At 39.8% G+C, this 57,671-nt stretch carries 50 protein-coding genes and 4 tRNA genes (2 of these 54 running past the window's edge); 25 read left to right on the top strand and 29 right to left on the bottom strand.

Annotated features, from left to right (window positions below; translation table 25 throughout):
• The 4 genes from WC753_04205 to WC753_04220 form a co-directional block, all read left to right on the top strand.
• Positions 1–522: the final stretch of an S-layer homology domain-containing protein gene (locus WC753_04205; GenBank protein MFA6080649.1), read on the top strand. The gene continues 795 nt to the left of window position 1, outside the view; 522 of the gene's 1,317 nt are visible here — the last part of the coding sequence; its start codon lies beyond the left edge, outside the window; it ends in the stop codon at positions 520–522.
• Between the two features lie 59 nt (positions 523–581).
• A complete protein-coding gene (locus tag WC753_04210; GenBank protein MFA6080650.1) occupies positions 582–1,367 on the top strand; it encodes a hypothetical protein in 786 nt (261 codons plus the stop codon).
• Between the two features lie 266 nt (positions 1,368–1,633).
• Positions 1,634–1,915 carry a hypothetical protein gene (locus WC753_04215; GenBank protein ID MFA6080651.1) on the top strand — a complete coding sequence of 94 codons (282 nt, stop codon included), beginning with the start codon at positions 1,634–1,636 and terminating at the stop codon, positions 1,913–1,915.
• Positions 1,916–1,998: 83 nt separating this feature from the next.
• On the top strand, positions 1,999–2,247 hold the full coding sequence (locus WC753_04220; protein MFA6080652.1) for a hypothetical protein: 249 nt from the start codon (positions 1,999–2,001) through the stop codon (positions 2,245–2,247).
• 53 nt (positions 2,248–2,300) lie between these two features.
• Here the strand turns inward: WC753_04220 and WC753_04225 are convergent, their stop codons facing one another.
• The 3 genes from WC753_04225 to WC753_04235 all read right to left on the bottom strand — a co-directional run bounded on the left by WC753_04225 (position 2,301) and on the right by WC753_04235 (position 4,405).
• Positions 2,301–3,101 (bottom strand): hypothetical protein, encoded by an 801-nt coding sequence (locus WC753_04225; protein MFA6080653.1) that lies wholly within the window; start codon positions 3,099–3,101, stop codon positions 2,301–2,303.
• Positions 3,088–3,687: a sigma-70 family RNA polymerase sigma factor gene (locus tag WC753_04230; protein MFA6080654.1), complete on the bottom strand. Its 600-nt coding sequence runs from the start codon at positions 3,685–3,687 to the stop codon at positions 3,088–3,090. The genes WC753_04225 and WC753_04230 overlap by 14 nt, the downstream gene beginning before the upstream one ends.
• A gap of 67 nt (positions 3,688–3,754) precedes the next feature.
• Complete coding sequence (locus WC753_04235; GenBank protein ID MFA6080655.1) at positions 3,755–4,405, bottom strand: hypothetical protein; 651 nt, start codon at positions 4,403–4,405, stop codon at positions 3,755–3,757.
• 200 nt (positions 4,406–4,605) lie between these two features.
• On the opposite strand from WC753_04235, the gene WC753_04240 reads away from it, so the two are divergent.
• The 3 genes from WC753_04240 to WC753_04250 are packed head-to-tail and all read left to right on the top strand — an operon-like array spanning position 4,606 to position 7,935.
• Positions 4,606–5,148, top strand: a complete 543-nt coding sequence (locus tag WC753_04240) for a tetratricopeptide repeat protein (GenBank protein ID MFA6080656.1) — start codon at positions 4,606–4,608, stop codon at positions 5,146–5,148.
• Positions 5,149–5,201: 53 nt separating this feature from the next.
• Complete coding sequence (locus WC753_04245) at positions 5,202–6,362, top strand: hypothetical protein (protein MFA6080657.1); 1,161 nt, start codon at positions 5,202–5,204, stop codon at positions 6,360–6,362.
• On the top strand, positions 6,349–7,935 hold the full coding sequence (locus WC753_04250; protein MFA6080658.1) for a hypothetical protein: 1,587 nt from the start codon (positions 6,349–6,351) through the stop codon (positions 7,933–7,935). Before WC753_04245 ends, WC753_04250 begins: the two co-directional genes overlap by 14 nt.
• Before the next feature lie 151 nt (positions 7,936–8,086).
• On the opposite strand, the gene WC753_04255 is transcribed toward WC753_04250, so the two are convergent.
• Positions 8,087–10,066: a DUF87 domain-containing protein gene (locus tag WC753_04255; protein MFA6080659.1), complete on the bottom strand. Its 1,980-nt coding sequence runs from the start codon at positions 10,064–10,066 to the stop codon at positions 8,087–8,089.
• A 204-nt stretch (positions 10,067–10,270) separates the two neighbouring features.
• Between WC753_04255 and WC753_04260 the strand changes: the two genes are divergently transcribed.
• The 3 genes from WC753_04260 (at position 10,271) to WC753_04270 (ending at position 12,221) form a co-directional block, all read left to right on the top strand.
• Positions 10,271–10,546, top strand: a complete 276-nt coding sequence (locus tag WC753_04260) for an HU family DNA-binding protein (protein MFA6080660.1) — start codon at positions 10,271–10,273, stop codon at positions 10,544–10,546.
• 121 nt (positions 10,547–10,667) lie between these two features.
• Positions 10,668–10,991, top strand: coding sequence for a hypothetical protein (locus WC753_04265; protein ID MFA6080661.1), 324 nt, complete (start codon positions 10,668–10,670; stop codon positions 10,989–10,991).
• Between the two features lie 99 nt (positions 10,992–11,090).
• A complete protein-coding gene (locus WC753_04270; protein MFA6080662.1) occupies positions 11,091–12,221 on the top strand; it encodes a hypothetical protein in 1,131 nt (376 codons plus the stop codon).
• Here WC753_04270 and WC753_04275 read toward each other — a convergent pair.
• The 11 genes from WC753_04275 to WC753_04325 form a co-directional block, all read right to left on the bottom strand.
• Positions 12,199–15,081, bottom strand: a complete 2,883-nt coding sequence (locus WC753_04275; GenBank protein ID MFA6080663.1) for a hypothetical protein — start codon at positions 15,079–15,081, stop codon at positions 12,199–12,201. The two genes, WC753_04270 and WC753_04275, sit on opposite strands and share 23 nt — an antisense overlap.
• 98 nt (positions 15,082–15,179) lie before the next feature.
• Positions 15,180–15,845 (bottom strand): hypothetical protein, encoded by a 666-nt coding sequence (locus WC753_04280; protein MFA6080664.1) that lies wholly within the window; start codon positions 15,843–15,845, stop codon positions 15,180–15,182.
• 43 nt (positions 15,846–15,888) lie between these two features.
• Positions 15,889–17,682 (bottom strand): hypothetical protein, encoded by a 1,794-nt coding sequence (locus WC753_04285; GenBank protein MFA6080665.1) that lies wholly within the window; start codon positions 17,680–17,682, stop codon positions 15,889–15,891.
• A gap of 43 nt (positions 17,683–17,725) precedes the next feature.
• Positions 17,726–20,176, bottom strand: a complete 2,451-nt coding sequence (locus WC753_04290; protein MFA6080666.1) for a sigma-70 family RNA polymerase sigma factor — start codon at positions 20,174–20,176, stop codon at positions 17,726–17,728.
• A gap of 5 nt (positions 20,177–20,181) precedes the next feature.
• Complete coding sequence (locus tag WC753_04295) at positions 20,182–21,414, bottom strand: hypothetical protein (GenBank protein ID MFA6080667.1); 1,233 nt, start codon at positions 21,412–21,414, stop codon at positions 20,182–20,184.
• A 139-nt stretch (positions 21,415–21,553) separates the two neighbouring features.
• The gene (locus tag WC753_04300) at positions 21,554–22,831 is read right to left on the bottom strand and encodes a CapA family protein (GenBank protein MFA6080668.1); all 1,278 of its coding nucleotides are present in this window, start codon (positions 22,829–22,831) and stop codon (positions 21,554–21,556) included.
• 687 nt (positions 22,832–23,518) lie between these two features.
• Positions 23,519–23,593 (bottom strand) — tRNA-Glu (locus WC753_04305).
• 140 nt (positions 23,594–23,733) lie between these two features.
• Positions 23,734–23,810 (bottom strand) — tRNA-Pro (locus WC753_04310).
• A 163-nt stretch (positions 23,811–23,973) separates the two neighbouring features.
• Positions 23,974–24,050 (bottom strand) — tRNA-Ile (locus WC753_04315).
• A gap of 459 nt (positions 24,051–24,509) precedes the next feature.
• The gene (locus tag WC753_04320; protein ID MFA6080669.1) at positions 24,510–25,049 is read right to left on the bottom strand and encodes an AMMECR1 domain-containing protein; all 540 of its coding nucleotides are present in this window, start codon (positions 25,047–25,049) and stop codon (positions 24,510–24,512) included.
• 9 nt (positions 25,050–25,058) lie between these two features.
• Positions 25,059–26,204, bottom strand: a complete 1,146-nt coding sequence (locus tag WC753_04325) for a hypothetical protein (GenBank protein MFA6080670.1) — start codon at positions 26,202–26,204, stop codon at positions 25,059–25,061.
• 138 nt (positions 26,205–26,342) lie between these two features.
• Between WC753_04325 and WC753_04330 the strand changes: the two genes are divergently transcribed.
• The 3 genes from WC753_04330 to WC753_04340 all read left to right on the top strand — a co-directional run bounded on the left by WC753_04330 (position 26,343) and on the right by WC753_04340 (position 29,893).
• Positions 26,343–27,806, top strand: a complete 1,464-nt coding sequence (locus WC753_04330) for an MBL fold metallo-hydrolase (protein ID MFA6080671.1) — start codon at positions 26,343–26,345, stop codon at positions 27,804–27,806.
• Positions 27,807–27,868: 62 nt separating this feature from the next.
• Positions 27,869–28,984 (top strand): hypothetical protein, encoded by a 1,116-nt coding sequence (locus WC753_04335; GenBank protein ID MFA6080672.1) that lies wholly within the window; start codon positions 27,869–27,871, stop codon positions 28,982–28,984.
• 147 nt (positions 28,985–29,131) lie between these two features.
• A complete protein-coding gene (locus tag WC753_04340) occupies positions 29,132–29,893 on the top strand; it encodes an HAD family hydrolase (protein ID MFA6080673.1) in 762 nt (253 codons plus the stop codon).
• Between the two features lie 2 nt (positions 29,894–29,895).
• Here WC753_04340 and obgE read toward each other — a convergent pair whose 3' ends face one another.
• Positions 29,896–31,236, bottom strand: coding sequence for a GTPase ObgE (gene obgE / locus WC753_04345; GenBank protein ID MFA6080674.1), 1,341 nt, complete (start codon positions 31,234–31,236; stop codon positions 29,896–29,898).
• Positions 31,237–31,291: 55 nt separating this feature from the next.
• Here obgE and WC753_04350 point away from each other — a divergent pair, with 55 nt between their 5' ends.
• The 3 genes from WC753_04350 (at position 31,292) to tgt (ending at position 33,682) form a co-directional block, all read left to right on the top strand.
• Positions 31,292–31,792, top strand: coding sequence for a hypothetical protein (locus WC753_04350; protein MFA6080675.1), 501 nt, complete (start codon positions 31,292–31,294; stop codon positions 31,790–31,792).
• Positions 31,793–31,882: 90 nt separating this feature from the next.
• Positions 31,883–32,458, top strand: coding sequence for a helix-turn-helix domain-containing protein (locus WC753_04355; GenBank protein MFA6080676.1), 576 nt, complete (start codon positions 31,883–31,885; stop codon positions 32,456–32,458).
• A gap of 54 nt (positions 32,459–32,512) precedes the next feature.
• A complete protein-coding gene (gene tgt / locus WC753_04360; protein MFA6080677.1) occupies positions 32,513–33,682 on the top strand; it encodes a tRNA guanosine(34) transglycosylase Tgt in 1,170 nt (389 codons plus the stop codon).
• Here the strand turns inward: tgt and WC753_04365 are convergent.
• Positions 33,642–34,214, bottom strand: a complete 573-nt coding sequence (locus tag WC753_04365; GenBank protein MFA6080678.1) for a sigma-70 family RNA polymerase sigma factor — start codon at positions 34,212–34,214, stop codon at positions 33,642–33,644. The two genes, tgt and WC753_04365, sit on opposite strands and share 41 nt — an antisense overlap.
• Positions 34,215–34,422: 208 nt before the next feature.
• Here WC753_04365 and fusA point away from each other — a divergent pair, with 208 nt between their 5' ends.
• From fusA to lysS, 3 genes are all read left to right on the top strand, one after another.
• Positions 34,423–36,567 (top strand): elongation factor G, encoded by a 2,145-nt coding sequence (gene fusA / locus WC753_04370; GenBank protein MFA6080679.1) that lies wholly within the window; start codon positions 34,423–34,425, stop codon positions 36,565–36,567.
• Between the two features lie 215 nt (positions 36,568–36,782).
• A tRNA-Asn gene (locus tag WC753_04375) sits at positions 36,783–36,857 on the top strand.
• An 89-nt stretch (positions 36,858–36,946) separates the two neighbouring features.
• Positions 36,947–38,554 (top strand): lysine--tRNA ligase, encoded by a 1,608-nt coding sequence (gene lysS, locus WC753_04380; protein MFA6080680.1) that lies wholly within the window; start codon positions 36,947–36,949, stop codon positions 38,552–38,554.
• A gap of 97 nt (positions 38,555–38,651) precedes the next feature.
• On the opposite strand, the gene WC753_04385 is transcribed toward lysS, so the two are convergent.
• Positions 38,652–39,098: a cytochrome b5-like heme/steroid binding domain-containing protein gene (locus WC753_04385; GenBank protein MFA6080681.1), complete on the bottom strand. Its 447-nt coding sequence runs from the start codon at positions 39,096–39,098 to the stop codon at positions 38,652–38,654.
• Between the two features lie 82 nt (positions 39,099–39,180).
• Positions 39,181–41,184 carry a peptidoglycan DD-metalloendopeptidase family protein gene (locus WC753_04390; protein ID MFA6080682.1) on the bottom strand — a complete coding sequence of 668 codons (2,004 nt, stop codon included), beginning with the start codon at positions 41,182–41,184 and terminating at the stop codon, positions 39,181–39,183.
• Positions 41,185–41,231: 47 nt separating this feature from the next.
• Between WC753_04390 and WC753_04395 the strand changes: the two genes are divergently transcribed.
• From WC753_04395 to WC753_04415, 5 genes are all read left to right on the top strand, one after another.
• On the top strand, positions 41,232–43,772 hold the full coding sequence (locus tag WC753_04395; protein ID MFA6080683.1) for an ATP-dependent Clp protease ATP-binding subunit: 2,541 nt from the start codon (positions 41,232–41,234) through the stop codon (positions 43,770–43,772).
• Between the two features lie 129 nt (positions 43,773–43,901).
• Positions 43,902–44,399 (top strand): hypothetical protein, encoded by a 498-nt coding sequence (locus WC753_04400; protein ID MFA6080684.1) that lies wholly within the window; start codon positions 43,902–43,904, stop codon positions 44,397–44,399.
• Positions 44,326–45,111, top strand: coding sequence for a tRNA (guanosine(46)-N7)-methyltransferase TrmB (trmB, locus tag WC753_04405; protein MFA6080685.1), 786 nt, complete (start codon positions 44,326–44,328; stop codon positions 45,109–45,111). Before WC753_04400 ends, trmB begins: the two co-directional genes overlap by 74 nt.
• Before the next feature lie 82 nt (positions 45,112–45,193).
• Complete coding sequence (locus WC753_04410) at positions 45,194–45,379, top strand: hypothetical protein (GenBank protein ID MFA6080686.1); 186 nt, start codon at positions 45,194–45,196, stop codon at positions 45,377–45,379.
• Between the two features lie 26 nt (positions 45,380–45,405).
• Positions 45,406–46,791: an O-antigen ligase family protein gene (locus tag WC753_04415; GenBank protein MFA6080687.1), complete on the top strand. Its 1,386-nt coding sequence runs from the start codon at positions 45,406–45,408 to the stop codon at positions 46,789–46,791.
• On the opposite strand, the gene rsmA is transcribed toward WC753_04415, so the two are convergent.
• Genes rsmA through prfA form a run of 5 tightly spaced genes read right to left on the bottom strand, consistent with a single transcriptional unit; the run spans position 46,786 to position 49,980 of the window.
• A complete protein-coding gene (gene rsmA / locus WC753_04420; protein MFA6080688.1) occupies positions 46,786–47,604 on the bottom strand; it encodes a 16S rRNA (adenine(1518)-N(6)/adenine(1519)-N(6))-dimethyltransferase RsmA in 819 nt (272 codons plus the stop codon). The genes WC753_04415 and rsmA overlap by 6 nt on opposite strands.
• Positions 47,605–47,616: 12 nt before the next feature.
• Positions 47,617–48,252, bottom strand: coding sequence for a hypothetical protein (locus WC753_04425; GenBank protein ID MFA6080689.1), 636 nt, complete (start codon positions 48,250–48,252; stop codon positions 47,617–47,619).
• Positions 48,243–48,407: a hypothetical protein gene (locus WC753_04430; protein MFA6080690.1), complete on the bottom strand. Its 165-nt coding sequence runs from the start codon at positions 48,405–48,407 to the stop codon at positions 48,243–48,245. The genes WC753_04425 and WC753_04430 overlap by 10 nt, the downstream gene beginning before the upstream one ends.
• Positions 48,408–48,416: 9 nt before the next feature.
• Positions 48,417–48,881 (bottom strand): Hsp20/alpha crystallin family protein, encoded by a 465-nt coding sequence (locus WC753_04435; GenBank protein MFA6080691.1) that lies wholly within the window; start codon positions 48,879–48,881, stop codon positions 48,417–48,419.
• 25 nt (positions 48,882–48,906) lie between these two features.
• On the bottom strand, positions 48,907–49,980 hold the full coding sequence (gene prfA, locus WC753_04440; protein MFA6080692.1) for a peptide chain release factor 1: 1,074 nt from the start codon (positions 49,978–49,980) through the stop codon (positions 48,907–48,909).
• 77 nt (positions 49,981–50,057) lie between these two features.
• On the opposite strand from prfA, the gene WC753_04445 reads away from it, so the two are divergent.
• A complete protein-coding gene (locus WC753_04445; protein ID MFA6080693.1) occupies positions 50,058–50,633 on the top strand; it encodes a hypothetical protein in 576 nt (191 codons plus the stop codon).
• Here the strand turns inward: WC753_04445 and WC753_04450 are convergent.
• The 5 genes from WC753_04450 to WC753_04470 form a co-directional block, all read right to left on the bottom strand.
• Complete coding sequence (locus WC753_04450) at positions 50,630–53,356, bottom strand: hypothetical protein (protein MFA6080694.1); 2,727 nt, start codon at positions 53,354–53,356, stop codon at positions 50,630–50,632. The genes WC753_04445 and WC753_04450 overlap by 4 nt on opposite strands.
• Positions 53,357–53,360: 4 nt before the next feature.
• A complete protein-coding gene (locus tag WC753_04455) occupies positions 53,361–55,577 on the bottom strand; it encodes a hypothetical protein (protein MFA6080695.1) in 2,217 nt (738 codons plus the stop codon).
• Positions 55,578–55,614: 37 nt separating this feature from the next.
• Positions 55,615–56,784 carry a Mur ligase family protein gene (locus tag WC753_04460; GenBank protein ID MFA6080696.1) on the bottom strand — a complete coding sequence of 390 codons (1,170 nt, stop codon included), beginning with the start codon at positions 56,782–56,784 and terminating at the stop codon, positions 55,615–55,617.
• 58 nt (positions 56,785–56,842) lie between these two features.
• Positions 56,843–57,415: a nucleotide exchange factor GrpE gene (locus WC753_04465; GenBank protein ID MFA6080697.1), complete on the bottom strand. Its 573-nt coding sequence runs from the start codon at positions 57,413–57,415 to the stop codon at positions 56,843–56,845.
• A 69-nt stretch (positions 57,416–57,484) separates the two neighbouring features.
• A protein-coding gene (locus WC753_04470) for a hypothetical protein (protein MFA6080698.1) crosses the window boundary here: on the bottom strand, positions 57,485–57,671 show its final stretch. It continues 275 nt past the right edge of the window; the window shows 187 of its 462 coding nt (coding positions 276–462); its start codon lies beyond the right edge, outside the window; it ends in the stop codon at positions 57,485–57,487.

Consider the following 57,671-nt stretch of genomic DNA (forward strand, 5'->3'; position numbering starts at 1 on the left):
ATCGTTGTCTACCCTGCAGCCCTCAGGAGTGGCTCCAGCTTCTCATGGAGTGAAAAGGACAATCTCACATTTTTTGATGCTATGATACTCGAAGTAGCAGATAACTATTGTGTCGATCGAGACGATATTTTTATCGTCGGACATTCACTCGGTGGGTGGTTTACTCAGAAACTGGCATGTCTCCGAGGAGACCTCGTAAAAGGTATGGTCGCAGTAGGTTCTGGCGGATACAATGGCGAATGTACTGGTCCTGTGACGAGCTTATTTTTTCAAAATGTGAATGATCAGCTTTCTTCGTATGCTTCAGGCAAAAGTGCTGAAAAGATTCGTCTTGCTGTCAATCAGTGTGAAGACATCTCTGAGACGGTGGTGATAGGATCTCATACTTGTACCAAATATGCGAGCTGTTCACCAGGGAATTCTGTCGTATGGTGCGAAGGGTATTCGACCTATGGCAATGATCCCCATAGCTGGCCACTCTCAGGAGGAACTGATATCGTGAATTTTTTGAAGAAAATCTAAGAGGTGATAATTTGACATTTTCTGTAAAACAATATAGTTCACATACATAACATATGTCTATGAATCTTTTTTCCCGAACAGTCCTTGCGCTGACTGCGAGTGCAGCATTCTCGTCTGCCGATCCTCAAGCAGAACCCGTAGCAGATGCTACAAATGCTACACAAGATAAAACAGAAGAAGTCCTCCGACATACTCAAACAGCAGAATTTTTACAACATAATAAAACAGAAGAAGCTCTGCATGCGAAAAAATATCATGTCTTCTGAAAAGTAACTCATAATCCGGAACAAGACGCTGTACTCAATGCACTTACGCCATATATCTGCACTGTAGTATATAGCAATAGACCACCAGAAAATACTCTCTTTATGACATTTTCACAGGATGGTACCTATACGATTGGCTGAATCACTCTCCAGGTGAAGGAGGGGGAGATGATGGGTATTGATGCTAATGGAAAATTGGTAATGATGGAAATGAAACTTGCTCCTATTGCTTATCCGCATCGGGCAGCAGATGATACACGAGGCCTTACTGTGCCAAAATGAATGGAAGCATCTATACATGCAGTGATTGCGGGTGGTATTATTTCAAAGATTTCTATCAAAGATGGGAAAATCACATCTGTTGAATGACATCATATGGTTCTTAATCCTCGTCATTCTCTCTCAAATCAGATAACATGACCTATGAATTCGATGACGTTTGATGAAAAATGACAGGTATCTTTTGTGTCATGAAGTGTACTCTGAGAATGAACTTTGAGACATGCGGGACATCCCTGTGACAATATTACGCTCAAGGATGGAGTGATCACCCAGAGAAATGGAAAACCCATAGAATAATAAAAATCTTTCTATTCCAATTTTTGGCTTCGCTTTGTACTTTTGCTCACAAAAGTACCAAAATGATTTAGGGGACAAAAACTCGCTATGTTCCAGGTTCATCACAATTCTGCAAGTCATTCCGCTCAAACAGTTTGTCCCCTAAAAACCCAATTCAGAATCGCGTCTTTTTTATAAAAAGATGTTTATATGTTCTTGCAATACTATTTTTTGGTCTATGCTTATAGCAAGAGTGTCACTCTTGTCCTCTTTCTTAATTTTTCTCTATGACAAAATACTGGTTTCGACCCAAATACTTTGGATATGGTTTAGTTCCTATCTCTTGGCAGGGGTGGGTGATGACATTGATTTTTGTGGGCATCCTCTACGTATCGGCCTATGTAAATGGTTTCACGGATACTCAGATTTCTACGATTCCGACGTCTCGGGATGAATGGAGATTTTTACTGGATGTGCTCGTATTCACGACGCTCTTTATGATTGTCGCAAAAGATAAAACCAATGGTCCAATACAATGGAATTGGAAAAAGACGGGAAAGTGGTTTTAAAAAATTGACAGAAAAAGGAAGAATATATTGACAAAGTATTTATATCAATACTATATATTTACTTTAATTAATAAATTAAAAATATGTCTTCCCAATTCGCATCTGCTGAACATAGTGCTATACATACTACAAAGGACTTATTAACTGAAGAAGCACGCCTGCGCCTCAATAATAAAACTCAATATGTGAGTGCTAATATGGCACAACTTGTAGCGACATCACAAAAGAATCATTCTCATGGAGATTTATTTACTCGTCTCCTTGCTGGTGCTCTTACACGTGGAGAAAAGAGAAGAATACGGGACCTGGCTACGAAGGATGGATTGCTCTAGTACTAGATAATATACAAAAACTTCGCATTTCCGAGTCGCAAATATAATACAATTTATTCTCTATTCTCGCCACTAGGAGGTGTTGGAGGCATAAAGGCGCGTCAACACGATGCGTCTTTTTTATTTTTCTTGCATCCTTTTTGAGGTGGAGAATTGATATCTGTTGCCTCAAATACCTTTTCTTTATCTTCTGTATCATTTTCTTTGATTTCTCCCATAAAGAGCATTGGTTGTCCCTTTTTGAGATTTTTTTGTGTTTCCTTGCATTCCTCATTTTTACAATTCAGAGAGACTTTCCATATTTTTTTATCAGGACTTTTTATCGTGTAGCCATCGTCGGTGATGGATTCTATTTTTCATGGTAGGAGACCAAGCTCTGGAAGAGGCATTCATTTTTGAAAATCTGCTCGCATTCGTCCATACGGAGGGACGAGGCGTTGCATTTGTTTCTCCCCGAGAGAATTGATCTTGGTCCTATGGAGAGCATATCCTCCAGTGAAGGATCCGAGAATGAGCATTCAGACTATCCAAACAGTTGAAACGCGATACCCCTTCTCTGTCTTATAAAAAACGAAATAGGCAATAATAACACACACAATAGATCCGAAACCCCATAAAAAAGGCAAATAGGGGAGTACTCTCATCGGTCATGGAAGTGGCATCCATTCCATATAGGGACGTTCGGGCATACCCATCTCGAGAAATATGAGCGATACTCCGATAATTCCAATAGTGAGCGTGATAAAAAAACATATCCAAAGGACTGCATGGAGACCGATAAAACGCCATTTAGATCGAGGAATAATCTTTTGCGAATGGATTTTCGCAAGTATTTTTTGGCTAAGTTGTGACATAGTGGAAAAGATGAGAAAATTGTGGCTCTGTGGTGAGGATAGAAAATTGTTTTTTGGCTCGATTGATGAGGGTTCAGACGGTGCCTATGGGTATCTGTAAGATATCGCCGATTTCTTCATAACTTTTTCCTTCTATAAATGCGAGGATGATGACGGTGCGGTATTTATCTGGAAGGGATTGAATAATAGTTTGTATGGCTTGGTTCGTTTCGTGAGCATGGAGGTTTCAGATGATACTATCATCACTTGCGATTTTTTGTATGAGTGCTTGGCTTTCCTCATCTTCTATATCGAGACTGAGGTGATTTTTTTTGTTTTTCTTCCGGAGATGATCGACAGAGAGATTATGAGCGATACGATAGATCCAGCTTGAGAATTTTAGTTTTGGATTATAGCCATTGAGACCTTGGTATGCTTTGATAAAAACTTCTTGTGTGATATCCTCACACATTTCATGTTCATCACCTACCATACGTCTGATATAACGCGCGATAGGCACTTCATATCTATCGACGATATCTGCATAGCTATCAGGATTTTTGAGTGTTTGCGCGACGAGTTCACTATCAGAAAGAGTTCACTGCATGGAGGAAGTATAGTGATAGAGTGCAAAAAGCAAAAATCCCCCACCACTGGTGGGGGATTGGAGGAGACTAATCTTTGTCTCTATTACCACGGTTTTTGTCCTTTCATATGTGGTTTCCATTTTCTCACATCATACCGCCCATACCACGACCCATGATACCTTCTTTCCCAGGTCATTTTGGGAGGGTACCATCAGCTTTGTATCGTGTTACCATTTGATCAAAACGCTTTTTCATCTGAGTTGCGTCAGGAGTTTTTCATTCAAAACCTGGATTATTACCTTTGAGTGTGGTCATCGCTGCTTGCAGGTCTGTATGTGCTTTTTGGAATGCAGCGAAATCATTATTTTTGATAGCTGTTTCGATAGCAGCTTGAGCGGTTGCTTGAGCTGCATGGATAGCTACCATATCTTTGAATTCCGCTTCATCGGGTATTTGAGCGATTTTAGCCGTACGAAATGCTGTGTAGTCTCCAGCTGTAATAGCATTGTCTTCAGCAGTTCGGGCGGTGTTTTTTGCTACCATCTTTGCGAACTGTGCTTCCGTGATTTTTGCTTTCGCTGTCGCAGAAAGTCCCGCATAATTATTTGTTTCAACAGCAGTTTTTACAGCCGTGAAATCTGCTTTGTTTGGGAGGGCATTTTTTACTCATGCAAATGTCAATGTGGTGAGTGCAATAGTAGCAAAAGCTACTCATGCGGTAAGAATTTTTTTGTTCATAGATAATAGGTAGGGAATAAAATAAAACGATAAAAGAAAAAAAGGATGTATGGATGTGCAGTGTGATCAAAAATGATGGCAAACAATCTGCGAACTCCAAAAGTTATATATACTTTTTCGTCTCTATCTGGTAATACGTAGGGAGTTCCTTTTTCTTTCAAAAAACTTGTACTCAGGCAAAAATTTCTATAATAAGGAGTATGACTCGACAACCTCTTCCCATCATCGATCGTATCGAAGAACTCAAGGAACAGAAGCGATATTCCGAAGCACGTGTCGTACTTGAGTGAGCTATTGCACGCTATCTCGACAGATATGAGCTCTATGAAGAATTGGCTGACGTCTATATCTATGAGGGGGAGTATGATAAAGCGACTCTCGCTCTCGATCATGCTGAAACTCTGCAAAAAAATTCTTCGACAGGTCTGTATCTACGAGGGTATATGGCGCTGATCAATAATGACTTTTCGACGGCAATATCATTTCTCGAACGTTCCAATATCACATCACCCAACAATCCAGAAGTGCTTCGCAATCTCGGTTGGGCATATACGATGATTGGCGATATCAAAAAGGGCGTTATTCTCCTCCAGCGAGCCCTCAATATTGCACCAGAAGATGAGCTCATTATGGAGGATTTGGGAGTCGCACTTTTGACACAAGGAAATATCCAGGAAGCTCGCAAATATCTCGTGCAAATCGGTAGGGAAGATCATATTACGAATATGGGATTTCCACTGTAGTACAGAGCCGAGAAGATGCAGGATATAAAAAGTGATTTTAAAATTGTTGTATAATGTTTCATACTAATTTTCTTCAAGACAATCAATCGTATCTCGTAGCTGATTACGATCCATTTTCATTGACGGTTGGCGTTCTGACGTTCGAAAAGAGAAAACCAAAACTCGTTCATAGCGTAAGGACATTTTTTGCGCCTCATGAGCGTGGATTTCATCCGCATACTTTTGAGAGAAACTTCTTACAGGCCTGTGAACAGCTGTCTGAAAAAGTCCCAGAGCTTCCCACAGAAGTCTGCGTGTTTCTCGACCACAGTAGTATGGTTGCCACGTCTGTGAATTATACATTCCCGCGATCCAATTCTGCCTATCCAGTGGATATAGAAGAGATCAATGGCTATGCACGAGAGCTTCTCAGACAGGCAGATCATCAAGCCAAAAAAATATGGGTAGAGGATTCCGGGTATCTCGATCAGGATCGTCGTCTGCTGTCCCTCTTTTTGACACATCTTGCGCTCGATAAAAAACATCATCTTTTTCCTATTGGCAAGATGGCATCGCACGTGACACTGGGGTGTTTGTTTTTTTACGGCAACAAATTTCTTATCGATGGTATCCGAAGAAGTATCGAGCTCGCTGGGTGTACACTTTTGACGTGTGTTCCACTCTCGGTCGTATTTCTCAATCACCTGTGTAATCAAAAGACATTTCATGAGAGTCATCTCCATATCCATCTCGGATATGATGCAACTTCTGTGATGCTCCATATCGGAAAACAGGTCCATGAAGTGCAGTCCATTCCTTTTGGATGGAAGGTGCTCGATGAATATCTCGCTCTCTATCTTTCGCCACTTGAGCGAGAATCACTCCTGATGAAGGATGACTATATAACGATCGAAACCTATGAGGAATATAGGATATACACTACTATGCTCCAAGCATCACTTCAGGTACTTTTTGAGCGGTTTTGATTGCAATGGAATTTTTCCCATATTTCTCTCTCTAGTCAGTGACCGGTGCATCTTCTTCAGGGCATTATCTCAAACGGATGACTCTCTCCATGGGTTCAAAAAAACGCAACATTTGAAAAACTCCATATTGATCCCACCAATCATTGGCTTCATTATTGTGATACCCTTGACCCGCTTTTTTCTATTCATCCGCACCCACTCCTAGCCCTCGTACGTTCTGTATTTATTACTCCTCATGAAAATACTTAATTGGACACATCCGAGTGATTTTTTGAAACTCATAGAGGGCCTTTCGCTACCATCTCTGGAGCATGAAGTAGTCATACAAATTGGTCGTCATTCACATGCTGGTTGGTATCATATCGCTCTTATTGCGAGATTATTTCCGCATAAACATATCATCTGTATCTGTCGGGACCAGCGTATTCGTCTTCTCTTGAAGCAGTATTGATTTTCATCATATATTTCTCTGCAGAGGATTCAGGATATTCTCCCAGAAGGTGCCGATATCCTCCATGAAAATCTATGACCATTGGATTATATTCGTTTTTGTAGTTCTCGTTGGTTGGGGCGGAGCATCTCCTGGATGAAAGACAAAACTCCTAAAAAAAAGCTTGATATCTTTACTGTGAGACATTCTTCTTGGTACGTGCTTTTTCTCGGCATCGTCGTGGTACTCCTCCTGATTATCGGTATCGTGAGTCTTACGAGTCCTCATGCGACCATTATGATTAGTCCACAAGTCACTCTCCAAAATGCCATCTGAAATATCGTTTTTATGTCCGAAGACTCCATCACGGCCGAGACACAAGTACCTCTCCGTAAACAGATTTCTCCTTTTGAAATACAAAAAAAATATACTGTGACAACCTATGATATATCGAGAGTTCGTCGTGCCTCAGGGAAGATAAAGATCACAAATACTCGGTCAGAATCTCTGAAACTCAAACCACAAACTCGTGTTGCTTTTGAAGATGTGATCTATCGCACACAAGGATGGCTGGAGATACCAGCAGCCCAGGATTCAATTCCTGGAGAGATAACCATTGGCGTCATGGCAGATGCTATGGGCACAGCCGGACTTATAGGTGTAAAAGGTAATATACCAGCTGGTACCGAGCTGAAATTCCCAGGACTTGAACCACAGGTTCACGAGGGTGTCACAGTCATCAGTACTGAGGATTTCCGAGGCGGAGAAGATGGATTCTTTCCTCTCCTCACAGAAGAAGAAAAAAAGCGCATAGAGAAACAGTTTCATGAATATTTTCTCACAGCAGCCCAGGCAAGTATTGAGAAAAATTTTAATACAAATGCTGATTTTATTCCTCTTCCTCTTTCAGAAGCGATTACTCCTTTTCAGATAGACATCCAATCTGATCAGGCGGTAGGATCGACAGCTCCGGAGATCACTTTTACGGGGAAAGGAGAATTTCTCATGTATCTCTATGACAAAAATAATCTCAGAAAAATTCTCGTCAAACTCGCACAATCACATCTGCTCCGCGGAGTGGAGTCCTATACGGATACTTTTCAGCCACCGGTAATCGTTTCAGTGCTCTCTCGGTCAAAAGATCCAGATCCATTTTCCATCAAAGCGACAGCGCAGATAGAGATCCAAGTACTCTATGATTTCGAGAGCACAGCTGGGAAAAAGACGGTACAAAATATCCTCTCCGACCTCCTCTCAGCAGAAAAGGACAGAGTGGAAAAAACCCTCCTCAACCATCCATACATAAAGGATGTCCATATACGACTCACACCTTTTTGGTCAAAGAAACTCCCGAGCTCGCTCGATGCTATCGATATTCAGGTCGTGAAATAGAATAGATAGAGCAGAAGTTAGAGCTAGAGAAAGGTATGTATTTTAATAATATAAAATACAAAACACAAAGTACAAAGTGAAGGAATTATTGATTTGGGTAACTTATTAAACCTATGAAACCTATTAAACTCAGTAAACCTATGAAACTTCCCTAATTCCCCGCGGTAATAATCTTTTCCTCAAAGTAACTTCCGAGTATCTGGATACCGACGTGTTCGGAGCCAGCGAAGAAGAGTCCTTGTCCGACTGGGGAATTGAGGAGAATATATTTTTCTTGTTCTGTGAGTTTAAACACATTTTGCATGGCATCTATTGAGGCGGGAGATTGTTTGAGGAGTATCTGAAGTGACGAGTTGGTGACGATGGCTTTCCCGTGTTCATTATTGACGAAGTCTTCGACATCTTGCGTGATGGTTGTAACCCCGAGATGATATTTTCGTGCTCGTTTGACGAGTCCGTGGAGAAATCGCCCACTATCCTCATATTGCATGATATTCCATGCTTCATCGACGACGAGGATACGTTTGCGGTTTGATGAACGTACGACATTCCATATATATGACAGTATGATATACATGGCAATAGGTCGGAGTTGCTCATCGAGATCTCGAACTGAATACACTTGTAATCCTTCACCAAGTGTCACATTTGTACGTTGAGTAAAAAGTCCACCGAAGACACCGCTCACGTATTTTTCGAGTCGTTGAGCGACTTCATTGCCTCCTTCCATAGTTTCTACCACTGAGAGTAGGTCAGACATCACAGGGATTTCTTTGCCGACGATATCATCATCTTCAAATGTGATACCCTTGAGACTATAGGTGATAACAATAGCTTTTTCGAGGATGGCTTCTTCTGTGGCGGTGACTTTTCCGAGCATCAGCTTGAAGAGTCATACCAAATTGATAATTCCTCAACGGAGGAGATCGCCGGGGTGACTCTCATAATCCTTGAACGGAAGAGGCAGGTCAAATGGATTGATACGTTGTGTCGCATTGATACTGACATTGAGATAGCTTCCTCCTACGGTATCGACGAGATTTTTGTATTCATTTTCAGGATCGATGACGATGACGTCGTGCCCGAGCATCAGCGAACGCAGGATTTCGAGTTTTACTGCAAACGATTTACCTCCTCATGACTTCGCGAGGACGACCATATTGGCATTTTCTGTACGGAAACGGTCATAGATAATGAGCGAATTATTGTGGGTGTTGATGCCATAGAGCACTCATTCGTCCTGAGAGAGTGTCGCAGACGTAAATGGAAAGGCAGTCGAGAGACCTCTTGTTGAAATATTTCGATATACAGATACTTCGTCTCGGCAAAATGGTCCTGTGGCTGTAAATCATTGTTCTGCCCTCAGAAGAGCCGGTTTTGTGAGGATATTACGTCCATGGAGCATATTTTCTATATCATTGGTCATCTTGAGGAGCTTATCTCGGTCATCAGCGTACAGCGTGACGTAGATAGAAAAATGGAAGTATTTTTCTGATCCACGCGTGAGGAGATTACGTAGTTCTTCCACATCTTGGAGTTGTGCATCGATATAGGGGTCTGAAGTAAGCCCTCTCTCTTGATTGAGATATTTCTCAGATTGGAGTTCTGTGAGACGTCTTTTGAGGTATTTTTGAATTTTTTGAGAATCTGTCGGATAGACAAATATCGAAACATCAAATTTTGCATCCCAGTTAATCAGTGGTGAGAGCCAGTTGCCATCGAGAAAGTCCGGATAGGCATACGTAAAGAGCGTCTTACAAAACGTATCATTGACCTGTATATCTTGCGGAGTGACTTTCATCATAGCAGGAGCGATAGCATCTTTGATATAAGCCAATGCTTCATGATACATTCTTTCTCATTCTATGAGATCTTCTTTGGATGCTTCTGGTGTGATATCTTTTGATGATGAGGGGGGTGTTATGGTATTCTTTTTTTCTTCAGGAGCCACTACAAGTATTGTATTATCAGGAGTGAGTACGGTTTTTTCTGAGGAGGTTTCTATCGGATGTTCCTTATCTCATACGTGTATTATTTCAGCATCTCCAGTGATCGATTGGGAGAGGAGCTGGGTGAGCGATGTGTAGTCTGTCTGGTTCATATAGTTTCATCATATCACGTATTGTTTCATATTTCAAATAAAATAGCTCTTTTTCTCTTTTTGAAACTTACTAAAACAACCCAAACAGCATAAAATATATTATAATACATAAAATATTTATCATTGTAAAGAAGAAAAGTCCCATTTTAAAACGAAAACAGCTAAAAAATGCTTGCATTTTCTTTTGAGTTCAATAGTCTTCCTACGTCCCGTTATTTACTAACCCTCTTTTTTATGAAGAAACAGGACCTTATCAAGACTATGGCAACTACTGCCGGTCTCTCACAGGATGCTGCTGCTAAGGCACTCAAGGCATTCATCGACGTCACAACTAAAGCCCTCAAAAAGGGTGATACTGTTGGGATCACTGGTTTCGGTACTTTCCGTGTTGCTCACAGAAAAGCTCGAATGGGTGTTAACCCACAAAAGCCTACTTTGAAGATCAAGATTGCTGCAAGCAAATCTCCTTCTTTCAAGGCAGGTAAGACTTTCAAAGATTCTATTAAGTAGTTTTCTTTTACAGTTAAGCTCCTCCGAAAGGGGGAGTTTTTTGTTGCTCAATCCCGTTAAATATATTTGACAATAAACTATGTTCAATTAGAATAACATTCTTATATTTTTAACTGTAAATATGATTTCTACTACTATATGAGGCAGTTTCGGGGAAAGAGTTCAAGTATTTGGAGAAGGGGCTGAAGCTCAAGGGTGGTCTTCTGCGGTTCAAGAACAAGAATTCTTGTGATTAATGGAAGGTGTAGAATTAGGTATTCTACAATTAATTGATGGTCAGACTGTATTTGCCGAAATTCGAGAAAGAGTTATCTGCGTATGAGAGGATAGAATAAATATTCCAGACAGCAGTATATTTGCCGATGCTTCTACGCTTATTGCACATATTAGGGATAGAACTGGTTTGCTTATCGAGAGATTAGAAGTATTAGAACCAATACAATAAGCTTTTTATACTGATCATTGGATGCAGAAATAAGACTTAAGATTTTTTTTATGACTCTTATTTAGTTTTTTCTTGTTTCTCAATACAATACAAACAATTATGTCTAAATACGTTTTCCTCCTGGGTCGTGAGCCAGAGCTTTCGCTCGCTGAACTCTCGAGTCTTTTTCTTTCTGTCAAAAAACAGGGTATTTTTGCTTTTGTGGAAACTGAGAAAGACATTTCATCGCTCATAACCTCTCTTGGTGGTACGATAAAAATAGGAAAAATACTGGCTGAAAGTGTCGCAAAAGCTGATCTCGAAAAAGTATGTGTGGAGACTATTCTTCCTGTGCTTCAACCAGAGAAAAAAACCAGAATTGCGATTGATTCCTTCGTTCCTGGACTGAATACGCTTGTATTTCGAGTGAAAGACGCACTAAAGAAACAGGGGCATTCCATCCGAGTCGTACAGCATGATACGACTGGACGTGTAAAAACAGCCACAACACTTCACGAGAAACTGATAGAGCGCTGATATGAGATCATGATTTTCATAGGTAATACTGGCTATATCATCGCTCAGACCATCGGAGTCCAGGATATTGACGCTTATACGCATCGCGATATCGGGCGAGAACGCTCTATGACCGTCGGGATGATGCCACCGAAACTTGCGCAGATAATGCTGAATCTGGCGACAAAAGGGGAGAGAGGGCTTCAAATATGGGATCCATTTTGTGGGCTTGGGACTACGCTTATTGAAGCATTTCATGCAGGATATATACGACTCTTAGGTTCTGATATTTCTGACGATATGATAGGAGCGACGACGAAGAATACCACAATCTTTGAGGAGATACATTCTGAAGTCTTTTATCAGGATGCACGGCATCTGGATACAAAGAAATTGACGAATCCTACAGTCATTGTCACAGAAGGAATGCTGGGGCACAATTTTACTCCATGAACCCTCACGCATGTCTCTGCAATCAAAGAGCGCACTCTCCTCGAAACGCTGTACAGAGAATTCTTTGCTGCTGCATTTCGTAATTCTGCCGTTCAGACTATTGTCTGTTGTTTACCAGTGTGGAATATCGGACGAGAAAGTATCTCTATGCCAACTCACAGCATATTAGCGCCAGACTGGAATATCGACCCACTTTGCCAGCAGTGACGACGCTACCTCCTCCATGCACGACCGGGACAGAGCGTGACGAGAGAGATTCTTATTTTGCGACGAGCCCGGTAAGATCCTCTACCCATCCAGCACAATAATCTCGATAGGACAGAAGGACTTGTCTTGATCTGAGTATCTGGATAAATTCATCCAGAAAGCTATCAGTAATATCTTCTCTAACAATTTTTCTATTATTCTTCTCTTCGAAAGCAGCGACTTCAAATCGGAGAGCATGGTATACAGCGGATCCATAGAGAAATGGGGCACGATCCTGAATGCCAGATTTTCCATTAAAAAGTGTTCTTAGTACGCGTTCTTTGATAATGTTTTTTCTTTCAGGAATATTGAGACTGACATAGTCTTCGTCTGAACGATTTTGAGAAGGTTTACAAATAGAGGTGTCTCATACAAAAGTGTAGGTGTTTCTTCTATAGAGAAGAGCGACCTTTTCTACTCAATATTCTCTTTGTGCAATTCATATAGCTTCTGCGAGTCATTCGGTTGAAATGCCCTCAATAATCGTAAAGGTAATCTCATCGTCATTTTCAACAAGCAATCGAGCTGTTTTCTTGTCTAGATCTCGACGATATGAATTTCGAAGTTTTTGCGTATTTTCTTGCACGGTTGTTCTCCTGATAATACCAGAAATTCACTTTCCGTTTTTTACATATTGATAGATAAAATTGAGAAGAGCATTTTCAATTCTTTGTGCTAACAGCGTAGCATTATCTGGAAGTGGTGTCTTTTTGACGGCCCTGAGTTCGATTATAATCTTAGGTTTTAGGGTAAGTGCTGCAAGCCAGTTTCCTTTTGAGAGCAAAGAAATACTCTCTGGTATTTGATCTTTTGATAATGCTCCACAATAGAGATTGAAAGGGATAGTATCTCTAGAATAACCTTGTGAGATTTCCCTAATTCATGCAAGAAGTTGATGGATATCAATATTTTTATCAATCTGAACTGCTGCTCTGAGTGCACTATTATCATCTGTATCTGAAGGAGAAAAACCTATTGCCGAGAGCTGATTATCTATCTCTTGCCTCTCTCTATGTTGAGAGAGTAAATGAAATATCACACTGAAATAGTCTTGTATTTTTTGTGATGTCTCTTGTGTTGTAATCCATTGATTCTGTTTCTTCTCCGCTGTCCATTGTAGCATAGGACCATATTCTTCTGCGGATAGTTTTTTGGGGGTATAGTCCATTTCTTCCAATTCTTCAACGGGTATTGTGAGTGTGAGTATTTGTGTTTCTTTATCCCAGAGGTGATGGTCCAAAAAGAAACTTTGTAATTCATTAGCATCTTTTTCTAAAAACATCTCTAGAGCTGTTTGTAGATCTTCTTTCTCAGACTCTTTTGGGCTTTTTGATTCTTCAATAGCAATAGGAGGAGGTACCATTATTGTTTGAGGAGGAATAGGAGGGCTTGATGCGAGTACTTTTACCACTCTTTCTCATATTTCTGCTACCACAGGCAGTTCTTTTTTCTCTTTTGGAATAACAAAGTGTTCTGTACGAAATTCTTCCGATTTTCATGTTTCAAAACAAACAGTAATACCTATTTGATATTTCTCTCCAGCAACATATGCAAGAGGTTGTCCGAGTAAGAGGGGCTTATTGGTACTTATAGTCTGATTTGCAAAAGCATCTTTCGAAAGATAAAGAGTATCTTTTATAACTCAATTGTAGATACCAAATCCTGCAACTTTTCCATTTTTATAGATTCGAATCTCGATTCTCTTTGTTTCTGCTGGTAATCATTGAGAAAAATGAAGTTCATTTGCATCTAGAGTAAATATAATTCATAAGAGGGAAGGTGTAGTATCTATTTTAGTAGGAGGTGTGGGAGTAGCGAGTATTCCAATAACCTTACTTGGTACTTTATCAACTCTTTTTGATGATGTTGCCCATCGATCAAGCAGAGTATATAGTTCAAGAGGCAGACATTTTCGGGTATCCTCGGAAGGCGCATTATCTACTAATAGAGATCATGTAATACTAAATGCATAACAGAACACCTTACTAATCTCACTTTCTGGATCGAGTAATTTTTCTCTGTATTTTTTCATCCACACTTTCCAGACAGGTCTATAGTTTTCATGTGTTGCAAGAGACTGTATAGTAGGGGAATAACCATATATATGAGTCTGACATAAGAAAAAATTTAATCAATCTATATCAAGTTCTGGTCTTTTACTAGAAGCTGCATTGGCGATAAATATCTTCTCATTACGAAGTTCCAGTCACCATTTTTTCGCTTCTTCGAAGAGTCAAAACTTAGTATCTGACATTCGCATATTTCATCGATTAGTTCAGCCACTTGAAATTTTTGAGAAATTATCTCATAAAATTTTTTTTATAAGACTTATATATCGTCTTCACCAGACAGTCGTTATTTGAAATTCTAGTTCATCAGTTATAAATTCTCGTATTGCCTCTCTTCCGTCAATTACCTCCTTATACTTTGCTTTTATTTCAGCATGTTTTCTCTCTCTGTATACCACGATAGCAAAACAAAGAACCACAATAGTATTATCAACTGTTTGTGATATATATGCCAGTAATTCTTCTTGCTGATTTCTGAGTTGCTTTTCTGAGAATCAATCCATGGCTGGGGTTACAATTATAGCATCTATGTGTTCCCGCAACAAGCAAAGGGGCCATCGCCACATGAGAGGATATCGATCAAATATTGCCATAATGGTATCTTGATTTTCCATCAAAAAGTCTCATATATTCATCGTTTCAATATTACGAGTTTGAGGAATAATATCGCTATATAATTCAGTTAGAAGACTCCTGGCCTCTGCATAATATCTGTCCGGTAGTGTATATTCTTTTAAACCCAGTTCTGCAGACAATTTTTGCGCATCAATATCATTCGAATGATGGAGTTCGGTTGGCTCTAGTTCTTGTACACGAGAGTGATCCATAGTAGAGTAGTTTACCTTGACAAGCAATAATCCCAATAAGAGAATTGCTATATCTATTATTTATATTGTAATATACTTATATTTTTTATTTTGCAAGTTTAATCTCTGTCTATATATCACAAAGTTAACCTATGTATTTTCCACATTTCATAAAACTCATTCTGTTTCTCCGGTTGCATATCTGAAAAGTGACCATTTTTAACGAGAATATCTATCTTCTTCAAGAGTATATTTACCTCATTTCTCAGTCGAGCACGAATTCATTGTATGCTCTTTCTGAGCTTTGGCAGTCCTCGTTTTCCGATGGATTCATCGAGTTGTCAGGAGAAGAGTCGCTTGCGTTGTAAAATAAGATTTTCCCACAAGAGAGCGATAATCTGTTCCGATTGAGAAATATGGTATATCATCAGAAAGAACCGATATTTTGAGTGAAGCTTGCTAATAGTTTTTTGCATTGCACGAAGAGCATCTATATAGTCAGCTTTTTTGATTCCTTCGAGCCGATCAAAGGAATCATGCTCTGTGAAATCTACTGCTTCTTCTTGGACAGAGAGCAGAAACATATATATTTCTTCTGCTCGTCTTTGTCAGAGCTCCCATGCCATCAGGAGATCTGTGCCGTCACCACTATCTGCTGTGATAATAACATCATCGACCATATCCTGTATAGTATGTTCGAGGTCTTGCAGAGTAGATCGACATGCTCAGAGCTGATTGATGGCTCTTTGAGCAGGGGAGCTATCTTCTGGTAGTTGGTGTCGCATAGTATTGTAGTATGAATAGGGTCTAAAAATTCTATCCCCACCATTATTTACCAAGTTTTCTAACAATTTTTTTAGCACTTCGTAAATAATCTGACTTATTTGCTGGTTTCCTGCCGTGAGGGTATTCTCTCAGAAGCCCTATCTCTACGGGATCTTTGAGTGATGATTTTGGAGACACTCTTTCCTCATAGAGGAACCAATTATCATCTTGGAGAGGTATAGTGAGAATAATTTTTTCCATTCTTGTCGATAAGGCATCATACGTATTTATACTCTCTAGATCGTTTATCAGAGCCACATATAGGGCATTTGCTTTCAAAAGTTCTGCAATCCTCTCCTTCCAATGATATTTCGTGGTGTAGAGAGCAACATCTTCTGAAGTAAAAAGCTTTCCACAGAGCTCAAAAGCTATATGTATGGTTTTTTTTGAGGAACTACCTTCTGCTTTCGAGCAATCACAGAGAGCATCCCAGAGATCCATCTGTATATCATCTGTTTCATTATTCTTAAACTCTCACCATTGCTCTACAAAATCCCTATACTTTCTATCACTATGCAATTGGCATAAAGGACGTAAAAAGGCCATCCATTGCTGATTTTCGAGGATTTCAAGAGCCAGGGTCTCGTAATCAGGTGGTTCGTTTACGATGGTCGGGGCAGGTTGAGGAGGAGTATTTGGTTTCACCGGAGCAGGTTGGACTGCGGTTACAATTTTTTGAGGAGTAGGAGGAGTCTTATTTGGCTGGGTACTCGGCGTAGGTGCCCCTGTTGTTTCTGTGGGTGTTTGTGGTGATAAAAAATCCTCACCGAATACATATCTCAAAACACTTTCCCATTTTTTATGGTCCCCAAGTCTTTTGATTGCCTGGAGAGTATTGAGTAGTCCTATATATTTAGTTCTTAAAAAACTCTCAAAGATTAAACTATCATGACTACCTTTTTGGCAAGATTTCTTCCAAGCTGCTCGGATTTCTTCTTCATGTTCTCTTATATCATCACGATGTTTAGTCAAAACTTCGGGTGTTGATTTGCGAGTAGGGTGTTGATTGTGTGGTACTTCGTGATGTAGTGGTCCACTAAAATTTCGTTCTGGTTGAATTCTATCTGGTTTTGGTGGCATATTTATTCAATCACGTACTCTCTTTACAACAGCAACCCCTATCTGGTGGAGGGTTGCTGCATCTATAGTTCTCGGGAGTGGTCATCGAGATATATTGATAGCGGGAGCTACCATACGAGGTATTGCTGACCCAATAGGTTTCTCTGTTGGTTTCTCTGGAGTGGTTTTTGCTGGAGCAACAGCTTCTTTCTTTTGCTGTGATTCTTTTAGGAGAGCCATAATCGCTGTACGTGCTGGTCACACAATAGGTGTTTTAAGGCCAGCAATGTCTAGAGTTAAAAATCTCGCTTCTTCAACCATCTGCGCAGCGACGGTATCCTCTCGTATACTCTGTATAATATCTACCACTGTTCTCTCGGATGAAAAGTCACGATCAATACTTGCGAGCTCTTTCCTCACGTCCTGTGCGGTTATATCTGTATTATTAAAATACTTCCTTTTGTATCTGATAATAGCTTGGAGCGTTGCCCACTTACTTTTTTTTGTTTTGTCTGTACGTTGATTAAGTGTTGTCATCATAGTAACTACCGATTGCTCTCCAGCTAGGAATGCAGCAATAGCAGTAGGGATTCTCTTCCCATCTTTTTTCGTGGTCATAGAAAGATGCAGATTCTTTCTCCATTGCCTCAATGTCTCATCATCTGAAATACGATCACGAAGAGCCGGTAACTCATATAATTGAGGTTTGTCAGGTGATGATGATAGAGAGAGGGGCATATTTGTAGTAGAGGGTTGTATTATTGTGGTTCGTATATTTATTTTATTTCATTTTTCTGAGTGCAATTTTAACTTCTATGGGGAGCTTGCTGAGAGCACTGTCTATGATGGTATTAACCTTTCAGATGGGTGTTTGTTCATTTGCGCTTATTTGGCTTACTGATTGTTTTGGTTGCCCCAGTCAGTATGAAGCAATGAGTATTCTCTGTTCTCGGTCGGAGCATTTCTCCGCAATATGCCGAAGAAGCTCATCAACTGAAAAATTAGGGGTGACAGTGTGAGCAGTAAGTGGAGCATCTGGAGTTTTCTCTACAAATGGATTGTGATGAGGGAATCTTCTACGCATTTTTCTGAGAGCTTTTGCTTCGATTTGGCGGATTCGTTCACGGGTCACTCCAAATTGACGCCCTACCTCTTCGAGGGTGTGAGGTTCTTCACCATACAGACCAAAACGTTGTATGATAATTTCTCGTTCCTCAGGTTTCAATCCTTGTAAAATCTCTGTAACAATACCCCGTTCATCGTGTAGGATGGCTCCTTGATCACTTCCTGGAGCATGCGAGTCAGCGATGAAGTCTCATTTTGTAGCACTACCACTTTCTTCACCCGATGGTGCATCGAGGGAGACAGCTTGTTGCATAGTTTCTCGCCATCTTACTATTGTCCGGAGTTTTATACCTAATTCCTCAGAAATTTCCTCGTTGGTTGGTTTACGTCAGAGCTCGTTTGTCATCAAATTGATGACTCTTCATAATAGTGTATTTTTTCATATTTGATGGACTGGTAAACGGACTGTTCTACCTTCATTGTCGAGAGCACGTTTGATAGCTTGTTTGATCCACCAGGTGGCGTAAGTAGAAAATGTATTATCAAAGGAAGAGGGGTCAAATAGCGTAGCTGCTTTATGAAGTCAGATATTTCCCGCTGAACACAAGTCCAGTATATCTACCCCATAACCAGCATATTTCCGAGCTATAGTAAATACGAGTCTTTGATTATGTATTTTGAGTTTATCGAGAGCAACCAAAGCCCGACCTGTGATTTCACTGCTCATCTGCGAGAGGATGAGATCCGCTAGTTTTTTTTGTGTTGAGGTTCATTCTAGAAATGCAGAAGCTATTTTGCGGATTGTGGTCAAGAGTTCTCAGGTAAGTATCTGTCTTGCTTTCAAAGTAGATACACTTCTTCGTGTGCCTGGAATTGAAATTTTCTTTGAGATTTTTTGAGGCGTATATTGGAGGAGTTCTCATATTTGCGTGAGCAGTTCATCGGTCAGGGGTACTTGATGACATCTTCTCACCGCTCTTTGTATGATTTTTCCGAGCAATATTACTTCCTCATTGGGGAGTATCGGATGGTTGAGAACTTGACGCTTGTAGGCACTCAATCCGTCACTGTAATCTCTTCATACAGGTGATGGTGAAGAATCATCTTGGTCTTCATCTTCATCTCATATTTTTTTGTCAGATACACTCTCGTCTTCGCCTTCGTCTCAGTCAAGTATTGCTGCTTCGTCTTCTTCCTCTCCATCTTCTACCTCTTCTTCAGGAAGTAGTTTTTTCTTTGGAAGCTGAGAATCAAGCATTCTTTTTTTGCGAGGTTTTTTGGGTTTTGATGTTTCTTTTTGTCGTGGGGCAATAGGAGCTGGTTGAGGAGCTTCGATTATTGTAGGAGATGTTGGAGGTTTTTCTCATTTTTTCTCATTCTCATCTTGACGTGTTTTCTGAACCAAAGTTTGTAAATATCTGGTAGCAACAGAGATGTTTGTATCAACAGTAGCATTGTTCATACCCAGTTTTTCTGGTATCTCTTTTTTTGGAAGAGCTTTTTTTACATCAAATGTACCTGTCTCCCGATCGTATCAGTAGAAGAGACAGAAGGTTTGCCACTGCCTTGTTTCCCAATTAATACGAGCATTTTGTGGGATGGCGGGTGGAGAATCTGGAAAGTATTTTGTGTGTTTTGAAGATGCTTTGTTTCAAGTCTTCGTCGTTTTTCAAAGTGTAGTCACTGGCACATCATTTGCTGGCTCTGGATCAAGAGGGGGAGCTTCTGCTGGTGCTCTTTCATCCGACTCATCATGTGTAGGAGGTGGTGATAGCTCTCTGTCTAGCACTGTTAGTTTCTTTTCTTCTATGAGGAGAATATTTTGAAACAAAAGAGACCCCTCTCTGAGCATCCTCTGAATAGCATCCCTTCGTACGTCGATCCCGTGAAATATACCACCACACATACCACGATAGACGGTTTGTATGAGTTCTCTCATAGTGCGTTCCTGAGTAGTATCGATTGTTATGGATTCTCTTCTGAGAGCGACTAAGACATGATCGACGACGTTTTTCTGTACATCAAATATAAGAGGTGATATTGCCACAATCCGCATCAAGTGAACCTGAATACATCCTATCACACTTAGGACATCTTTTCTCTGTACTGCCTCATAGGTCTCCTGTTGAGGAAAAGAAATTATTTCAGCTGGTATATCTGTCAGCATGATACTTATTTGATAAGCTGGATACAATCACTATGTACATCAATCCTTATCGCGAATCATTGTGTCAAAAGTGCCTGTAATATGAGAGGAAGATAGGAATTTATTTCTGCGGCGGTTTTTGTGCATTGTTCGGCGAGTGTGCTGATATGCAGAGCTTCTGTTGCATCAAAGAGCGCCGTGAGAATCTTCCTACCCGTCTCATCCAGATCGAGAGCTGCTATGGCATCTTTCGAAAACTCTTTTATTTCCAATGGTTGGCTCTGGGTAATCATTCTTGGGTCAAATGGTTGATTCAGGAATTCATTTTCTGGGATAGGGGTTGGTGGAGTTGGTGCTGGGGTTTCCGTTTTTTCAGGACCTGCCGAAGGAGAATCGTATATAAAGCGTATTCATCCACCCTTACATCTTTCAAATGGTACTGATTTTTTGGCCGCTTCAAACGTGAGACGAATTTTACGGAGTAATTGGTTTAAATTTACATCTGGTATGTTCTCAGCTCCTATTTTTTCTGCATACGCGCTTTTGAGTTCCTCATTTGTTATAATCCACTTTCTTTCTATGTACCATTGAGCAAGGATCGGTACCATCTTCATCCGTTTATCAAATTTAACCCCACACCATAAAAATTCTTCAGGGTTTGTTTCAGTATTGGTTTGGCTTTCAGGCAAGATTCTTTGTTTAGATGGCTCTTCTCATGGAAGTCTGATCGGTGGTGCATCGACCAGGGCTACAGGTTTGGATGATGCTACTGGTATTTGATTCTGTATTGTGCGAGATGTCTCATCGAGTATAGCAAGGACACGATTTGTATAATGCAATATCATAGTAAGCTCTGCATTGGCATGGAGTCTCTTTACAGCATCAATCGGTGTAGCACCGGGTATGCTATCAGGTACCTGAACAGTCGCTATCAGAGGATTATGCGGTTCGGTAGCATGATGGAGAATCCCGTCTGCTTCAAGTACTTTCCGTATCTTTCCAACAACTCGAAAAATTTCTGCAGTCACGGTGATAAAATCCCCATTTGTCTTCACGGTATCGAGTTTTGTTAGCAATGTGTCTACTAAATCATCAGTATCTCTGAGACAAGGGAAACTCTGGATATTTTCACGAAGTGCTTTTGCTACGTCTCAGAGTGATCATTCTGGGACCTGTCATAGCCAGGTTTGTCCTTGTGCTGTCAGAAGTACGATATCAGAGAGGGGAGGAGTTTCTTCTGCATTTGCTGGAGGTGTCATAGAGAAATATGATGGAATAGAAAAATATTTCGTTTATTTTTTGCGAAATACGTTCCATTCATCATATTAAAATGCTAAAATTGTCAAAGAAAATTTTTATGGTATTATTCTTAATAGAAATAGAACTAATTTTATACATCTATATTCTCAAAGTATCTTCTTTTTGTCCTATATCTGCGAGTGATTTTATCTTCGCTTCTCATGATATGAGACGAGGTTGTCCGTAGTTTTCGATGAGTATCGGATGAAGGGTGATGTCCTGAAGAGTGGTAATACCAGCTTCTTTTTGTAGAGAAACCTGCACCGCAAGTCCGGTTTTTGTTTCCTCGCTAAAGTCTTGATCAAAGACAAAATTCCCGAGAGAGTAGAAGATATATTTTCCTTGGTATGATTCGACTCCCTGAGTCCAGTGAGGGTGTGCTCCAAACACGATATCAGCTCCTGCATCTATGGCACTATGAGAGAAATCTTTCTGTAATTTCGTTAGCTCGCGAGTGTATTCAGCACCGCCATGCATCATCACGACCACAAAATCAGCATTCTTCTTTGCCTCTTGTACTGCGAGAGTGAGCTTTTGAGCATCTTGCATTCGTGCGACTCGGTCGTTCATACCTATGCCACTATCATTGTATGCGGCGTATGATGCACCGATAAGAGCAATTTTTATTCCGTTTCTTTCAACAATCTGTGGTTGCCATGCTTCAGTTCATGTTTTACCAGCACCGAATGCTTTAATACCTATTTCTGATAGGAGCTTTTGAGTCGTACTGAGGCCTTCTTCACCCTGGTCCATGCTATGATTATTGGCGAGATTGAGTGCCGCAAAATTCATTCCCGGCAGTTCATGTATCAGGTGGGGGAGGGCATTGAAATTCATCACTTTTTGGTACGAATATACTTCAGTTCCATCAGTAGGTCACTCGAGATTGCCGACGACAAAATCAGCTAAATGCAGAAAAGAGCCAATATTTTCCCATATCCAGCCAGCCCTTCCTGATTTTTCTGCATGTCGAGCCACATTGCGTGAGAGCATGATATCGCCGACGACGACCAAACTAGCAATTTCTGGTATTGACTGGACTGTGGAGGGTGGGGGAGCAGTAACATCTGGCTTCTTGGGAGTTGAAAGTACTAGAAATCAGATATATCCAGCCATAATATAGCTACTCGCTAAGAGACCGATACTAAGAGAGATTCTGAGATTCAATTTGAGAAACATGATGAGAAGAATAGTATTGGTTTTTTCTATTTTACCATCAAAAAAATCCGCTTGAGCGGATTTGTAGTATTTTGATGCCCTTCAAGACATTCGTCGAACTTTTTGAGCGGTTGTATGAGTTTTTGAAGTGGGAGTGGGAGGAGTGGAAAATGGGAATTTCTGAGATTCTCATTTTTTAAAAATACCTTTTCTGATCATCTGTTGCTGGACTGATATCTGTTATAATACAGTCATTTCAAATTATTTTCCCATTTCATTGTGGACGAATTGAACCCGAACTCCACCATGTCTGATTGCTCGCATTAAATTTTAACACCACCCTTCCTCGTGATCACGTTCCCTCATACGCCACATAATAGATCCCCTCAGAAGAAGGAAGATCGACTTTTGGTCAATCTTCCAATAGGCAACTTCTTTTCTAACAGCTATTCCGTTACTCGCGCATGTTTGTCACCAAGTTATATGATGACAGTCTACTGAACCTACTCATCCACATCCTCATCTTCTTTCTCCTGTACTCGGATTTAATCAACTGTTACCACCACTACCAACTTGGTAAGTTCCTTGTACAATTTGAACCCCGTGCCCTTCATATAGTTGAATAACTATTTCAGGTATCATGAAACGATGATTCAGCGGTATAGTAGCCTTTGTCCCACCTGCAGCTATTACATTACCTATTGTATTTCGTACTTTTATAAATACCTCCATTTCATCTGGTGGTAGATTGATAACAACTTGTCGATCAGTTCTTAATACATCAGGAAAACCTTCTCATACAGTCTTGAGCAGTTCGTAACTCAGACTTCATGTACTTATTGTTGTTCACATAAATTTTTAAAATACTCTCTATATTCTAGAGAGTATTTTGTATTGTCAAAATATTGGTGACCCCACGGAGAATCGAACTCCGGTTTACTGGATGAAAACCAGCTGTCCTGACCGTTAGACGATGGGGCCAAAAATTCGTTTACGAATTTTGATAAACCAGATAACCAGATAAAAAGATAACGAGACGACTGGATAATCAGATAACTAGATGAATCCTGTATTTCTTGTTTAGATTATCTCGTAATCTAGTTCTCTCGTTCTCTGTGATTTGGTCGGGAAGACAGGACTCGAACCTGCAACCCCCGCGTCCCAAACGCGGTGCGCTAGCCAATTGCGCCACTTCCCGACATGGCTGTAAACGTGTGCGCTGCTCCGCCTAGGCGGACGCCACTTCCCGACTTGGCTTCACGAGATAGAGCATGAGCAGAAGAAAATAGAAAAGAATTATCTTTATAAATCCATTCTCTAGCTTTTACTCTAGCTCTTATCTTTGCTTGCAGAGCAAGCAATGGTGGGTATGCCTGGATTTGAACCAGGGACCTCGTCCTTATCAGAGACGCGCTCTAACCAACTGAGCTACACACCCATAACAACTCACCAGGGACCTCGTCCTTATCAGAGATGCGGGCTAACTATGAGAAATGAGTGAATCTCATTTCGATGTCAGAGCATCTGCAATTCGGACACACCCATAACAACTTCAACTCACAAATCAGGGACCCGAGCGAATTTTACGCCTGCCAAAGCAGGATGAAGTAAAATACGTGAACCGTGGGTGATCAGACTAACGGTCTTATCAGAGACGCGGGCTAACTATGAGAAATGAGTGAATCTCATTTCGATGTCAGTGCATCTGCAACAGGGTACACACCCGAGGAATTATCGTTTTTAAACACAAGAAAAAGAAAAAGAAAAAGCAGAAGAACGGAGAATGTTTCACGTCTCTCACTCTCACTCTATCTCTCACTATGATTAACACGTACGGTGATTATAAAACCAAATTATAAATTGCAAGATTTTTTTCTATTTTCCGGATTTGCTTTTTCTAATCTTTGAATATGTGTGTCTTGAGTCCATAGATGATGAGATCTCATTTTCCGACATCTTGGAGATTGAGTTCTATTTTTTTTGCCAAGAGATGATAGACATCTTCTCATGAGAGTGTTTCAGGAAACATACCGGGTAATATGACACCAATCTTTTTTTGTTTACGACAGATGATGATCATTCCTTCTGTTTTTGTATCCATATCATCAGGATGGTGGAGCATCCGTCTGTTACTATTCTCAAAGGTATCAACGCGATACTTGAGATTTCTGGTTGTTTCTGGGTTTGCCTTGTAGCTCGCAAAACGCGAGTCTTTCATAGCTCATTCAGTATTTTCTATGAGTTCTTCTATAAATGTTTTGTTTGTTGGGTAGAGCTTGCCAGCACTTCCGATGATTTTTTCTGCATCGTAGAGCGTCACAAATACTGGGAGTGATTTTTCGGGCAGATTTGTCACTATTTTTTTGATATCCTCAATAGATGGTGTTTTATTCTCAAAGAGAACAGATTGTATGATAGATCGGACGACTTTTTGCATAAAAATACATTAAGAAGGAAATTGTGAGGTTTGTTTTTGTGATTTCTTTTCTGCCCATACAAATATTTTTTGGAGAAAAACAGCGATTTCACCGAGAAGTGGGATATCGAGGTATCTACCAAATCGTAGAGAGAGAAAACCAACATACCCTATAAATAATGTGAGAAAGGTAAGTGTGTATTCTTGTCGCAATATGCTAACCAAAAAGATAATAGTAATACTATATCCCTGAATAATTTCTGGTTGCAGGGCAGTATTTTTATAGTTTTTTAAGAGAGAGTATATATTTACAAGAGGGATGGGGAACCTCTCTGGTATATTTTGTTCGGTATTTCTGTGATAGGTTTTTTCTATTGAGAGGTATATTGCTGTCCAATTCGGGAGCGCATTATGATCGTGTAGAAGGAGTCATTTTGTGTATATGCCGAGAGTTATCAAGAAGATGTGAACCTGCTCGGCACGAGGTAGATAGTCTCATAAGAGCAATATATGGTTATCGATAGCCAGAGAAATACTCTGGTAGATAATCCAGAGACTCATAAGTGACCAGAAAATAATAGGCAATATCATGCTAGGACTGATCCAAATCAAGAAGATACTCGCGATGATTGACCATGTTGCAAACCTTTCTCCACTTGCAAAAGTATTTCCATATTTTGAGGATATATAGTTTCCAATAAGAGGAATATGAGAGAGTATCATCGGAATTTTTTCTACACTATCGACTGTTTTTGGGACCATATGGTTTCAGAGTTCCCGAAGAGACAAGCTTTTGATATGGATATGAGGCATCTTGCCAAGGAGAGCCCCTATGATTCCAGTAGCCAGACTTGCGAGAAGGAGTCAAAAACTAATGAAATAGGCGATATTTGACAGAGAAACATCAAATACGAGCATAGAGGTAAAATGTCCAGAATAGATAGTTATCGCGATGAGGCAGAGAAAAAGAAATTGAATCAGGGTAGCGACTCTCGCATGACTATTGATGAAATGACTCTGAAATCTCTCTTGTCGAGAGAGGAGGATAAAAATTCATAAAAAGCAGTAGCTAATAACAGCATTTTGCCTTTCGTATCGAGAAATGTCATCACCAGTACTGTCCATAGTTCTATCGTATCATATTTCTTGCGTGATTACAAGAGATTTATCTGCCATTTTTCATTTTTCTGGTGTAATAGTATTTGAGAGCAATTATTGGGTAGAAGGGAAACAAAAAGACAATAATTCTCTTGTGTTTAGTGCCATGATATGGTAGAGTGTACCTGTAAAACTTTATTTTTTATCTTTATTTGTATGCAACTTGAGTTTATCTGAGCAGCTCAGACGGTCACAGGGTCAAAACATCTCCTGCGCGCTAATGGAAAAAATTATCTTCTCGACTGTGGTATGTTTCAATGACGTAGAAAAGAGGCAGACGAGGCCAATAGATATCTACCGATAGATACTGCAGAACTCGATGCTGTCATTCTCTCTCATGCTCATATTGATCATGCAGGTCTTTTGCCGCTTTTGGTAAAAAACGGGTATACTGGACCCATCTATTGTACTCATGCGACACGCGATCTCTGTGGTATTATGCTCCAGGACAGTGCTCGAATCCAGGTACATGATGCGGAGTATCTCTCAAAAAAAGAAGGAAAAAATATTATCCCGCTCTATACCGAAGATGATGCTCTTCAGACGGTGACACAGCTTCGCTCAGTTGGGTATGAACAAAAAATTCCCCTCGATGTGGGGGTATTTATGACCTTCCATGATGCGGGGCATATTCTCGGCTCTGCACTCGAAGAATGGGAAATCGACGACAAAGACACAGGAGAACATATCCGTTTTTGTTTTTCAGGTGATCTGGGGCGCAAACATCTCCCTATCCTTCGTGAACCAGTGCAGCTCAAAGATATTGATATTCTCCTTATGGAATCAACCTATGGAAATCGATTTCATGACGAGTTAGCTCAAGTAGAAGATAAGCTGATGCAAGTCATCAATGATACCGTAAAGCGTGGAGGAAAAATATTTATTCCCGCATTCGCTGTAGAACGTACACAAGAGATCCTCTATGTGCTTCGTCTCCTGATGCATCAAGATAAAATCCCAAAACTTCCTATCATTGTCGATTCACCACTTGCGACGAGTGCGACAGATATATTTCGTATCCATCCCGAATGTTTCGATGAAGAGCTCACGAGGGCAAACGGAGAAGGCCTCTATCCATTTCTCGAAGGAGATGGTATCCGATTTACACGCAGTGTAGAAGAATCAAAGGCAATCGCGCTTCTTACTGAACCATCTATTATCATCGCCGCTTCGGGAATGTGTGAATATGGACGTATCGTCCATCATATCGCAAATAGTATCGAAGATGAGAGAAACCTCCTCCTCGTTATTGGATTTATGGCAGAAAATACTCTTGGCCGCAAGCTTGTCCAAGGAGATAAGGAAGTCACTATCCATGATGAGAAGAGAAAAGTCAGAGCCCATATTGAGATATTTAACGCTTTTTCTGGACACGCAGATCGAAAATGACTTCTCGAATATGCTGGCAATTGTGGTACTCCAAAACAGATATTTCTCGTGCATGGTGAGATCGAATCAATGGACGCACTCGCTTCAGGACTCAAAGAATTGCCAAATCTTGCAACAGCCGCTATAGAACACCCAGCACCTGGTGATATCTATAGCGTCGTCGCAGGCAAGCTCTGTAAGAAGAGTCCTAACAGAAATCTCAAATGTGAGGGGATAGTGTGTAAGATATAAGCTTTTAATAGTGCATACCAGAATATTTTTTGACAAATTATAATATACGTTATTATAATTTTATGAAAATGTATGAATATGTCCGTTGCCTGCCACACCAAAAACGTAGATGACGTACTCCAGAACGAGGACGCCGAGAACATATTTTGGACATCATCAGCGCTATCGAAGAGATAAATTTTGATACTTTAAAAGTTCCTGCAGTGTTAGAAATGGGCGTGAAGAATATGAATAAAGTTTTTTTAGAGGCGAAAAGTATTCTTCGAGGGGGCATGGATCTCAGAGCTCTTAGCTTTCTCATTATCACTCTCTCTTCCTGTAGAGTTGTAGATGTGAGGTTTCCTGAAAAATGATATATTCCGGGGAAGAGAATTGCCAATAAGATCATATCTCAATACACATTACGCTCTGAAAAATTTACCACAGAATGGTTATGAGATTTACTATGATGAAAGCGACTCGGCGAGAAAGTCTCAAAAATTCCTCTGAAAAATTACAGCATGCTGAACTGACATCTCTGCGTACTGGGTAGCTGATTAGCTCTTCCGAAGAGAATAGCTCAGAAAAAAAGAAAAGAAAATAGACTCAAAAATTCACATCTCTGACACTGTAAAAATGATACGGCCTTTGTTCAGGAATTAAGGTATGATTGCGAGGTGTGAGGGCGTCATGCCCCCGAACATTTTTCCAATGCAGAAATAAGAGATATGATGTTGAGAGATTATCGAGATGATACTTTGAATCAGTACTTTATTAATTTTATAATTCGGTACTTCACTCGACGCTTTCCTCAAGATATAATACCAATATATCCAGGAGCAATCGAGCACTCTAGTGAAAAATTACGGCCATTTGTCGGTTTTTTCCCGAAAAGTTATTATGGGAGTCGGGGGCATTATTCAGAGTATAAAATATTTTGGACACAATGGAGTCAGTACAAGAAACGTATTGAACGAAAAAATAACTGTGATACTCCAGTTATAGTAATGGAACAAGATGCACTACCACCTTGTGCTGCCATAACGGGCTTAATGTCCACAATCTGTAGACGTATACAGCATATTACGCCCAGCAGGCATGCTCCCGGAGCTGGTCACGATAAAATGCTTCCCTGAAAATGTCTACAAAGTCGTCGAGTCCATCTGTTAGGTAGAGCGGAATTTTTCAGTGGAGAGTAAATCCTACTGTGATAATCTCTGAAATTAAATATAGTACCCCTGTAATGATTTTTTATTTTTTTAACAACAATAAATTTCGTACAGTATTTGACGTACACAAAAAAAACATAGAATCGTCATACGATTTTATTATTTAATGTACCAAATATGAAACCTATCGAAGAGCTTTCAAAGGAGATTTTGAAAGATATTAAACTTATCGTCTTTGATGTCGATGGCGTACTCGTCAAACGAGGAACAAAGATTAAACAAGCTGATGGTATTACTACGCTGGAGACAAAACATATTGCACCGGAACAAATTGAACAAATTAAAAAATTGAAAGAACTGGGATTTCTCATCAATATCAATTCTGGTCGTGGGCTCTATATGTTACAAGACGTTTTCCGAGATATACTCTCTTTTACGAGCATCACCTATGAAAATGGGAGTGCGACATGGTATCAAGGAGAAATAATTCAACACGTCAATAGTTTTCAATACTTACAAGATGTTTTTTTGAAACTCCGCGGAATAGAAGAACGATATGAAGCAGTGAAAGGCTTTGAACCAAAAGAACTCATTATCACGATACATTGCGAGGATAGAGTGCAGGAAATCGAGGATATTGTTGGAGAAAAAGAAAACCTTTATTGTCTCTGGAATGGTGAAGCGTATGATATCGGAGTAAAGAATATCCAAAATAAAGCCGTTGGTCTCACTGCCTTTCGAAATCATCTCGGTCTCGCTGAACATGAAGTTCTCGCAATCGGAGACAATCTCAACGATAAAGAGATGATTGACGCTGCTGGCGTTTCAGTGTCGGCAGACCCAACGAGGATAACGGGGGATTATTTTGTGCCCCTTGAAGGAGAAAGACTTCCTGGAGCATTACTTATGGAGCAGATAATTACAGAGATGAGCAGATAATTTTAACGGTAATCCCTGAAATTAAAAACCGCATCACCGATAAGGATTTTTCACTCAACCGAATACCAGATATGATTGAGGTCTTTGAGGTTTTTATAGCTTTCAGCTTCTTCTCATGGCATATTTTTTATGACTTGCCGAAGAACCTCGTCGAGGATTCGTCGTTTTGTCATGACGTCCCAGACACGATCAACCGCCTCAGGATATCTGAGAGGAGTCATCCGGACTATTTGTTCGATACGTTCACCTGTTACACGATAATTATGATTGCCTTCGTAAGTGACGACGAAATCATTGGGATCTTTTTTGTTTGAGAGGTCGATAATAACTGGTTTTCCATCTGATATTTCGAGTATTTCCTCAGGAGATATATACGAAAGCATCTTATTTTGGAGTTCTTCTATTCCCATGCCGATTGGAGCTGAAATAGGGAAGACTTTTTTCCCAGTCTTTTTCTCGAGTTGTTTTTTTAGATCTTCTACCATATCGTCATCGAGGAGATCGCATTTTGAGAGTACGATGATTTCTTCTTTTTCGAGAAGTGCAGGGTTAAAATGCTTCAATTCGTCTCGGATGATATCATAATCAGTGATGCATTCTTCATATTTTCCCGCATCGAGGAGATGACAGAGTACACGAGTACGTTCGATATGTTTGAGAAATTCTATTCCAAGTCCAGCCCCTTTGTGTGCCCCCGCGATAAGTCCTGGTACATCTTCGAGAACCATTATCTTTCCTTTGTACTCCATCACACCAAGATTGGGGATCAAGGTGGTAAATGGATAGTCTGCGATTTTTGGGCGGACTTGAGTAATACAAGAAATCAACGTAGATTTACCAGCTGAAGGAAATCCTATAATACCGATATCTGCTACGAGTTTGAGTTCGAGATGTGCTTCGAGCGCTGTACCAGTATCACCATTTTCGGCAAATGAAGGGCTTCGTCGAGTCGCAGAAGCAAAGTGAGCATTTCCATACCCTCCTCGTCCTCCGACACAGAGACGAACCTGTTCTCATGGCTTCGCGAGATCATAAAGGAGATTTCATTTCGTATCATATATTAGCGTTCCGACGGGGAGTTTCACGATTCGGTCTTCTGCATCACGACCATTCATTGATTTGGTTCCTCCTCGCTCACCATCTTTTGCAGCTACTTCTTTGATGTAACGAAAATTACTGAGTGTATTGATATTTGGATCTGCGATAGCGATGAGATCACCTCCACGCCCTCCATTACCACCAAAAGGTCCTCACTTGGCAATACGTGCCTCATGACGCCATGAGACAATTCCGTTCCCACCATTCCCAGCCCGAAAGCGAATATTCACAGCATCGATAAACATTTGACAAATTGTTAATAATTTATTTAATGTTGAAAGTATAGCAATTTTTTTCTCTATGTCTAACGGAAATAGTATTCCAGAACATCCCGAAATCACCCGAACGGCTACGGTAGCAATATTTTCTCCAGATATGAAGAGGACTCTTCTTATATTTAACGAGCACTTGATGGCTATAGTTCCACCATGAGGCAAGCAAGATGACAAAGATAAGGGAAGTATATGTCGTACAGGACGTCGAGAGGTACGAGAAGAAGTCGGGATAGACCTTGAGACGACTTCATGAATCTGGCTTGGAATAAGAGGGAACAGAATCACGGATCAAAAAGTTGTTCGAAGAGCATTTTTTACATTAAATGGAAAAAATTTTATTGATTCCCTTTTCTTTTATCAGCTCATTGGCAATCATCAAAACTTATATGATGCAGAAAAAAGAGGGGAGTGGTACGCAAAAAAAACTCTTCAACCAGAAACTATTCTGCTTGATGGACGAGCATATTGAGTCCTGGTACCAGGAACTCGTGAAGCAGTTTTCAACATCATGAAAGGTCCTATTTAAAATAATACTCCATCCCTGCTTTTTCATTTGGCAAGTCTTTTTTCTTGAAAAGCTCATCAGAGCACTACAATCGTAAGATATCTTTTCTTTATGGTTTATACCGTTTCTCGTGATCAAGCAGGCAAGACTCTCGGCGTATCGACTCGTACGATTGACCGCTATATTTCGGCTGGTAAAATCCGTGCCAAACGTGAAGGAAAGGTCATCATGCTCCACCAAGATGATGTCAAAAAATATCATACTGGCTCTGAGCAAAAAGATTACGAAGTGATAGCACCAAAACCTACGATGACTCCGAGTATTTCTTATGATCCTCGTGAATCACAAAATGAGATACTTCGCGCTATCGAATCTCTCATTCGTGAAAAGGATATTATCATCCAAGAGTTGACTTTTAAAATAGGAAAGATGGAAGGCGAGATCGCTCACTCCGTCCCAAAACTCGAATACAAAAAGACCATTCTTGCCCTCGAAGAAGCGCAACATAATCGTCTTCACGATATGGATATGATGGCTCAAGCGAAGAGAGAGATAGAACAAAAACTCAATAAAGAACGCATTCTCTCTACTATTCTGATGATTGGTATGCTCGTCCTGCTCGTGGCATCGGCTTTTTTGATTTTCCACTTCTTCAGTCTCCGAGAAGCGACGCAATACACGATATAAAAATAAACCATTTTTGACTTTCAATCCCTGCTCTCTAATATGGTGGGGATTTTTATGTCCTCCTTTTCTTTTACCATTACTGCCACCGACGGCTCTGCTCGCTCCGGTACACTCCAAACTCCACACGGAATAATTCAAACTCCTGTTTTTATGCCCGTGGGGACTGCTGGGACAATCAAATGAATCACACGAGAGGGGATAGCGCAGATGGGTACGACTATTATGCTCTGTAACACCTATCACCTCATGCTCCGTCCTGGATCTGAGATTATTGCGAAGATGGGCGGATTGCATAAATTCATGAATATCAATCTCCCAATTCTTACCGATAGCGGAGGGTTTCAGGTATTCTCACTTGGGAATCCTAGAAATGGGGGAGAATCACTGGTAAAAACGAGTGATGAAGGCGTAGAATTTCAGTCACACCACGATGGCGATAAACACTTTATCACACCAGAAAAAGCGGTGGAAATACAGTCTGATCTGGGTGCCGATATTATCATGGCATTTGATGATGTCGCGACGGGTGATGCGAGCAAAACGCGCGCTCGTGAAGCACTCAATCGGACCCATCAATGGGCAGAGCGATGTGTCGAGCGATGGCAAGGACTTGCACCAGAACGACAAGGAAAATGACTCCACGAACAAACACTTTTTCCAATTATTCAATGAGTGACCTATCCTGATTTACGCGTCGAATCAGCACGATTTATTGGTGCGCTTCCGACACTCGGAATCGCTATCGGTGGTCTTTCGGTGGGTGAATCAAAGAAAGATATGCTGGATATGCTCGATGTTCTGTCTCCTGAACTTCCCAAAGAAAAACCGCATTACCTGATGGGTGTCGGGACTCCAGAGGATCTCGTCGAAGCAATAGCTCGAGGAGTCGATATGTTTGATTGTGTTCTCCCGACACGACTCGGACGCCATGGGGAAGTGTTTACTTCCACTGGATATCTCAAAATCAACCGCAGTTCACTCGATGGATCCATGGAAAAAATCCCTGTCGCTCCTGGACTTGAAACCTCTGTGAGTAGACATTATACTCTCGGATACCTCCGTCACTTGATACACGCTGATGAACTCCTCGGACAGATACTCCTCTCGATGCATAACGCAGAATTTCTGATGCGACTCTGCGATCGTGCACGAGAAGCGATTCAACTCGGAGAGTATGAGAAGTTTAGGACAGACTTCTGGCAGAGCTATTCCCTATGAGAGTAAGATACTCTTCTCTGAGCATAGCTATTGCTTTTGAACGACGACTCCCAATAGTACCTATCGGACAGCCAAGTTCTTCTGCCATCTCTCCATAGGATAATCCCGCAAGTTGCATACGTATAAGAGATCTAAAAGGTTCTTTTAATTTTGTAATTGCTGCATGAAGATCAGGGATTTGATGTCCATCGGGAAGTGTATCTTCTCGTGGTTTCATCATATCATCAAATATTGTATCATCTCAGACGAGATCCATGCGGTTTGTACTTCTTTGTATATCTTGTGCTCTATGTAGAGCAGTGGTACATAGCCAGCTAAATACAGCACGTGGTTCTCGTACTTGATTACTATTTTCCCAGAGCTTTATAAAAGCATGCTGTGCACAATCTTCGATATCATTTTGTGATGTACCATTCCTCCGCAAAACTGCCATAAGTGTTTTTCTGTTTCTCTGAATGAGTTGAGCAAATAATCTCTCATTTCCATTGAGAGCTTCTTGTACTTCATCTGCAGTCATTTCAAAAATAGAAATAGTCATAAATATTCGGAGTATTATATTATAAAATTCTTTATGTCAAGCATCGTATAATATCTTTTGTTACAAAGAAAATTGACTCTCTTTGTTTTTTCATACAATACTGCCATAAGTTCCTGATTATAGATTATCGTCGTAAAAAGGTTATTCAATCAGCCCTATGACTATGACTATGACTGTCACTTACTTTTAATTCTCTTATTTTATCGTTATGTCTGCAACTGAAGACAAGCAGCGAAAAGTCCGTAATATCGGCATTATCGCACATATTGATGCTGGTAAAACTACTACCACTGAGCGTATTCTTTTTTATTCTGGTAAAACTCACAAAATCGGTGAAGTACATGATGGTGCTGCGACTATGGACTGGATGGAACAAGAGCAAGAGCGAGGTATTACTATTACCGCTGCCGCTACGAAGACTTCTTGGAAGAATTTTGATATCAATATCATCGATACTCCATGACATGTCGATTTTACTATCGAAGTAGAACGCTCTATGCGTGTTCTCGATGGTGGTATCGTTGTCTTCGATGGATCACAGGGTGTAGAGCCACAATCAGAGACAGTATGGAAGCAGGCAGATAAATATGGTGTTCCTCGAATCGCATTTGCCAATAAGATGGATAAAACAGGGGGGGATTTTGAGATGACCTATGCGTCTATCAAAAAACGTCTCGCTGGTAATAAAGTTATCGCCGCACAGCTTCCTATCGGACGTGAAAATGAATTTCATGGTATCCTCGATCTCGTCGAGATGAAGGCCTATGGTTTCCGAGGAAACATGGGGCTTGAAGTTTATGATCTCCCTTTCCCAGAAGAGATGCGAGCAAGGGCAGAAGCTGCACGTCTTGAGCTCGTTGAAAAAGCTGCTGAACAAGATGAGGCATTGATGGATAAATATCTCGGAGGAGAAGAGCTCACCATTGAAGAAATCAAATCAGGTATTCGAAAGGGTGTTATTACCAGTAATCTGTTTCCACTCTTTTGTGGCTCGGCTCTTGCAAATGTGGGTGTACAAAAAGTTCTCGATGCTGTCGTAGACTATCTCCCATCACCGATGGATATCAATGCTGGCAAAATCGCCGGTACTGATCCAGATGATACTACAAAGGTTATCGAATTTAAACAACTCGATACAGAGCCACTCTCTGCTCTTGCATTCAAGATTATGACCGATCCATTTGTGGGGCGTCTCACATTTGTACGAGTATATTCAGGTGTTATCAAGTCCGGAACAGCGGTATTTAATGCTAACAATGGTGAAACAGAGCGTATCGGTCGTATCGTAGAAATGCATGCAAATAATCGTAAAGAAGTTACGGAGATTACAGCAGGCAACATCGCTGCAGTTATTGGTCTCAAAGAAACAAAAACAGGTCATACACTCTGTGATAAGGCACACCCTATCCAGCTCCTCTCTCTCGACTTCCCAGAGCCAGTTATCCATATTTCTGTGGAACCAAAATCCAAAGCAGATCAAGAAAAAATGGGTATCGCCCTCAATAAGCTTGCTGAAGAAGATCCATCGTTCCGTATTCGTTCTGATGTGGAGACAGGTCAAACTATTATTGCTGGTATGGGAGAGCTCCATCTCGATATTATCATCGATCGTATGCGTCGAGAATTCAAAGTAGAATGTAATGTTGGTGCCCCACAAGTAGCATACCGTGAGACTATCACGCAAACTGTGAAAGATCAAGAATATTCCTACAAAAAACAGACTGGTGGTCGTGGACAATTCGGTCACGTCATTATCACATTTGAACCTATCACTGAAGAGATGAGAAAAGCGGAGCCAGAAGAGTACAAAGAAGAGAATCGCTTTATCGATGAGATCAAGTGAGGTGTCATCCCAAAAGAATATATTCCATGAGTACAAAAAGGACTCAAAGCTTCTTATGCTCGAGGTGTTATCGCAGGATATCCGCTGGTGAATGTTCAGGCAACACTGACATTTGGCTCGTATCATGATGTGGATTCGAATGAGCTCTCATTTCGTATCGCTGCTAGCAAATGTTTCCGTGAAGCGAGCAAGAAAGCAAAACCTATTCTTCTCGAGCCAATTATGAAGGTAGAGATCAGTACTCCTGAAGAATATATGGGTGATATCCTCGGTGATGTAAATGCAAAACGAGGACAAATCAATGAAATGAGTGATCGAGGTATGGCAAAAATCGTTGCCGCTTTTGTTCCTCTTTCAGAAATGTTTGGGTACTCTACGACGCTTCGTTCCAATTCTCAAGGACGTGCTACCTATGCAATGGAATTTTCTCACTATGCTCCAGTGCCAGCAGTTATTACGGAGAAAATCCGTGCTGAACGTGGTGTGAAATTTGAAGAAGATGATGAGTAAAAATCCAAAGGATTTTTATAGCCAAAGCAAAAGCTAGAGCTAGAGAAAAGAATCTTTTATCCCTGACCAAATTGGTTGGGGATTTTTTTGGGATTTTTTTGACAAAAAAGCAACTCTTCCTACAATGCCCCAGTTCCTCGGTAGCTCAGTGTGGTAGAGTCCGCCTCGGCGGATTAATCCATGGAGTCGTAGGTTCGTCGTTGTACATAGTCTGTTCCTCGGTAGCTCAGCGGTAGAGCAGTTGGCTGTTAACCAATTGGTCGTAGGTTCGATCCCTACCCGGGGAGCCAAATGAAACTAAAAAGACTCACATTTCTGTGAGTCTTTTTCTTGATTGTTCGTGTTCTTTTTATATAGTGTTTTTATATTAATTTTTCCTATGTCTGTCGATAATCACGATGAGCGGTCAGTGCGTATTCAAAAACTTCATTCATTACGTAGCTTATGAATCAATCCTTACCCTGATAAGTTTCTTAAAAAACAAGATATAGCAGATATTCGATCCTTGTGAGAAAATAATACTTCATTACGAACAATTGAGGACATAATCACTTGACCAAAAAATGAGATTCAAACTGCCGGGCGTATTATGCTTGTTCGTAGTTTTTGAAAACTTATTTTTGGGAAGGTTCAAGATTTTTCTGGAGATATCCAATTTGCTCTCTCCAAGGAATTTTGCGAATATATTCACTGAGAAAAAATAGTCTCAGAATTTGGTGAGGAAAAAGTTTCTGCCTTTAAGGTTTTTGAAAAATATATTGATAGGGGAGACATTGTGGGGATTCATGGGGAGCTTTTTATGACCCACAAAGGTGAACTGACTCTTTTTGTGCAGTCATTTCAGCTTCTTGCAAAATCATTTCTTCCTTTACCAGAAAAATTTCATGGACTCGCAGATGAGGAGACTATTTATCGCAAAAGATACCTCGATATGATTACTGAAAAAGCTTCGTATGATAGAATGGTATTTCGATCTCGTTTTGTGCAAAAATTGCGTGAATTTTACTATAAAGAAGGTTTCATCGAGGTAGAAACTCCTACTCTTGGAAATAGTGCCTCTGGAGCCCTTGCAAATCCATTTGTGACACATATTGATGCCACTGATGCTGATCTGTATCTCCGTATTGCACCAGAGACATCACTCAAAAAATGTACTGTATGAGGTATGGAAAAGGTTTTTGAAATAGGGAAGTCATTTCGTAATGAAGGTGTTGACCCTTCACATCTTCCAGAGTTTACTTCCGTAGAGCATTATGCTGTCTACTGGAATTATATTGATAACATGGATTTTACTGAGCGTATGTTTTGCTATATTCTTGATGAACTCATGGCAGGTAAGCGGAAAGTAGAAGTGTTGAATTCTAAAGGAGAGACCAATATGGTAGATTTTTCTGGACCATGGCCGAGAAAATCGATGCGTGATCTTATAGTAGAGCATTCCGGTATTGATATGTATGCCGCGGACACGCTCGAAAAACTTCGTTCAGCCATCAAAGAAAAAGGGATACAGATTGATGGATTTCTCAAACATTCATATGGAACTTTGTTAGATAAGCTCTATAAAAAAGTAGCACGTCCAAAACTCATTAATCCAACATTTGTAATCCATCAACCCCTTATTTTATCACCATTGGCGCGTATTAATGATGATAATCCAACTATTGTTGACCGATTTCAGCTCTGTATCAATGGTTGGGAAGTGACAAATGCTTATTCTGAGCTCGTGGATCCTCTAGATCAGGATGCTCGTTTTCAAAATCAATCTGCTGCCAAAGATGCTGGTGATGACGAAGTAGCTATGCCAGATAATGATTTTGTGACCGCTATGGAACACGGCATGCCACCTCAGAGTGGTTTTGGTATGGGTATTGATAGGGTAGTCGCACTACTCACTGGACAGCCGAACCTGAAGGATGTCGTATTATTTCCTCTCGTGAAAGAGAAAAATGAAGAAAAGATATGAAAAATAAAAGAAATCACGAAATAGTTTATTTGAATCTATAACAGAAGAGTGCCAGCTTTACACAGGTAAATAAAAAAGACTCACGGGAATGTGAGTCTTTTTTTGTATGTAATTTCAATAACTATTGTGCCAAAATACCAATTTTGAATTGTTCTTTCAGAGCTTTGGCGCTTGCAGGGTGCTGAGCAAACATTTGAGTAGCATCTTTGCCACATCATCGAACTATCTGGGCTCCACCTGGATGACGAGGAATATATGAAGTAACATCATAGACTCCACCACTCAGAATCAACCAGCAATCCGAAGCTGTATTATGTTGTATTACTTCAGAAGAGGTATAGGTTTTTGTAGGAGGTGTAGTTGACGGAGTGATAGGAGAAGGTGTTGGTTTCACAGTAGGAGCGGTAGTAGGTGTATCTTCTTTTGTTGTTATTGCGGGGAAAGTTGTTTCTGTAATTGTTGTGGGTGTTTTTATGATTTCTTTTGTGGTAGCTGGGATACTGGTTCATCATCATGAGCATGAAGCTAGGAAACATGCACATGCAAAAGTGAGAAAGAGTTTTTTCATAAGAAATGGTGAAGAATATAAAAATAATTATAAAAATAATCAGATATTTACAATTCTTCATCTCTTTACTTTTCAGAGTTCTTTATTTTTTGACTGGTTCCACTATGCTCACCTCAGGATCTACAATTCTTTGATATCCTGCTTTTTCATAGCTGAGAAGATCTGCCTGATTGAGTCTAAAAGAACTGTAATTGCCGATATATTTTCCCTTGAGTGCTGACATACATTTGACGATATTTTCATGCCAATTTGTCGGAGAAGAAGCATAAATGGGTCATCGAGGATTCCCCCATCATGAGAGCTGATCGATGGTCTGGTAGTGTCCGAGCCACTGATTATTTACGACCGATGCAATAGCTCTCACTCCGGCACGCGGTCCATCATAGTCGCGTCTATCGCCACCGTCAGTATTTCAGACATTCCCTATATTACCGCTCGTAGTCAGGTTTTGTCCGAGAGTACTTTCTGCAAATCATACACAGAGAGTAAAGGAGGGATCTACGCTTTCGCTTATACTTTCTTCGATCCACATTTTTTGGTCTCGAAATGCTGTACCAGCATATTTTTCGAGCATATTTTTTTGCCTTTCAATCTCATCTGTTCATGCGATGAAGAAAAATCCAATACTTTTTTGTGCCACTACCAAATCGATCTCTTTTTTTGCTTTTTTCATATCATCGATGTATTTCCAGCCATAACGTCCTGGAATATATTTTATATCGATATTCTCGAGACTCATTTGCTCCATAGGATCAATCAAAACACCTCGGAGATATGTTTCTATGTGGAGATTATTTTTCTCACTGTGTTCGATGATAGACCCAACAGTGCCGATTTCTTCTCATTTTTTTATAATGCTAAAAAGTTTGAGATCCTTTTTTGATTTTATATTTCTGTAAACAGTCATAATTCCATTTCTATGCTTCATGATAATGACTCATGGGGTACTCAGAGTGGCCTTTCTTTGCGCTATGATATACCCATCATTCAGCGCTTTCACGACGGTATCTCGCGAAGCCACAATATCGAGTCCTGTATGATGTTCACCATGTATATTATGAAATTTTTGATCTCGAAAATGAAATCAAAAACCTTTATCAGTCGCGATAGGCCACAGAGACTCTGCGACTCTTTCTTCTTGCATCCTGAGGTCCTTTTCAGCTTTGATATATCAGAGGACCCAGGCACAAATAGCTGTTTTTTCTTTTGAACAGTTGTATTGTTTGCTGTATGTCTGGATATCTACTTCATATTCTGCAAATTTTTGTTCAAATCTTTGTGTCAGGGTTTGGGTTGTTTTCTGATTGCTTTTTAGAGTTTCTTTGATAGCTCATTGTCTTGCGATAGTTTTTCCGAGAAGTTCTTCTTTGATTTGCTCTGTTTCTGCTAATTCGGCATCGTACCTATCAAGTCGTGTGATAACTCGTGCCTTCTCCTTTTTTTGAAATTCGATGACCTGATAGATTTTTGCTATTTTTTCCTGATTTGTTTTTTGCTGGGCCATGAGACTTTGTGAAGAGAGTTTCATGATATTTAGTATTTCAGATTCTTTGATAGAGGCACCAAATGTTTTTGGGAGGAGGAGACTCATAAATGTGATGTTTTGGTCTCATTTGATATCGTGTATATATTCTTGTTGGTAAAACTTTTTCAAGAGTTCATTTATTTCTTTTTGTTTCGCGTCGAGTTGGATTTTTTCAATCTGTAGAATACCCATATCCTTCTCCAGTTTTTTCATTTCACTGGTACTTATTTTTTGGTTATTCTTTATACTTGATTGGAGAGTATGGAGTTCTGTAAGTGCCTTTTCTTGGTATTCCTTTCTCACGGAGGCGATATCCTGATATTTAAGGAGTGTCTTTTGTATAGTGCTAAAATGAGCCCTTGAAGTCCCAAGAGCGTCAAGCTCTTCTTCTTTTTGTTGAAAGATGGTGAGTAATTGTATATCAGGGACAAATGCAGAAATATCCTCGTAGACTGACTTTGAGATGTCTTCCGACGGTATATTCTCATTTTGAGCAAATACCATAGCACAAAGAAATGCACAAACAGCAAGTAAAAGAGCGAAAAAAGATTTGGATTTCATACAAGATTAGATTATCATATATTCATCTTAATTGCAAATTCTTTTTCATGTTTAAAAATTTCACCCCAGAATACAAATTTTATCTTCTCAATGCCGAAAACATCGTTAGACAAGAAGGATTTCAATCACTTGAATCACTCGATATCATAGCTGAGATACTTCGTTCCAAAAAAGGGCACATTTTTTCTCTTTTTAACGATTTTGGCATCAATGAAAAAGTCTTTCTCGATGTGATGACACACCCGAAGTTTTCTCATCTCATCAATCGAAAAGGGGAGTATACCGGTATATCAGAAAATCTCAGGAATATCATAGTTTCTAGCGTGAAAGTGGCAGCGAGTTTTGAGAAAAAATTTATCGGAATTGAAGATTTTATGGTGGCACTTATCCGACAGCAAAATTCATGGTTTATTGAATTTTTGGACTTTATACGCATTAACGTGAGGGATTTTGAGCAAGCATTGATAGATTTTAACCATATGCAAGGGGTTCAACAATCGGGAGTAGATGAGCTCGGCAAGATTATGCACGTGATAGAACAGGGGCTCTTGAGTGGTGCGGAAATGGATGACATGCAAAAAAACCCTATGTTTGCTAATATAGGATGAAAAGACTCTAAGAAGGATGATAGTCAAACGCCCGCATTGGATTTCTTTTGTAATGATATCACTCGAGAAGCATCTGAAGGGAAGATCGATCCAATTATCGGACGAGAAAAAGAAATCGATCGACTCATATCGATTCTTAATCGAAAAACAAAAAATAACCCCGTACTTACAGGCGATCCTGGAGTTGGAAAGACGGCTGTCGTAGAAGGATTGGCCCGCAGAATCGCTGCTGGTCAAGTTCCTTTTGCTATGCAACACAAAAAGCTCCTCGTGCTCGATATGACGAGCCTGGTAGCAGGAACCAAATATCGTGGAGAATTTGAGATTCGTATGAAACAGGTCATCGAAGAAGCATCCAAACTCGATAATGAGGTTATTCTTTTTATTGATGAAATTCATACTATTATTGGAGCAGGGGGATCCGAGGGGATGCTCGATGCTGCCAATATCCTCAAACCAGCCATGGGGCGCGGAAAGATACGCATTATTGGTGCTACGACACTTTCGGAATATCAAAAATATATCGAAAAAGATGCTGCTCTCGAGCGAAGATTCCAAAAAATAGAGGTCGATGAACCAAGCAAAGCGATCGCTATAGAGATTATTCGATGACTCAAGACGACTTTTGAAGACTATCATAATCTGATTATCGCTGATGATACCATAGAAGAAGCCGTTGAGCTTTCGGTCAGATATATCACAGATCGTTTTTTGCCAGATAAAGCGATAGATTTGATCGATGAGGCCTGCAGTGCCAAGAGTATGACCTATGTTCACGGAGAAGATGAAATCAAGGTGCTCAAATTGGAAGCTGAAAAAATTCAAAAAAATATTGCTGATTTTGTGACGTCTCAACAGTATCATAAAGCAAATAAGTCCAAGGAACAGCTTCAGGAAATAGAGGACACAATCCGAGAAAAGAGGAAGAAAATCACTATTCCACGAGATAAAAGACATACGATTCAGGTAGCGGATATACAAAAAGTCATTCATCAAATCACTGGAGTGCCGATCAAAACACTCTCCGATGAAGATATCCAAAAATTAAAAGACCTTGAAAAACATATCGGGACAAAGATTATCGGTCAAAATGATGCTATAAAATCCATTGTTTCGACGATTAAACGTTCTCAAACGGGCATCTCTGATCAAAATAGACCTCTTGGAAGTTTCCTTTTTCTCTGACCGACGTGAGTCGGAAAAACAGAACTAGTAAAGGTACTGGCACGAGAATATTATTGAGATGAAAAAGCACTTGTAAAAATCGATATGAGTGAATTTTCTGAGCGACATTCTGGTTCCAAACTTATTGGGACTACTGCAGGGTATGTGGGATATGATGAAGGTGGTCTATTGACAGATAAAGTTCGTCGTAAGCCCTATTCAGTCGTTCTCTTCGATGAGATAGAAAAAGGGAATACAGAAATTTTTAATCTCCTCCTTCAAATAATGGAAGATGGTATGATCACTGATGGAAAGTGACGGAAAATAAATTTCAAAAACACTATTGTCGTGATGACGAGTAATATTGGTTCAGAAGAATTTACCTCTAATGCGACAAAAATAGGTTTTGATGTTGCTGAAGAGACAAAAGAGCGGATTATTACTGATTTTGATGCCATAGAAGAAAAGGTTATCAAAAGTCTCGATGAGTACTTTAGTCCAGAATTTATCAACCGTATCGATAAAATCGTTGTTTTTCGACCTCTTGACACGAAAGCTATAAAAAAAATCATCACCCTCCAGCTCCAGAATCTCTCTGCACGACTTCTAGAGCTCGGCGTTACGCTCGAATGGTCAAATCCTGTGATAGAGAGAATTCTTCGAGATACGTATAATCCAGAGTTTTGAGCTCGACCAGTCCGTCGCTATATCCAGACAAAAATCGAAGATGAAATCGCTGATAGAATGATAGGAAAAAAGGTCTCTGTTGTAAAAATTTCAACAAAAAAAGAATGATTTGATTTTTCTGTACTATAGATTCAGTATCTTACAAAAGTATTCCACAATCTATATTGTAAAATAATCGGGTAAATAACCATTATTTTTTAGTTGCTTCTCTGAGCGTGCGTGTACAATGAGCATGTTTATTTTTAATTTCTTTTGTCTATGAAAGATTCTTCTTGTTGTAATGGTGCTGGACTGAATACTTGGTTTTGCCCAAATCTTGTGAAAGTCGTGGCTGGTGTCATCATGATCACTGCCGGTATCGTGAAATTTCTCGGAGGTTCTCAGGTAATGGTATTGGTTGGTGGTATGGCTCTTAGTATTTTTGGTGTTAAAGAGGGTTCCTTCATAAACCTTGCCATGACGCTCGGATACATCGCAGCGACGATAGAAGTGCTTTGAGGACTTTCATTTGCACTCGGGTGTCGTAAGACATCACAGTATGCTGCGCTTGGTCTTGCTATTGTTATGTTGGTTGTTTTGTTGGCTAGATTCACTAATCTTGATGCAACGACAGGAACGGCATTTGAAGTATTTTCATGAGTCTTAGCACAAATCCAGTTCGAGCTTCTCCTTTTTGCTCTTTTTGCACAAAAATCTTTTTGAGTATTCTGCTGCAAATCGGCTTGTTGTGGCGCTGATAAAGGCGGTAAAAAGTAATATTTTTTCTCTCAAAAACCTGCCGAATCCGGCAGGTTTTTTTGACGAAGCAGAGAAAATCATACAATACAGTCCTATGTTTTACAATCCCTATACAGAAAAAATAGGAGAATATCCCAATATTCTCAATGATGATAGTGTTATTTGTGGTCATAAGGGGAAGTGGAAAACCTTTTTTCAGAAAGAAAAACTGATGCTAGAAATCGGGACTGGGATGGGGAATTTTTTTGCAAATTATGCTGAAAATAATCCAGCAGTAGGATGTATCGGCATTGAGCTCAAATTTAAGCGTCTCTATCGTACCTATGAAAAATGTGTAGAAAAGGGGAGACGTGATATCATCCTACTCCGCATTATGGGGCAAAGGATTATAGAGATTTTTGAGACGGAAGAGGTCGATGAGGTATATCTTCTTTTTTCGGATCCATGGCCCAAAAAAGCCCATCATAAGCATCGTATTATACAACCTGAATTTCTCAAAAATATCTCAAAAATACTTGCACCAAATGGTATATTTTTCATTAAGACCGACGACGATGCTTATGCTACATGGATTTCTGAGCATTTGGATCAATCTGGTATTTTTGAGTATCAGATGACGGTAGATGAGGACCCAGAAAAACGCGCTAATCCAAAAAATTCGACAGAATTTGAAACCATCTGGAGAAGCCAAGGGAAAAAAATAACGGCCTTTATTTGTAAGAAAAAGTAAACATTTGTGAGTGAAATAATTTGTTTTTTTGAGACTTTTTCCTATAATTTCAAGCACTTTCTCTATTTTTCTTTTATTTTTTATGGTCAAAAAAATTAGTATTACTCTTGCCCAGGTAATGGCAATCTTGGCACTTCTCGGTATCTCCCTCAGTGTGGTCGGAACGGCCTGGATTGGTACTCAGCCACTACCACGAACAGATCCTCTTATGTCAGGCGAACAGAATATCCAAATCCCTGGGAGTGAATCTCCTGCTGGACAGAAATAATATCTTAGATAACTCACTACTCCTGTATGAAGATTGAAAATATTGGTAGAATTGTGACACTGTGTTTTGTGGCACTTTTGCCGTGGTCTGTTATTTTTTCTGTTTTTGGTACCGAACGGCTTCATCTCGATATAGCTCGGTATTTTAAAGAGATTTTTTTGGGAGTTATCGGTATCTTATACATCTATGAAATCATAAAGCGAAAACTCAAGATAACATTTGATACCATTGATTGGGCGATTCTATGATTTATTGGAGTCCTTCTCGTGGTGAGTGTCATCAACGGTACTTCTCTCAAGGGAATTCTCTATGGATTACGATATGATGCTGGTTTTTTATTGGCCTTTATGCTTTTCAGAAGAGTGCTGGATCTCTGGGGCATCTCATTCCAAAAAATTGCCAGAGTTTTTTTGATATCCGGAGGAATTATGCTTTTTCTCGGGCTTCTCATTCGTTATGTTTTTAGTGAGACTATCCTGACCCTTGTATGATTTAGTGATAAAGTAAGTGTGTGGGACGCAGGATGACCTCCTCCTATTTTTCATGGTATTCCATGAGCAGCTGTTGCACGATTTCAGGGATTGCTGGAGTGACCCAATCAGATGGCCTTCTTTTTGATTCTCTATATTGGCGTCTATCTATCAGTTTTTGCCAAGTGGAGAAAGTATTTTTTTATGAATATATTGGTTGTAGGAGGTTTACTTTTTCTCTTGATGCAGACATATAGTCGAAGTGGATACGCTGGAGTCTTCTTGGGTGGTCTCTACGCTGCAGGGTATACGATATTTCAGATGATACGACGAGGAAATATAGTAAAAAAATATAAGATTACCCTCTGAAAAATACTGATGGCAGTGGCTGTTGTTATTGGCATATCCCTTGTTTTTATATTACAATTTGGCAATAAAATTGCACCTATCTTCGAACGACATGGATCAACTTCAGGGCATTTTGAGCGTATGTATATTGGACTTCTCCGCTTCCGTGATCATCCCTTTGGACAGGGGCTTGCGCAGTCATGACCAGCGAGTCGTTCGGTTTTTTCCGTGAACCAAATACCAGCCCTAGAACCATCAAAAGATGAAAGTATTCGCCATGTTGTCGATATTTTGAAAAAACGTAATCCAGATTTTATCTATGATTCAGAGACGTACTATATACCAGAAAGTTGGTATATTCAACAAATGATAGAAGGGGGGATATTTGGTATTATACTTTTTTTGAGCATTCTCTTATTGATAGTCTTCAAATTAAAAAACTATACATATATTCTCGGAGCGACACTCGGCATACTCCTGATGAATCTTGTTCTTCATTCATTTGAATCTGTACATACTGTGATGATATGGAGCATGATTGTTGCGAGTATTATGGTTATCCCGAAGAAAATTTCGACAAACATTTCCTTATAATCAGAGTATTTTTTGAGCTAATAATTTCCAATTTTCAGTGGTGATATCTTCTGCTCGGATATTCTCTGAGAGTCAGGATGACATAAAGGCATCTCGTATAATATTCTCATTATATCCTGCATGTATGAGATTTGAAAAAAGCTTTTTTCTTTTCTGAGAAAACCCTTGCTTCATGATAGTAAGTATTTTTTTTATTTCATCACGGTTATGTCATTTTTTGAGTTCAAAGCGAAGGCATGTCGACCAGACTTTTGGAACAGGCACGAAATTATTGGGGTGAATATCACATATTTTTGAGATATTTGCCATCAGTTGACATGCGAGAGAAAGAACCGAATGTTTCTTATCACGAGCCAAAATACGTTCTGCGACTTCCTTTTGCATTGTTAGGTGCATCGCTCTGGGAAGATGAGTCACATCATACAGAAAATGCATCAGAATAGGGGATGTAATGTAATAGGGAATATTACCATAAATAATATATTCCTCAGGCATAGTGATACTGTTCGTATTTTTAGAATAGGAAGTATCTGATATGTTTACTTTCAGTACATCATTTTGACAGATATGAATATTTTGATTTTGAAATCTTTTTTCCAAAATAGCAATCATATCAGGATCTATCTCGATCACCGTGAGAGAATGAGGATTTTTTGAAAGAATGCATTCTGTGAGGTCTCAAGGGCCAGGACCAATTTCTAATATATCATTTTGAGAGAGGTCGTTAGAAGCGATAATGGTATCGAGGATATTTTTATTCTGTAAGAAATTTTGTCCCAGATGTTTTTTCGCTGTGATAGAGGATTTTACCATTGTTCCTTACTATTATTGGTAGAGATTTTTTGTAAAACCTTGGATAGATCGGACGAAGTTGGTCATTTTTTTTGTAAATATATCCCAGATATTCCCTACTTTTTCTTGAAATTGATTATTTACTTTTTCTAAAAAAGTTGCATTTGATTCTTTGGCAAGATCTGCAACTCATGTTGTCATTTCATCTAAAGCCGATGCTCTAAATGCATCAAGAACTTTCGGTGCGAGCTCAGTAATACAATCTGTATAACTACTTACGAGAAGCTCTGTATTATTGTTTGCAAATCATATATCATTTTCTTGCATAATTGCAATTGCATCATCTCGCGCGGTGGCGCATCATGCCTTGAGCTGACTACTAAGACTGGTTGCATCATTGCATGAACTGTAGGGGGGCTCACAAAAAGTAGCCATTATCGTATAGATACGCTCTGTTGGTTTCATATCTTTTGGCATATTTTTCACATTCTGTACCTCTTTTCTGGCTTTATCAAAGAGAGAAAGCTCGCTTCATTCTTGAGGTTTTTCCCATCGATTCTTGAGAGAATCTTCATATGCTTTGTTAAATTTTTCTTCAACTGTGAGAGTAGTAGCAGAAAAAACCATTGATAGAGAAAACAGAAGGAGAAGAGAAAGTATTATTTTCATACAATTTTCTTTAGAATTCTTTTCCAGAGAGGTATGTGTTCTGGTGGTTTTTTTCTTTTGAGCCCAAAAGCTCATGCTATAATCGTACCGAGAACGATACTCGTGATAAGTATGTCCATTTTTTTTATTTTTTCTTTTGATTTTCTAAAAAACATAGAAGGAAATTAGGAATCAAAATCTTCTATATGTTCGACCTTCACACTTCTCGTATCGACGATGAGATAGGGGATAGTGACGATGAGCATACCTCGTTCTATCGTGGCACGGATAGTATCGAGTGCGAGATTTTCTGGCAGAATAATAGACCGAGAAAATGGGCCATAGAAACATTCTTGGACAGGTACTTTGAGAGCTTCTTGATAGATTTCTGGTTCAGGCCTATTGCCACTGATAGTGAGTACATTACGCGATACGCTGACATCTACGTCGCTTCTTGGCACGCCAGCAAGAGGAGCAATGATGATATATCACTCGTGGATCTCGAGGATATCGACTGCTATCTGTCCGACGTCTTCTCCCTGGGGAATATCATTATCCTGTACTGGAATGTTATATTTTCATCATACGAGTGTATGATTATCATCCATTCCGATGTCGCTATCCGACGGGCGTTTCAAAAACTTAAACATAAAAAAATAAAGAAGAAATAGTCTACTATACCTGTGCAATTTTGGAAAGCTTTTCCGTTTGCTCATAGGCACCAAGTGCCATCACGATGTCATCGATATTCCCCATCATAATATAGGGAAGATTGGAAAAGTTTTCACCGATTCGGTGATCCGTAATTCGATCTTGTGGGAAATTATATGTTCGTATTTTTTCGCTTCTATCACCTGTACCTACTTGTGCGAGTCGGGCTTCTCAGAGGGATTTATTGCGTTTTGCTTCTTCGAATGCATAGACCCGAGAGCGCAGGATATTAAGGGCCTTCTCTCTATTTTTGAGCTGAGATCTCTCATCTTGACATTCGACGACCATCCCTGTAGGTGTATGAACCATACGTACGGCTGATTCAGTTTTATTGACATGCTGACCTCCAGCTCCACCGGCACGGCAGACGGTGATTTCGAGGTCTTCATCACGGAGTTGTATGTCGAGCTCATCGACTTCAGGAAGTACTGCAACGGTGACAGTGCTCGTATGGACTCTTCCTTTGTTTTCTGTTGCTGGTATTCTTTGGACACGATGAGTACCACCTTCAAATTTGAACCTGGAATAGGCACCATCTCCCGATATTTTCATAATGATTTCTTTGATGCCATCAGCGTCATTGCGGGATTCGGACATCGTCTCAACCTGAAATTTGTGACGAGTAGCGAAGAGGCGATAACATTCTGCGAGTTCAGCTCAAAAAAGTCCCGCCTCATCTCCACCAGCACCTGCACGGATTTCGAGAATGACATTCTTTTCGTCGTTTGGATCAGGAGGAATAAGTGCTATTTTGAGTTTTTCTTCCAGAACAGGAATGGTATTTTCTAGATTGCTAACTTCTCATTTTGCCATTTCACGAAGCTCTTCATCGGATTCTTGTCAGAGCATTTTTTTGGCTTCTTCGAGATCTGAGAGGGATTTTTCGTGCTCATGATACATTTTGACAATAGGGTCGAGGTATTTTTTTCTGATCAAGAGTTCTTTCATCCGTTTTTGATCATTATAAATATCTCCTGATTCTAGGAGTTGCTCTATAGACTGGAGTTCTTGGACAAGTGGTTCGAGAGAAAAAATCATATCCGGATTATACACAGAATCTCAAAAATAAAAGATTATTTGATTGAGAAAATAATTATACGTGTAGTATATATGCTATGTCTCTTGCGTCACTCCAACGATATGGTGAATGGTATTATACTCGGTATTTTCCTTCCAGAGCTTTTTTGCGAGAAAAAATTATGAAAAAATGTCCAGATTCTGAGCTTGTTCAGTCTGTTATGGATGCTCTTTCTCCATTATTTATTGAGAAAAATATTATAGAAAGTCGAGTCCACGACGCTATCTCTCAAGGGAAAACGATCTACCATATTCGACAAAAACTGAAACAGAAGAAATTTGATACAGCTCTTACTGAGGAAGTACTTGAGGGATTTATAGATATTTTTCAGGATGATGAGACATATCGAAAAGTCATAGAGACTTTTTGCCAAAAAGCTCAAAAGAAATGATTTTCTCGGAAAAGAACTTCCTATGAACTCAGGTTTAAATACCCTGATTCTCAGGCGCTTATCTCAGAAATATTACAGGAGTATAGCGATTATACCATTCTCAAGAATAGCATACCAATACTTCTCAAAACGTGATTGCCAGAAAAGATCATACAAAAATGTCTTCAGAGGTGATTTACCCTGAGTGATATTCAGAAAGTAATGAAGGAACTTGTTTCTTAAGAGAGTTTCCTTTTTTGTACGTAATATGTGCTGAATCCTGCAATAGTGAGACTGAGGAGGATAATAAGGAGTATTTTGGTACCTGTTGGGATCTCTGTCATCGCTTCCACTGTAATACCCATTTCACACTCTGGGGCAGCGATGTCATCGACAATACAGGCGACCGAATATTCTCCAGGCGTGGTAAAGGTAATATTCTTTGAACACGTATCATACGTATTGACGATTTCACCATCTCTGCTCACTTCGATCTGACAAGTACTGGACGAATCAGTGGTGTTACAGGTAATCTCAGTCCGAAAAGGAGCTCCTCAAAATTCTCCTTCAGAGCTATCAATATTTTCACACATAGATGGTTCGTTGACGACGATAACAGTGATTTCAGTGTCATCGCAGTCATCCACACCTTGGTTTGTGTCGACTCATATACCACTTACACACACTGTATTCTTTTCATCAGGAAATGTGTTTTCCGTGACTGATCTTTCTCGGCACATATAGGCAAAGAATTCTCCCGGATCAAAGATACTATCTTTATCTCCGATATTTTCTATTAGTTCTCGTGTTTCACGAGTATCTTTTGTACAATCAGAGGCAAGTTTATCAGTGATGATGAGGTTTTCTAAGGGTTCATTTCCATTATTCGTCACTTTTACAGAAAATTCTGCCGTTCCATCTTCATCGATTTCTTGTGTATCATCGAGATTATCAATATCATTTTTCTCTATTTTTATATTTGGATTTGATTGTTTCATAAATATCTCAGTGATATCTGAATCAGATACATTTATGGAAGAAATTGCTCCGACACCTGTAATTGAGGCAGTATTTCTATTATTTGGAAATGTAGAGCTTGTAACATTTGATTTTGTACACTGATAGGTAAAAGTCTCTCCAACATCAAAATTTGCTGTTAATCCACCAGCATAGAGCACAGCTGTTTGAACACTACTCCGATTACAATCCGAAGCATATTGGTCTGTGATAACGACATTTTTGAGAGCTTCATTACCATTATTTGTAAATCTCACAGTGAAGGTAGCGGTTCCATTATTTTGGACTCTCTGTATATCATTGCCATCGTCATCAGGTGTTCCTGGGGTAGAATCATCTTTATCGATGAAAATACTTGGGATGGGATTTACTGGAGGATTGGTGATAGTAATGTTTTTTGTACAAGCATCTGGTGTGGAATTTTTTCCATCAATATAACATTTGATGGCATAGACACCAGGTGTAGCAAAAGTCATAGTACCAGTTGGAGTTGTACCAATAGACGTTGCACCATTTGTGATATTATAGCTGGTTGCATTACTCGCATTACAAATATAGGTGATAAGTGTATTGGCTGTAGTAGAGGTGGAGGATACTGATAAGTCATTACAAACTGGAGCACCAGATATGGTTAAATTCTTATTACAAGTTCCTGAAGTAACACCAGCATTCTGAGCATTTTTGGTATAACATTCAACAGAATATTCCTTATTGGCCGTTGCGGTATTTGCGGGAATAACAAATGTTTTTGAAGCACTACTTTGGTAATCTATAGTACTTAAGATGGTACTTCCTTGTCTAAAGATGAATTTATATGCATCGGTATTCGTCCCAGAGCACACTGCTGTAATAGTGCCTCCATTATAAGTAAGAGCTCATTGTGTCACAATATCGAGATTATCACATACTGGCAAGATCGGCTGAGGATTCGTGACCGTGATGGATTTTTGACACGCCGGAATTACACTGTTTCCATTTACAGCACAGCTGATGGTATAAGTACCTGCAGTTCAGTAAGAGAGTACTCCAGACGAGCTGGTCAATGTCACTAATGGGATTCCTCCCAGGACACTATATGTCGTCCCAAGAGGAGGACTCAAAGGATAATAGTTTGTTCTACATTCATAGCCGACTGACCCTCCTGTACTGATTGTTTGATCAGAGACTATGAGATCTTGACATACGGCAGGCGTGATTGATTCAGTTTGACAAGTCGCGCTACATCCATCTCCACTTACCATATTCCCATCATCACATTGTTCTCATTTGGCTGAATCAATGCTATTATCTCCACACCATTTTGGGAAAGTAAATGCACACTGAATATGATCTTCAAGCGCTCCGTCAACTCACGTTGCGATATTTGTAGTTCGCGATGCTGCATTAAAGGCAATTCTCCACATTGGTTTATTTTTATCACTTTGTGTTGCGCTGCCACTGACGCCATCGAGAGATATACCACCCACTGAACGTACGTAGGTTAGAAGGGGATCTGCAGTATAAAATATTCAAAATATTCTATTAGTATTTGGAGCATTATTGGCTGTTTGCCAAAAAGGTTGCCTCTGGGGATCCGAAACAGAGATCTCCTCAAATTTAAATCATTTTATATTAGATCGCGTTTCAGATAGATCAGAGCCAATCGTAAATTTCGGATTCAATACATCCCAATCTACCCAAGTCTCATCTGTCCACATAATTCTTGGTGATACACCAGGTACATCAAAGGTATCAGAGAGATTGGCTATATTTTCTATAGCATGGCCTGACCTATAGTAGAGATCGGATGTCTTAAAACAGGTACCACATTGATAGGTAGTGCCATTTGAAAGGGTACCAGATTTATAACCAGTAAGTCGAGTATCATTACAATCAAGACTCGTAAAATTTTCTGCTAAAACAAAAGTGTTTAGCAATAATACCAGAGAAAGAAAAAATATTTTTTTCATAAAATTAGCGTCAATAATTATTAGTAGGATTCACAGGTCATCGAAAATCAGCTGGTGTCGTAGGTCACATAGATGTACCAGAATTTACTCAACCATTAAGACTTCCAGTTCCATTGGTTCCTCCTGGAATTGAGATTGGTGGAGCGTCAGGAGTCCCAGGCCCCTCAGGTGGAATATCTGGTGTTCCTGGCCCCTCAGGTGGAACATCAGGTGGATTTGGTCCCTCTGGTGGATTATCAGGATTGCCTGGTTTTTCTCGTTTTACTCCTCTACTGCCACCTCATTTGAGATTAATAATAAGAGGCATTCGGAAGTATACGGTAGCAGGGAGATTATCGAGGTAACTCTCAGGCGTATTAACACTTTCTCCAATAATTAAGTTGGCACAATCCTTCTTAATGGCACAGACTCTGAACTTGCCAGATGTCTCTGGAATAAGGAATATGAAAGCCTCTCAATCAAAGTTATTTTCTCATGGTGACTTTACCCTTCTTGTAGTGTTGTATCATGCTATATGTCCATATCTTCCTTGTCCTATTGCTCTCACAAGAGCATCTGGAGTGATATTGAATCACTTGACTTTAGAAAGATTGTCCGAATAAGTATCCGCTATAGACTTGTTATTGATTTCACTGTTTCTGAATACTTGAGCAACTGAATCTGGATTTGTAATATCTACATTTTTGAGCAATTTTCGAGAATATGCTGTGCTCTTTTCAGATACATTATAACCCCCACCAGTTGTTCGATCATTCTCTGTTTTCCATTTTTCTGGATTTCCACTGTAGGCATCAATCATCTTTGTTACTCCTGGAGTATATCGGCTATGTACGAGACTATAGATAGCCCTCTGATCACCACGCTGATATTTATAAGAAGGGATATCTTTACCTGTCTCATCACGATAGGGGGCATTCCCTCCACTATAATAAGCATGGATAGCTTGTCGAATATATCGAACATTTGGACCATAGATAGCTTCGCTTGGGAGTACATGAGTATCAAGAAATGTTTGTTCTGATCAATAACCACTGAGCATACTCAGCATTTTATTATAGCGACCAGTTTCCGATCCGCTTTCTGCGAGTCATCGTACTGTCTGTGTTTGAGCAAGTTTTTCTAGGAGACTAACACGTCGTCCCTCTTCGGGACTTCCTGGTTTAAATTTGATACTTGCAAGTGTTTTCTGTGTATCCCATGGTCAGAATTCTTGGGCTCTTTGGAGATTTTTTGCTCGTCCTTTTTTGACTCAGCTTGTGAGCCAATTGCTACTGACATCAATTTGCGCTCCAAATTCCTCTATAGCAGAGAGGACATAAGCAGCTTCTTTCCCATAGAGTCTTTTGGCTTTTTCAGTCGCTCATGTAGTAATGCGCATTTTTTCACTTTCATTCCAAAATTCATTATGAGCTGCTTGAGCTTGTTCCCGAGCACCTTCACCATGGAGAGCTTGGGTGATTGCATTTTTAGAAGGGAGGTCAGCTTTGTGAAGGGGGATAGGAGTACGGATTTTACCAAGCAAGATACTTACTCCTCCTGTGAGGATAAAGGACACAACTCCTACGAGAAGAGTTTCGACGATAGCTTCTTGGCGATCTTTTATCGTAGCTGGTGCTGCTATGATTTGTTGAACACGAGCTTCATCTTGTGCACCAAATGATCTACCCATTTTTTTCATAAAGTTTGAAAATTTTCGTGCATTTCATGATTTTGCAGCATCCCGTGCGGCACTTTCAAATCCTTGTTCAATAAGAGGCAAGAGCTTTCCCTTTGCTTGAGGATAATCACTTTCGATACTTGCGAGCCACTGTTGTCTTTTTGGTCCACCAAATATCACTCAAAATAAACCTCACTCTATAATTCTTCCATTGAGATCTTTGGCGATTCCGAGGACCATTTTTTGATTCGCTCGTGAGCTTTCTGTTGCACGCGCCATTGCTCATTCTGTTCTGAGTACTCAGAGACTCTTGCGAGTATCACCGATTACTCCTCTTCGAGCAGCTTCATATTTTTGGAGGAGATCCGGCTCTCGTTTGAGTTTATCCATAAAGGTGAGATTTTGCTTTGTTTCTCACTTGTATCGGTCAGTAAAGCTCTTTCAAAATCTGTTTTCGTATTGTTCTACGAAAGCTTTTCTTTGAGCTTTACTTGCTGATCTTACGAACTCTTGCTCATCATTGAGATAAGAAGGAGACAGTTCTTGTTTCTTGAATCATGCCATAAGAAGGGATTAGTTCCCACCTATTTTCTCACACTTTTTACCCCTTAGCAAATACATTATACCTTGACAAGTTCATAATATATCACACAAGATAAATACTTCAACAGATTATGAAAATTTCTTCATTATTTTTTTCAAAAATACTCTTTATTTTTTGAATACCACTCTCAGCATTGAGGTGCCATACAGCATTGTGTGGAATGAGATGACTGAATTCTGAACAGGGGAGAGCCCTTTCGCAGAAATCATCCACGAGAATTTTTCTATCCGATGGTATGAGGTTGGCTAATTCGGCAGCATAGAGAGGCTCAGTCTGTGTTGTTCCAAATATAATAGTCATTTTTTTCTTATGACCAATCTGATTGAGCATTTTGGCGAGAATTTTTATATTTTGTTCGTTATTAGCCGTATCTACGAGAATATGAGGAAATATCCATTCAAATCTTCCTACATTATGGACATTTTTCAGACCCGTCATGATTTTTTCTTGCTCGAATCAGAGATCTTTCAATGCTTGTAGAACCAGGAGGGCGTTCTTTTGTTGATGATCTCCAGGGAGGTTTGTGATTTTTAGAGTTCCGAGTTCCGAGTTCCGAGTTCCGAGTTTGGCTCAGATTTTTTCACAGTATTCTTTTACTTGTATATTTTGAATCCAAGTGTAGAGATTTGTACCATTTTTTACAATGCCGAGTTTATTTTTGAGAACACTTTCCCGTGTTTTCCCGAGTATATGAGAATGTTCGATAGTAATCGAAGTAATAAAACAGGCGAGAGGGTGTTCAAAAATATTGGTTCCATCGTAGAGACCTCAGAGTCCTGTCTCTACTACGGCATAATCGACTTTTTCATCGGTGAAATAGAGTACCATTGCCACTACCTGTATTTCAAAAAAAGAAAGCTCAATAGTATATTTTTTTGCCAGTTTGAAAACACTTTTGTAGTATTTATTCAATCTTTCGTTGCTTATGGGGCGTCCATTGATCTGGAATCTTTCAGTAATATTGATGAGATGTGGCGAGGTGAAGAGTCCGACTTTTTTATGAAATTGTTTAAAAAGTACTTGCGAGATCATCTGACAGACGCTTCATTTTCCATTACTTCCTGTCACATGAAACACTTTGAGCGTATTCTGTGGCGAACCGATATATGATAAAAGGCGGAGAATATTATCTCTTCATACTGTCATGCCTCATGGAGTGAGAGACATAACCAGATCAATATATGAGTGATTTTTCTTGAGAAATTCCACTGGAGATGTTAGGAATTTATTCGGATGAGAGCTGACCGTCACCAACGATAACCTTTGCATGTCGGAGAGCTTTCTCTCCTCTCATATATCACTTCTCCACCTCTACCTGAATAGTTGAGAGAGCATGGGGTACCTGAGATATCACATCATGGAGGTCGGGATTTACTTCTTGCCCTACCGAGTCCATAGGCGTGATACCAAAATCACTCACAACTTTTTGCATTCAGCGCACAATAGAACCAATTCATTCTACCCAATTATTTTTTACAAAATCTTCGGGTATATGTTCGAGAGCACGTTCGAGATTATCGAGGATGGGGAGAAATTTGAGTATTGTTTTATCCTCTACCCATGGACCGATTTGTGCTGATTCTTCTCGGCTTCGACGGATGAGATTACTATAGTCCGATTGTGCACGAGCGAGCTGTTCTCGTAAATCAATAATTGTATTTTGGAGTTCCTGGAAGAGGACATTAGGGTCCGTGTCATTTCATTGTGCACCTTGTCCAGTAGATCATCCTGAGTTTTCAATACTCTCTGAAGGAGATTCTTCTACGATTTGTGGGTCAATAGCGGGGTCTGATGGCATAGGAGGAATAAATAGTAAAATAGGAGCACAAGAAGTGAAACTTCTCGTCTTTTTTGGGATATATTTTTCTTACTTGAGCAGAGATTTCTTAGCGGCTTGTACGAGAGTAGAGAGCTTTTTCTTTGCTGCGACTGCGGCTGGTGATTTTCAGAGTTTTTTGAGAATGCCAGATTTTTCTGCATAGATGGATTCTATTTTATGCTGTATTTCGACAGCATCAATGCCATTTTTTTTGAGCTCTGAGATAGTTTCAGCG

It is taken from the genome of Candidatus Gracilibacteria bacterium (genome assembly GCA_041660965.1).
Classification (GTDB): domain Bacteria; phylum Patescibacteriota; class Gracilibacteria; order BD1-5; family JAGOOR01; genus JAGOOR01.